General features: G+C 62.6%; 51 protein-coding genes (1 of these 51 running past the window's edge). 28 read left to right on the forward strand and 23 right to left on the reverse strand.

The features are described 5' to 3' along the window. Positions 1–300 precede the first annotated feature (300 nt). The 6 genes from QZX93_RS06985 to QZX93_RS07010 form a co-directional block, all read right to left on the reverse strand. A complete protein-coding gene (locus QZX93_RS06985; protein WP_295389748.1) occupies positions 301–564 on the reverse strand; it encodes a hypothetical protein in 264 nt (87 codons plus the stop codon). Positions 565–1,295: 731 nt separating this feature from the next. Further along, positions 1,296–3,812 (reverse strand): glycogen/starch/alpha-glucan phosphorylase, encoded by a 2,517-nt coding sequence (locus tag QZX93_RS06990; protein WP_295389750.1) that lies wholly within the window; start codon positions 3,810–3,812, stop codon positions 1,296–1,298. Between the two features lie 197 nt (positions 3,813–4,009). Next, positions 4,010–6,400, reverse strand: a complete 2,391-nt coding sequence (locus QZX93_RS06995) for a phosphoketolase (protein WP_295388740.1) — start codon at positions 6,398–6,400, stop codon at positions 4,010–4,012. A gap of 118 nt (positions 6,401–6,518) precedes the next feature. Then, the gene (gene gluQRS / locus QZX93_RS07000) at positions 6,519–7,436 is read right to left on the reverse strand and encodes a tRNA glutamyl-Q(34) synthetase GluQRS (RefSeq protein ID WP_295388739.1); all 918 of its coding nucleotides are present in this window, start codon (positions 7,434–7,436) and stop codon (positions 6,519–6,521) included. Positions 7,437–7,452: 16 nt separating this feature from the next. Continuing rightward, positions 7,453–7,902 (reverse strand): RNA polymerase-binding protein DksA, encoded by a 450-nt coding sequence (dksA, locus tag QZX93_RS07005; RefSeq protein WP_295388738.1) that lies wholly within the window; start codon positions 7,900–7,902, stop codon positions 7,453–7,455. 165 nt (positions 7,903–8,067) lie between these two features. Further along, entirely contained in the window at positions 8,068–9,885 is a 1,818-nt protein-coding gene (locus QZX93_RS07010; RefSeq protein ID WP_295388737.1) for a long-chain fatty acid--CoA ligase, read from the reverse strand. A 253-nt stretch (positions 9,886–10,138) separates the two neighbouring features. Here QZX93_RS07010 and thiS point away from each other — a divergent pair, with 253 nt between their 5' ends. The 10 genes from thiS (at position 10,139) to QZX93_RS07060 (ending at position 19,475) form a co-directional block, all read left to right on the forward strand. Next, positions 10,139–10,339: a sulfur carrier protein ThiS gene (gene thiS, locus QZX93_RS07015; RefSeq protein ID WP_295388736.1), complete on the forward strand. Its 201-nt coding sequence runs from the start codon at positions 10,139–10,141 to the stop codon at positions 10,337–10,339. A gap of 87 nt (positions 10,340–10,426) precedes the next feature. Continuing rightward, a complete protein-coding gene (locus QZX93_RS07020) occupies positions 10,427–11,224 on the forward strand; it encodes a thiazole synthase (RefSeq protein WP_295388735.1) in 798 nt (265 codons plus the stop codon). 9 nt (positions 11,225–11,233) lie between these two features. Continuing rightward, a complete protein-coding gene (locus QZX93_RS07025) occupies positions 11,234–14,200 on the forward strand; it encodes a type I restriction endonuclease subunit R (RefSeq protein ID WP_295388734.1) in 2,967 nt (988 codons plus the stop codon). Positions 14,201–14,318: 118 nt separating this feature from the next. Next, positions 14,319–14,549, forward strand: a complete 231-nt coding sequence (locus tag QZX93_RS07030) for a hypothetical protein (protein ID WP_295388733.1) — start codon at positions 14,319–14,321, stop codon at positions 14,547–14,549. Continuing rightward, entirely contained in the window at positions 14,536–14,895 is a 360-nt protein-coding gene (locus QZX93_RS07035; RefSeq protein ID WP_295388732.1) for a type II toxin-antitoxin system VapC family toxin, read from the forward strand. Before QZX93_RS07030 ends, QZX93_RS07035 begins: the two co-directional genes overlap by 14 nt. Before the next feature lie 219 nt (positions 14,896–15,114). Then, the gene (locus QZX93_RS07040; RefSeq protein WP_295388731.1) at positions 15,115–15,354 is read left to right on the forward strand and encodes a DUF2281 domain-containing protein; all 240 of its coding nucleotides are present in this window, start codon (positions 15,115–15,117) and stop codon (positions 15,352–15,354) included. Next, on the forward strand, positions 15,351–15,479 hold the full coding sequence (locus QZX93_RS07045; RefSeq protein ID WP_295388730.1) for a hypothetical protein: 129 nt from the start codon (positions 15,351–15,353) through the stop codon (positions 15,477–15,479). Before QZX93_RS07040 ends, QZX93_RS07045 begins: the two co-directional genes overlap by 4 nt. Next, the gene (locus tag QZX93_RS07050; RefSeq protein ID WP_295388729.1) at positions 15,472–16,755 is read left to right on the forward strand and encodes a restriction endonuclease subunit S; all 1,284 of its coding nucleotides are present in this window, start codon (positions 15,472–15,474) and stop codon (positions 16,753–16,755) included. Before QZX93_RS07045 ends, QZX93_RS07050 begins: the two co-directional genes overlap by 8 nt. Further along, positions 16,752–17,747, forward strand: a complete 996-nt coding sequence (locus QZX93_RS07055; RefSeq protein WP_295388728.1) for a PDDEXK nuclease domain-containing protein — start codon at positions 16,752–16,754, stop codon at positions 17,745–17,747. Before QZX93_RS07050 ends, QZX93_RS07055 begins: the two co-directional genes overlap by 4 nt. Positions 17,748–17,807: 60 nt before the next feature. Beyond that, positions 17,808–19,475 (forward strand): type I restriction-modification system subunit M, encoded by a 1,668-nt coding sequence (locus tag QZX93_RS07060; RefSeq protein ID WP_295394468.1) that lies wholly within the window; start codon positions 17,808–17,810, stop codon positions 19,473–19,475. 125 nt (positions 19,476–19,600) lie between these two features. Here the strand turns inward: QZX93_RS07060 and QZX93_RS07065 are convergent, their stop codons facing one another. Both QZX93_RS07065 and QZX93_RS07070 read right to left on the reverse strand, forming a co-directional pair. Further along, positions 19,601–19,825 (reverse strand): hypothetical protein, encoded by a 225-nt coding sequence (locus tag QZX93_RS07065; protein ID WP_295388726.1) that lies wholly within the window; start codon positions 19,823–19,825, stop codon positions 19,601–19,603. 435 nt (positions 19,826–20,260) lie between these two features. After that, on the reverse strand, positions 20,261–20,866 hold the full coding sequence (locus QZX93_RS07070; RefSeq protein ID WP_295388725.1) for a class I SAM-dependent methyltransferase: 606 nt from the start codon (positions 20,864–20,866) through the stop codon (positions 20,261–20,263). A gap of 593 nt (positions 20,867–21,459) precedes the next feature. Here QZX93_RS07070 and QZX93_RS07075 point away from each other — a divergent pair. From QZX93_RS07075 to gmk, 3 genes are read left to right on the forward strand one after another with little or no spacing between them, the layout of a single operon-like run. Continuing rightward, positions 21,460–22,086 (forward strand): pit accessory protein, encoded by a 627-nt coding sequence (locus QZX93_RS07075; RefSeq protein ID WP_295388724.1) that lies wholly within the window; start codon positions 21,460–21,462, stop codon positions 22,084–22,086. A 10-nt stretch (positions 22,087–22,096) separates the two neighbouring features. Further along, entirely contained in the window at positions 22,097–23,224 is a 1,128-nt protein-coding gene (locus QZX93_RS07080) for an inorganic phosphate transporter (RefSeq protein WP_295388723.1), read from the forward strand. Positions 23,225–23,265: 41 nt separating this feature from the next. Further along, complete coding sequence (gmk, locus tag QZX93_RS07085) at positions 23,266–23,877, forward strand: guanylate kinase (protein ID WP_295388722.1); 612 nt, start codon at positions 23,266–23,268, stop codon at positions 23,875–23,877. Positions 23,878–23,950: 73 nt separating this feature from the next. On the opposite strand, the gene QZX93_RS07090 is transcribed toward gmk, so the two are convergent. Together QZX93_RS07090 and QZX93_RS07095 are read right to left on the reverse strand one after the other, a co-directional pair. After that, positions 23,951–24,628 carry a response regulator gene (locus tag QZX93_RS07090; protein WP_295388721.1) on the reverse strand — a complete coding sequence of 226 codons (678 nt, stop codon included), beginning with the start codon at positions 24,626–24,628 and terminating at the stop codon, positions 23,951–23,953. 3 nt (positions 24,629–24,631) lie between these two features. Continuing rightward, complete coding sequence (locus QZX93_RS07095) at positions 24,632–26,044, reverse strand: ATP-binding protein (RefSeq protein ID WP_295388720.1); 1,413 nt, start codon at positions 26,042–26,044, stop codon at positions 24,632–24,634. A 395-nt stretch (positions 26,045–26,439) separates the two neighbouring features. On the opposite strand from QZX93_RS07095, the gene QZX93_RS07100 reads away from it, so the two are divergent. After that, positions 26,440–27,252: a neuromedin U gene (locus tag QZX93_RS07100; RefSeq protein ID WP_295394471.1), complete on the forward strand. Its 813-nt coding sequence runs from the start codon at positions 26,440–26,442 to the stop codon at positions 27,250–27,252. Positions 27,253–27,270: 18 nt separating this feature from the next. Next, positions 27,271–28,893, forward strand: coding sequence for a hypothetical protein (locus tag QZX93_RS07105; RefSeq protein ID WP_295388718.1), 1,623 nt, complete (start codon positions 27,271–27,273; stop codon positions 28,891–28,893). Positions 28,894–29,370: 477 nt separating this feature from the next. On the opposite strand, the gene QZX93_RS07110 is transcribed toward QZX93_RS07105, so the two are convergent. From QZX93_RS07110 to phaR, 5 genes are all read right to left on the reverse strand, one after another. After that, positions 29,371–30,468 (reverse strand): acyltransferase, encoded by a 1,098-nt coding sequence (locus QZX93_RS07110; protein ID WP_295388717.1) that lies wholly within the window; start codon positions 30,466–30,468, stop codon positions 29,371–29,373. Positions 30,469–30,592: 124 nt separating this feature from the next. Beyond that, positions 30,593–31,033, reverse strand: coding sequence for a BLUF domain-containing protein (locus QZX93_RS07115; protein WP_295388716.1), 441 nt, complete (start codon positions 31,031–31,033; stop codon positions 30,593–30,595). A gap of 285 nt (positions 31,034–31,318) precedes the next feature. Next, positions 31,319–32,059, reverse strand: a complete 741-nt coding sequence (phbB, locus tag QZX93_RS07120; RefSeq protein ID WP_295388715.1) for an acetoacetyl-CoA reductase — start codon at positions 32,057–32,059, stop codon at positions 31,319–31,321. A 168-nt stretch (positions 32,060–32,227) separates the two neighbouring features. Then, positions 32,228–32,593 (reverse strand): phasin family protein, encoded by a 366-nt coding sequence (locus tag QZX93_RS07125; RefSeq protein ID WP_295388714.1) that lies wholly within the window; start codon positions 32,591–32,593, stop codon positions 32,228–32,230. 198 nt (positions 32,594–32,791) lie between these two features. After that, positions 32,792–33,262 carry a polyhydroxyalkanoate synthesis repressor PhaR gene (gene phaR / locus QZX93_RS07130; RefSeq protein ID WP_295388713.1) on the reverse strand — a complete coding sequence of 157 codons (471 nt, stop codon included), beginning with the start codon at positions 33,260–33,262 and terminating at the stop codon, positions 32,792–32,794. Positions 33,263–33,522: 260 nt separating this feature from the next. On the opposite strand from phaR, the gene phaE reads away from it, so the two are divergent. From phaE to QZX93_RS07180, 10 genes are all read left to right on the forward strand, one after another. Beyond that, positions 33,523–34,599, forward strand: coding sequence for a class III poly(R)-hydroxyalkanoic acid synthase subunit PhaE (gene phaE / locus QZX93_RS07135; protein WP_295388712.1), 1,077 nt, complete (start codon positions 33,523–33,525; stop codon positions 34,597–34,599). A gap of 60 nt (positions 34,600–34,659) precedes the next feature. Next, complete coding sequence (locus tag QZX93_RS07140; protein WP_295388711.1) at positions 34,660–35,727, forward strand: class III poly(R)-hydroxyalkanoic acid synthase subunit PhaC; 1,068 nt, start codon at positions 34,660–34,662, stop codon at positions 35,725–35,727. Between the two features lie 212 nt (positions 35,728–35,939). Then, positions 35,940–36,131, forward strand: a complete 192-nt coding sequence (locus QZX93_RS07145) for a hypothetical protein (protein ID WP_295388710.1) — start codon at positions 35,940–35,942, stop codon at positions 36,129–36,131. An 88-nt stretch (positions 36,132–36,219) separates the two neighbouring features. Further along, on the forward strand, positions 36,220–36,447 hold the full coding sequence (locus QZX93_RS07150) for a hypothetical protein (RefSeq protein WP_295388709.1): 228 nt from the start codon (positions 36,220–36,222) through the stop codon (positions 36,445–36,447). A 613-nt stretch (positions 36,448–37,060) separates the two neighbouring features. After that, on the forward strand, positions 37,061–37,429 hold the full coding sequence (locus QZX93_RS07155; RefSeq protein ID WP_295388708.1) for a type II toxin-antitoxin system VapC family toxin: 369 nt from the start codon (positions 37,061–37,063) through the stop codon (positions 37,427–37,429). Beyond that, on the forward strand, positions 37,426–37,671 hold the full coding sequence (locus QZX93_RS07160; protein ID WP_295388707.1) for a hypothetical protein: 246 nt from the start codon (positions 37,426–37,428) through the stop codon (positions 37,669–37,671). Before QZX93_RS07155 ends, QZX93_RS07160 begins: the two co-directional genes overlap by 4 nt. Beyond that, a complete protein-coding gene (locus QZX93_RS07165) occupies positions 37,668–37,904 on the forward strand; it encodes a DUF2283 domain-containing protein (protein ID WP_295388706.1) in 237 nt (78 codons plus the stop codon). Before QZX93_RS07160 ends, QZX93_RS07165 begins: the two co-directional genes overlap by 4 nt. A gap of 226 nt (positions 37,905–38,130) precedes the next feature. Then, the gene (gene hsdR / locus QZX93_RS07170; RefSeq protein WP_295388741.1) at positions 38,131–40,560 is read left to right on the forward strand and encodes an EcoAI/FtnUII family type I restriction enzme subunit R; all 2,430 of its coding nucleotides are present in this window, start codon (positions 38,131–38,133) and stop codon (positions 40,558–40,560) included. A gap of 140 nt (positions 40,561–40,700) precedes the next feature. Continuing rightward, positions 40,701–42,479, forward strand: a complete 1,779-nt coding sequence (locus QZX93_RS07175) for an N-6 DNA methylase (RefSeq protein WP_295388704.1) — start codon at positions 40,701–40,703, stop codon at positions 42,477–42,479. Next, positions 42,479–44,191 (forward strand): restriction endonuclease subunit S, encoded by a 1,713-nt coding sequence (locus tag QZX93_RS07180; RefSeq protein WP_295388701.1) that lies wholly within the window; start codon positions 42,479–42,481, stop codon positions 44,189–44,191. Before QZX93_RS07175 ends, QZX93_RS07180 begins: the two co-directional genes overlap by 1 nt. A gap of 469 nt (positions 44,192–44,660) precedes the next feature. Here the strand turns inward: QZX93_RS07180 and QZX93_RS07185 are convergent, their stop codons facing one another. Both QZX93_RS07185 and QZX93_RS07190 read right to left on the reverse strand, forming a co-directional pair. Further along, positions 44,661–45,356, reverse strand: a complete 696-nt coding sequence (locus QZX93_RS07185; protein WP_295388699.1) for a hypothetical protein — start codon at positions 45,354–45,356, stop codon at positions 44,661–44,663. A 637-nt stretch (positions 45,357–45,993) separates the two neighbouring features. After that, positions 45,994–46,428, reverse strand: a complete 435-nt coding sequence (locus QZX93_RS07190) for a rhodanese-like domain-containing protein (protein ID WP_295388696.1) — start codon at positions 46,426–46,428, stop codon at positions 45,994–45,996. A 164-nt stretch (positions 46,429–46,592) separates the two neighbouring features. Between QZX93_RS07190 and QZX93_RS07195 the strand changes: the two genes are divergently transcribed. Beyond that, the gene (locus QZX93_RS07195) at positions 46,593–48,086 is read left to right on the forward strand and encodes a helicase HerA-like domain-containing protein (protein ID WP_295388694.1); all 1,494 of its coding nucleotides are present in this window, start codon (positions 46,593–46,595) and stop codon (positions 48,084–48,086) included. Positions 48,087–48,170: 84 nt separating this feature from the next. After that, entirely contained in the window at positions 48,171–48,569 is a 399-nt protein-coding gene (locus QZX93_RS07200) for an acyl-CoA thioesterase (protein WP_295388692.1), read from the forward strand. Positions 48,570–48,715: 146 nt separating this feature from the next. Here the strand turns inward: QZX93_RS07200 and QZX93_RS07205 are convergent, their stop codons facing one another. The 5 genes from QZX93_RS07205 to hfq form a co-directional block, all read right to left on the reverse strand. After that, positions 48,716–49,201 carry a YbjN domain-containing protein gene (locus QZX93_RS07205; RefSeq protein ID WP_295388689.1) on the reverse strand — a complete coding sequence of 162 codons (486 nt, stop codon included), beginning with the start codon at positions 49,199–49,201 and terminating at the stop codon, positions 48,716–48,718. After that, positions 49,198–50,097 carry a protease modulator HflC gene (gene hflC / locus QZX93_RS07210; RefSeq protein ID WP_295388686.1) on the reverse strand — a complete coding sequence of 300 codons (900 nt, stop codon included), beginning with the start codon at positions 50,095–50,097 and terminating at the stop codon, positions 49,198–49,200. Before hflC ends, QZX93_RS07205 begins: the two co-directional genes overlap by 4 nt. Beyond that, the gene (gene hflK / locus QZX93_RS07215; protein ID WP_295388681.1) at positions 50,097–51,260 is read right to left on the reverse strand and encodes an FtsH protease activity modulator HflK; all 1,164 of its coding nucleotides are present in this window, start codon (positions 51,258–51,260) and stop codon (positions 50,097–50,099) included. Before hflK ends, hflC begins: the two co-directional genes overlap by 1 nt. A gap of 282 nt (positions 51,261–51,542) precedes the next feature. After that, complete coding sequence (hflX, locus tag QZX93_RS07220) at positions 51,543–52,844, reverse strand: ribosome rescue GTPase HflX (RefSeq protein ID WP_295388679.1); 1,302 nt, start codon at positions 52,842–52,844, stop codon at positions 51,543–51,545. A 70-nt stretch (positions 52,845–52,914) separates the two neighbouring features. Continuing rightward, complete coding sequence (gene hfq / locus QZX93_RS07225) at positions 52,915–53,169, reverse strand: RNA chaperone Hfq (protein WP_295388677.1); 255 nt, start codon at positions 53,167–53,169, stop codon at positions 52,915–52,917. A gap of 321 nt (positions 53,170–53,490) precedes the next feature. Between hfq and QZX93_RS07230 the strand changes: the two genes are divergently transcribed. Further along, a complete protein-coding gene (locus QZX93_RS07230) occupies positions 53,491–56,772 on the forward strand; it encodes an error-prone DNA polymerase (protein WP_295388674.1) in 3,282 nt (1,093 codons plus the stop codon). Here QZX93_RS07230 and QZX93_RS07235 read toward each other — a convergent pair. Continuing rightward, positions 56,747–57,671 carry part of the coding region annotated (locus QZX93_RS07235) for a hypothetical protein (RefSeq protein ID WP_295388672.1) on the reverse strand (this coding region is incomplete at its 5' end). The annotated region continues 767 nt past the right edge of the window, so 925 of the 1,692 annotated nt are shown. The two genes, QZX93_RS07230 and QZX93_RS07235, sit on opposite strands and share 26 nt — an antisense overlap.

Raw genomic sequence — 57,671 nt, forward strand, 5'->3', positions numbered from 1 at the left:
ACGACCTTTGCCAGAAAATCAAAAACTTCATCGACTATTTCAACAAGACAATGGCCAAACCATTCCGCTGGACCTACCAAGGCAAGCCGTTGGCAGCCTAGCTTGACATGGTCCGAGCACTTTCATCCTGCGGTACTAGAAAGAGCAGTTGTCACGCCAAGGCGCCAAGCTCGCCAAGGCTTTTCAGTGCGTTATCGGCGTTGCGCCAGTCACCCGCAGGGTGAGCTGGATAGTGGCTCTACCCGATTGTATTTCTTGGCGAGCTTGGCGCCTTGGCGTGAGCAATTCCCGGGCTTAGGATCACGCATAAGCGCGGGTGGCGCCGGTGATCAGACCCCTGGCCCAGAGGCGGTAGCCGACCCCACTGGACTGCGCGAGCTGATAAGGCGTCAAGGGCTTTTGCGCTGACCCCCGCACCGTGCATTGATGATTCGCCTCGTTCAGCAGGATGCGTCCATCCTCAAGCACGAGGAGACCCACACCCTCCAGATCGAAGCGTCCGGTAACGACGCTGGTCGCAAGCGTCTCCGCCACGGCCTGCTTGCTCAGTTGCTCAATGATCATCTCGCCTGTCCCCCTCAGTATGTTTTTTTGATTTTCAACAGGATGCCCGGAGTCCATGTCCAGTCGGCCGAAGTCTCAAGCGCCTTCGGACACCAGCTCCCGATTCAGACCGCTTGTGGCCTTGGGCAGGACCGGCGCAGTGACGCTGCGTTCCCGCCTCGCGATCCGGCCGCGGCCGACCCTCTTGGTGCCGGCCGGGACCACGGATGGGAGGGCAGGCGAGAGGATTGATAAAGAATATACTCTGCATTGCCTGAGCTCGCAAGCGCTGCGCACCGAGTCTGGACCTACGAAACGGCAAACCAGATAGATAAAAAGGGTTGAGGCTGGGCGGCGGTCGCTGGTCCTTGCGTTCGACCCGACTGCGGTGCGGGAGCTAAAGTGGACCCCGAAAACCGGACTGCCATGGATGCTTGTGCCGAGCCAAGAGGGGGCAGGTCAACGTGGGTGAAGCGAAGCGCAAGACGTACACGGCGTTGTTCAAGGCCAACGTCGGTTTGGCTGAAAAAAAGTCCGGGGTGAGTCTGTGGGCACCTCGCGCGAGTGGCTCGGGCGCGACGAGGCGTTGGCGGTGAGTCGGCAACGTGCGCTGGCGGGGGCGCGCGTGTCACCGGCACTCCCGCCGCAGCGCGCCTGACCCAGACGTGACACCGCCGCCACGGTGTCACGGGAAGAATAAAGAACCGAAATCGATGCTCGCTACTTGCGCTCAGTTGCGGACAACCCGCTCGTCATGGCGCGGTCAGTGAGACCGGCAGCGGCTTGACCTGCCAAATCTTCTGCGCATACTCCCGAATGGCCCGGTCAGAGGAGAACTTGCCCATCCGCGCGACATTGAGGATGGACATGCGATCCCAGTGCGGGCGGTCGGCCCAGGCCAGGCTCACCCGCTGCTGGCACTCGACATAGGCGCGATAGTCCGCCAGCACCATGAAGGGGTCCTGGTTGATCAGGTTCTCGGTGAGTGGCCGAAACAGGGCGGTGTCACCGTGGGAGAAGAGCCCGGAGTTGATGAGATCGATGGCCGACTTGAGTTCGTGATCGTCCCGATAGATCTCCCAGGGCCGATAGCCCTCCGCCTGGCGACGGGCGACCTCGTCCGCGGTCATGCCGAAGAGGAAGAAGTTCTCCGCTCCGACCTCCTCGCGGATCTCAACGTTGGCCCCGTCGAGGGTGCCGATGGTCAATGCCCCGTTCATCGAGAACTTCATATTGCCGGTCCCGGATGCCTCCTTGCCGGCGAGTGAGATTTGCTCCGAGATGTCGGCGGCGGGATAGAGGCGTTGGCCGTTCTGAACATTGAAATTGGGCATGAAGGCGACACGCAGATGGCCGTTGATCTGGGGGTCGTGATTGATGACCTCACCGACGGCGTTGATCAGCTTGATGATGAGCTTGGCCATATAATAGCCGGGGGCCGCCTTGGCGCCGAAGATGAAGGTGCGCGGGACAATGGCGTGGTTGGGATTCTGCTTGATGTGCTGGTAGAGGCTGACGATGTGCAGCAAGTTCAGGTGCTGGCGCTTGTATTCGTGCAGGCGTTTGGCCTGGACATCGAAGAGGCTCTGCGGGTCGACCTTGACCCACGCGTTCTGTCCCAGCCAGGTGGCCAGATTATGCTTGGCGGCGGTCTTGACCGCACGCCACTTTTCCTGCAATCCTGCGTCGTCCGCGTAATTCTCCAACGCGCGCAGGCGGTTCAGGTCGCGCAGCCAGCCCTCGTCCCCGCAGGTCTCGGTGATCAGCGCGGTGAGACGCGGGTTGCACACCGCAATGAAGCGGCGCGGGGTCACGCCATTGGTGACATTGTGAAAGCGTTCCGGCCACAGTTCATAGAAATCCTTCAACACCGTGGTCTTGACCAGCTCGGAATGCAGCTCGGCTACGCCGTTGACCGCGCTGGAGCCCACCACCGCCAGATTGGCCATCCGCACCCGCCGACCGCCCTCTTCACCGATCAGCGACATGCGCGCGACCCGGCCCTCATCATTCATGAAACGCACCCGCACCTCGTCCAGGAAGCGGCGGTTGATCTCGTAGATGATCTCCAGGTGGCGCGGCAGCAGCTTCTCAAACAGCCGCACCGACCAGGTCTCCAGCGCCTCGGGCAAGAGGGTGTGATTGGTATAGCAGAAGGTCTGGTGGGTGATGCCCCAGGCCTGGTCCCAGCCCATGCCGTGCTCGTCCATCAGCAGCCGCAGGAGTTCAGCTACCGCGATGGCCGGGTGGGTGTCATTGAGTTGGGCGACGAACTTATCGGCGAAGGTGTCGAGCGGGCCGACGGTGCCGAGATGCAGCCGGATCATGTCCTGGAGCGAACAGGAGACGAAGAAATATTGCTGCTTTAGGCGCAGTTCCTTGCCGGCCTCGGGCTCGTCGTTCGGATAGAGCACCTTGGAGATGGTCTCGGCCTCGATCTTGGCATGGACCGCGCCGTAATAGTCGCCGGTGTTGAATGACTGGAAGTCGAATGACTCTGGGGCCTCGGATTTCCATAGCCGCAGCAGGCTCACATTGCCGACCCCGTAGCCCATGATTGGGGTGTCATAGGCGACCCCGTTGATCTCCATATCCGCAATCCACCGCACCCGCAGGGCGGCGTGCTCGTCGTGATACTGCTCGGTGCGCCCGCCGAACTTGACCGGGAAGCGAATCTTATAGCGAGGCAACTCCCATGGATTGCCGTTCTTGAGCCAGGTGTCGCTCTTCTCCACCTGCCAGCCGTCCTCAATCACCTGGTCGAAGATGCCGAACTCATAGCGGATGCCATAACCGATGGCCGGGATCTGCACCGTGCTCAATGAATCCATATAACAGGCGGCGAGCCGTCCCAGGCCGCCGTTGCCGAGGCCCGGCTCTTCTTCGGTCTCAAGGATCTGACGCAGGTCCAGCCCGAGTTCGCGCCCGGCCTCCTGTGCGACATCCGTGATCCCCAGATTGACCAGATTGTTGAGCAGGTGCGGACCGAGCAGGAATTCGGCGGACAGATAGCAGACGGTGCGCGCCTTGGTGTCGCGGTAGGTCTCGGCACACTTGATCCAGCGCCCCAGCAGGCGGTCGCGGACCGTATAGGCGGTGGCCATATAGTTATCGTTGGGGCTGGCGACCTCGCGGAAGCGGCCTTGGACATAGAACAGGTTGTCGATGAAGGCCCGTTTCAGTGCGTCCTTCGACATGCCGGTGCGGGTGTGCTCGTGGGTCGGAGTGTCCGCTCCGTTCTGGGTTTCTGGCGTTTTCTCGGTGGGCATAGTGCGTCTCTTAATGCATGTTATGCGTGGTCTTCATTTGGGCCTTGATCATGATTCCGGTCAGACCGCTCTTGCGGCAACCCGTCGCGGCCTGGGGGCCGCTCCTACGCGGGTAGGAGCGGCCCCCAGGCCGCGACGAATGTTCTCGGGATGGCCGGAATAACGGTCAATGTATCATTTGCGTGTGCCGCGTGCGCTCACAGCGGCCAGGTCCATTGCTCGAATTCCGGCTTGTCGATGCCGTTCTCAAAGGCATAGGCGCGCGCCTCGATTTGCCGGTCGCGCATCCGCTGTTTGACATGGGCGCCGGTCGCCTGCAGGCGCGGGACCCGGTTGATGACATCGATGGCCAGGCTGAAGCGGTCGATCTCGTTGCTGATCGCCAGTTCCAGCGGGGTGTTGATGTTGCCCTTTTCCTTGTAGCCGCGCACATGCAGGTTGGCGTGATTGGTGCGGCGGTAGGCCAGGCGGTGGATCAGCCAGGGATAGCCGTGGAAGTTGAAGATGATCGGCTTGTCCTTGGTGAAGATCGAGTCGAAGTCCGCGTCCGACAGGCCATGGGGATGCTCGCCGCTCGGTTGCATCCGGAACAGGTCGACCACATTGACGAAGCGGATGCGCAGATCGGCAAAGGACTCGCGCAGCATGGCGGTGGCGGCCAGGGCCTCCTTGGTGGGAATATCGCCGCAGCCCACCATCACCACGTCCGGCTCCACCCCCTGGTCGTTGCTCGCCCAATCCCAGATGCCTAAGCCCTTGGTGCAGTGCTTAATCGCCTCGTCCATACTGAGATATTGCAGGTGGTCTTGCTTGTCGCAGACAATGACATTGATATTGTTCATGCTGCGCAGGCAATGGTTGGCGGTGGACAGCAGGCAGTTCACATCCGGGGGCAGATAGACGCGGGTGACTTGTGGGCTTTTGTTGACCACGACATCCAGGAATCCCGGGTCCTGATGGGTGAAGCCGTTGTGGTCCTGGCGCCAGACGGTCGAGGTGATCAGCAGATTCAGCGATGAAACCGGTGCCCGCCAGGGGATCTCGTTACAGATAGCCAACCACTTGGCGTGCTGGTTGTACATGCTGTCGATGACATGGACGAAGGCCTCGTAGGTGGCAAAGAAGCCGTGCCGGCCGCTGAGTAGATAGCCCTCATACCAGCCCTCCAGGGTATGCTCCGAGAGCATCTCCAGGACCCGCCCATCCGGTGAGAGCTCACCGCCGTCGGCGTCCTCGTCCTTATAGTCGCACAGCCAGAGCTTCTTGCTGACCTCATAGATCGCATCGAGCTTGTTGGATGAGTTCTCATCCGGCCCGAAGACGCGGAAATTACGCATGTTCTCGGCCATGATGTCACGCAGCAGCGCGCCCAATGGCTTGGTGTTCATAGCGCGGGTGGCGCCTGGCGCGTCGATGTTCGCCGCATAGTCGCGGAAGTCCGGCATCCGCAGCGCGCGGCGCAGGACCCCGCCGTTGGCGTGAGGGCTGGCGCTCATGCGCAGGTTGCCCTGGGGGGCGAGTTCCTTGAGTTCAGGGATGAGTCGGCCGGCGGAGTCGAACAACTCCTCCGGCCTATAGCTGCGCAGCCAATCTTCGAGCTGTTTCAAGTGTGCCGGGTTGTTGCGCAGGCCGGCGAGCGGTACTTGGTGGGCACGCCAGAAGCCCTCGACCTTGTGACCGTCGACCTCCTTGGGGCCGGTCCAGCCCTTCGGCGAGCGCAGTACGATCATGGGCCAGTGGGCGCGGGTCGCCGTGCCGCTCGACCGGGCCGCCTGTTGGATGCCGCGGATCTCGGTCATACAGGCATCGAGTGTGGCCGCCATCTGCTGGTGCATGACCTGCGGGTCATCGCCCTCCACGAAGTGTGGGGTCCAACCATAGCCGCGCATCAGGCTTGCGAGTTCCTCATGCGGGATACGCGCCAGCAGGGTCGGATTATTGATCTTGTAGCCGTTCAAATGCAGGATCGGCAGCACCGCCCCATCGCGGATGGGATTTAAGAACTTACTGGAATGCCAGGAGGTGGCGAGCGGGCCGGTCTCGGATTCGCCGTCGCCCACCGCCACCACCACCAGCAGGTCGGGGTTGTCGAAGGCTGCGCCAAAGGCATGGGAGATGGAATAGCCCAGCTCGCCACCCTCGTGGATGGAGCCGGGGGTCTCCGGGGTGCAGTGTGAGCCGATGCCGCCGGGAAAGGAGAATTGCTTGAAGAAGGCCTGCAAGCCCTCCTCATCCTCGCTCTTGTTCGGATAGACCTCGGAATAGGTCCCCTCCAGGTAGACCGGGGCCAGCACGCCCGGGGCGCCATGGCCTGGGCCAGCCAGGAAGATGGCCGCTTGCTGCTGTTCGCGAATGATGCGGTTGACGTGGACATACATGAAGGACAGGCCGGGGCTCGCGCCCCAGTGGCCCAAGAGCCGTTCCTTGATGTGTTCTTCTTTGAGCGGCTCGCGCAACAGCGGGTTGTCGCGTAGATAGATCATGCCGGCGGCGAGATAATTGCATGCCCGCCAGTAGGCATCCATTTTGCTTAAAAGGTCGGGGGACAAGGGGGCGAGTGTCGTTGAGCCTGGGGCGGTCGCGGTCATGGACTGATTCTCCAATGGTCGTTGTTCGCGCTTAAGGTGGGGGCAGGGTAGCGGGTGACAGGTTAGTGTTGTGGCATTACTCCGCCGTGACCGGCTCGCCCTGGCGCCCTGCGTTCACTCAGTCGCCGATACTGGCCCAAGCATTGGGATCGACGCAAGCGCGTGCGACGGTAGGTACCCGTTCGATCCGCCAGGCGAGACGCGCATACTCCCAGAAGTCGGCCAGCGAGGCACGGGATTCGGCGGGGGCGGGCGCCTGACCCAGCCAGGCCCAGGCGCGCAGGAGGGCGGGCCAGGGGGCAGCCGGGTCCACCGGGGCGGCGGCGAGTGACTTGCTGAGTTTGCGGCCCCCGGCAGCGAGCGCGAGCGGGACATGGGCGTAGTGCGGGGTCGGCAGTCCCAAGGCCTGTTGCAGCAGGTACTGGCAGGGCGTGGAGTCGAGCAGATCGGCGCCTCGCACCACGTGGTTGATGCCTTGCCAGGCATCGTCGACGACCACCGCCAGTTGGTAGGCATGGAGTCCGTCGCCACGCCGCAGGATGCAGTCCCCAAAGTCCTGGGCGACGTCCTGGGACCGCTCGCCCTGGATGCGGTCGCGCAAGCTGACCACGCCGGGCGGGGTGCGCAGGCGGGTGGAGCGGGGGGGGCGGCCGGGCGGCAGCCCATTGCGGCAGGTGCCGGCGTAGATGGGGCCGGCCGCGCCCGGCCGAGCGTCGCGGGCGATCTCGCTGCGCGAACAGGCGCAGGGGTAGGTGAGCCCGCGTGCGGTGAGCCGTTCCAGGGCCGCGTCATAGGCGCTGGTGCGGCGGCTCTGTCGGAGCGGTTGCCCGTCCCAGTGCAGACCGAAGGCCCGCAGGGTGCGCAGAATTGCCTCCGCCGCCCCCGGCACCTCGCGGGGGCGATCCAGGTCCTCGATGCGTACCAGCCAGACGCCGCCGTGGGCACGGGCATCGGCAAAACTCGCCACCGCGGCGATCAGTGACCCGAAGTGCAGCGCGCCGGTCGGCGACGGGGCAAAACGTCCCCGGTAGGCCATCGCCGCCCGCGGGGGTTCAGCCGCGCTGTTTCTCGCGGATTTCGTCCAGGGTCTTGCAATCGATACAGAGCGTGGCGGTGGGGCGCGCCTCCAGGCGGCGTACACCGATCTCCACCCCGCAGGCCTCGCAGTACCCGTACTCGTGATCGGTGAGGCGGGTCATACCCTCATCGATCTTCTTGATCAACTTACGCTCCCGGTCGCGCGTGCGCAGCTCCAGGCTGAATTCAGACTCCTGGGTGGCGCGGTCGTTGGGGTCCGGGAAGTTGGTCGCCTCGTCCTGCATGTGGTGGACGGTGCGGTCGACCTCCTCCATCAAGGACCGCTTCCAGGCCAGCAGGATCTGCCTGAAGTGCTCCTCCTGCGCCGGGCTCATATACTCCTCGCCCTCGGCCGCGTTGTAGGGCTCGAAGCCGAACGCCTTGGGCTCTTGAGCGTTGACGGGGTTGGTTGTTGTCTCGGCCATGAACGTGCTCCCGCAGTCTTGTCTTGGGATGAATCGCGACCCGATCCCCAGCCCCATCGTTGGGCTAGGCCGCGAAAAGCGCCCTTTAGTACCAGATTGACGCGCTATGGGCAACCCGCCTGAGGGCGGGCACCTGCCGCGGGCCTTGGGCTTGGGGGTTTGCGCTTATGATTCTACAGAATACATCCGCTCAATTGACTCCCGGTAGCGCTTCAGAACCTCGCTGCGCTTGACCTTCAGTGTCGGCGTCAGGAGCCCGTTCTCGACCGTCCAGGGCTCCAGGGTCAGGGCGGCCCGGCGGATCTTGGCATAGCCGGGGAAGTCGCGGAGCGCAAGTCGCACGCGCTTGACCATGTCCCGGCCCAGGTGCGGGTCTTCCAGGCTATTGGGCGCGGCTGGGTCGAGTCCGAATTCCTGGGCCAGGCCGTTCCAGAGGTCCTCGTTGAGCACCAGCAGGGCGGTGAGATGGGAGCGCCCCTCGCCGAGCACCAACGCCTGCTCGAACAGGGGGTCCATGGCGATCGCCATCTCCATGTCTGCCGGCGGCACCTTTTCCCCGTTGGACAGGACCAGGATGTCCTTGAGGCGGCCGGTGATGTAGACATGCCGGCCGCTCCGGCGCGCCTGGTCCCCGGTGTGCAGCCAGCCGTCGTGGGTCAGCACCTGGGCGGTGGCACTGTGGTTATTCCAGTAGCCCATCATGACGCTGTGACCCCTGACCAGCAGCTCGTCGTCTGCCCCGATGCGCAACTGCACCCCGCGGATGGGGACGCCCACGCTCTCCGGGATGTTGTCCTCGATGGGGTTGACGGTGATCACCGGGCTAGTCTCGGTGAGTCCATAGCCCTGCAACAGGGGCAGGCCGAGACTGAGGAAGGTGCGCGCCACCGGGTAGGGCAGGGGTGCGCCGCCGCTCACCGCCGCGCGCAGGCGCCCGCCCAGCCGGTCCAACACCGGCCCCGCCACGCGGCGGCGCAGCCACGGCCACAGCAGCAGCAGTGGGTGCCAGCCGCCGCGCCCTTGGGTGTGCAGAAAGTTGCGCCAGCCGGCGGCGACGCTCAGGCGGAAAAGCCAGCGCACCGGGGCCGCGCGGGTGGCCAACTGGTCCGCCACCCGGGCATAGACCCGCTCGAAGACCCGGGGCACGGCGATGATGACCGTCGGGCGGACGGTCAGCAGGTCCTCCGCGAGTTGCCCCACCGAGCGCGCAAAGGCCACACAGGCCCCGGCCATCATCGGTAGGTAATAGCCGCCGGTGCGCTCCAGTGCATGTGACAGGGGCAGGAAGGACAGGAAGACGTCTTCCTGGTAGCAGGCGATCACTGTAATCGAGGCATGGGCATCGGACAGCAGGTTGCGGTGCGAGAGCATCACCCCCTTGGGCCGCCCGGTGGTGCCTGAGGTATAAACGATGGTCGCCAACGCGCGGGTGTCGCCCGCCCGCGGGGGTGGCGCGGCGGCGGTGTCCGGCAGCCAGTCCTCTGCCACCCGCACCCGCGGGTCGGCGGCGGCCAGGTCCAGCGCCTGTGCGCCCCCGTCCAGGAGCACCACCCGCAGCGGCCAGGGGGCCGGGCCAAGCGCCTCCGCCAGGCGCTTCCAGCGTCCCGCGTCCTGCACCAGCAGCACCTTGACCCCGGCGTCCTGCAGAATATAGGCGGCGTTGTCGGCCCGGTCGTCGGTGTAGAGCGGCACCGTGACCAGGCCCAGCGACAGCGCCGCCAGGTCGAACATCACCCACTCCGGGCAGTTGCGCAGCAGCATGGCGACCCGGTCGCCGGTGGCGAGGGCCTCACCCGCCAGGGCGGCGCGCCAGCGCGCCACCGCCTGTCCCATCGCGCCCCAGGTCAGTTGCTGCCAGCCCAGGTCGCGGTCATGGAAGCGGTAGGCGACACGCTCCGGGGAGCGACGCACCCGCTGGAAAAAGAGGCCGTCCAGGGTTAGTGCGTGCTCGATCGAGATCAGGTCCTCTGACCATTGGCTCACGGTGGTGTCCTCGTCGAGTGTGGTGGCGATCCGGATTCGCGGCCCGAGGCGGTTCGCTGCGGCCGGTAGCTGCCGGAGTCGGCCTCCGGAATTTTGCGCCGTGTAAGGTAACGAGGCCGACAGGTTTTTGCAATCATGCTAACCCCTTGAGGGTGTGTGCCCCGGCCGCGGCGCCGCCCGGTTCGAGCGGATTCGCCCGGACTGGGCCTGGGCTGGGATAGAATTGCCCGACCCCAGCTGGAGACCAATCGCTATGCAGATCGAAATCAATGGAGCGCCCGCCGAGGTCGCGGATGGCGCACTCATGTCTACCCTCATCGCCACCCTCGCCCTGGCCGGGAAACGCATCGCCGTGGAGTTAAACGGTGAGCTGGTGCCGCGCAGCCGCTTCGACTGCCAGCGGCTCGCGCCCGGCGACCGGGTGGAAATCATCCAGGCGGTCGGCGGCGGCTGAGTGGGGGGTTCCTTTGGTCGAAAAAGAACGCACATAGGCCCTTTGTGCGCCACCCCCACACCCCCCACAGTTCGGAGCCGCTGCGTCATGTCCCAAGCCCCCACCCATTCCGATCATTTCACCATCGCCGGCCAGGAATACAGCTCGCGCCTCCTGGTCGGCACCGGAAAATACAAGGACTTGGCAGAAACCGCTCGCGCCATCGAGGCGAGCGGGGCGGAGATCGTCACCGTCGCCGTGCGCCGCACCAACATCGGCCAGACCCCCGGGGAGCCCAACATCCTGGACGTGCTGCCCCCGGAGCGCTACACCATCCTGCCCAACACCGCCGGCTGCTATGACGCCGAGACCGCCGTGCGCACCTGCCGCCTGGCGCGCGAACTGCTGGACGGCCACAATCTGGTCAAGCTGGAGGTCCTGGGCGACGAGAAGACCCTGTTCCCGGACGTCATCGCCACCCTCGCGGCAGCGGAGATCCTGGTCAAGGACGGCTTCGACGTGATGGTCTACACCAACGACGACCCGATCATCGCCAAGCGCCTGGAGGAGCTGGGCTGTGTGGCGATCATGCCGCTGGCCGCCCCCATCGGCTCCGGGCTCGGTGTCCGCAACCCGCTGAACATCCTTACGATCGTCGAGAACGCCCGGGTCCCGGTGCTGGTCGATGCGGGGGTCGGTACGGCCTCTGACGCGGCCATCGCCATGGAGTTGGGCTGTGACGGCGTGCTGATGAACACCGCCATCGCCGCCGCGCGCGACCCGGTGCTGATGGCGAGCGCCATGCGCAAGGGGATCGAGGCCGGGCGCGAAGCCTATCTGGCCGGGCGCATGGCCCCCAAGCGCTTTGCGTCGGCGTCCTCGCCGCTCACGGGGCTGTTCTTCTGAGCCTTCCGAATGACGGAAAAAGACATCGAGCAAGCGCTGATCGAGAAACTGGGCGATCTCAAATACACCTATCGCCCGGACATCCGCGACCGTGCCGCACTGGAGCAGAACTTCCGCGAGAAGTTCGAGGCCCTGAACCGCGTGCAGCTGACCGACAGCGAGTTCCACCGCCTGCTGGACACGATTGTTACCGCCGATGTCTTCGCCGCCGCCCGCCACCTGCGCGAATGCAACAGCTTCGAACGCGATGACGGCACCCCGCTCTACTACACCCTGGTTAACATCAAGGACTGGTGCAAGAACAGCTTCGAGGTGGTCAACCAGCTCCGGATCAGCACCGATTACAGCCATCACCGTTACGACGTGATCCTGGTCATCAACGGCATTCCAGCCGTCCAGATCGAGCTGAAAACCTTCGCCATCAGCCCGCGCCGGGCCATGCAGCAGATCGTCGATTACAAGAACGACCCCGGCAACGGCTACACCAAGACCCTGCTCTGTTTCCTGCAGCTCTTCATCGTCACCAACCGCAGCGACACCTGGTACTTCGCCAACAACAACAGCCGCCACTTCAGCTTCAACGCCGACGAGCGCTTCCTGCCGCTGTACCAGTTCGCGGACGTGGACAACACCAAGATCACCCATCTGGACCGCTTCGCCGACGCCTTCCTCGCCAAATGCCAGCTGGGCGAGATGATCAGCCGCTACATGGTGTTGGTCGCTGGCGAGCAGAAGCTCCTGATGATGCGGCCGTATCAGCTCTATGCGGTCAAGGCGATGGTCGAATCCATCCACCAGCGCTGCGGTAACGGCTACGTCTGGCACACCACCGGCAGCGGCAAGACGCTCACCTCGTTCAAGGCAGCGACGCTCCTCAAGGACAACCCCGACATCGACAAGTGCCTGTTCGTGGTGGATCGCAAAGACCTGGACCGGCAGACGCGCGAGGAATTCAACAAGTTCCAGGAAGGCTGCGTCGAGGAAAACACCAACACCGAAACCCTGGTGCGCCGGCTGCTCTCCGACGACTACGCCGACAAGGTCATCGTCACCACCATCCAGAAGCTTGGCCTGGCGCTGGATGGAACGAACAAACGCAACTACAAGGAGCGTCTGGAACCGCTGCGCCACCAACGCATGGTCTTCATCTTCGACGAATGCCACCGCTCGCAATTCGGTGAGAACCACCAGGCCATCAAGGAATTCTTCCCCAACGCCCAGCTGTTCGGCTTCACCGGTACGCCCATCTTCGAGCAAAACGCCAGCTACCAGCAGATCGAAGGCCAGCAGGCGTCCTACCGGACCACGGCCGACATCTTCCAGCAGCAATTGCACGCCTACACCATCACCCACGCCATCGAAGACCGCAACGTGCTGCGCTTCCATGTCGATTACTACAAGCCCGAAGGCAAGAAGCAGCCCAAGCCGGGTGAGGCGCTGGCGAAAAAGGCCATCGTCGAGGCGATTCTGGCCAAGCACGACGCCGCGACCAACGGGCGCAAATTCAATGCCCTGATGGCCACAGCTTCAATCAATGACGCCATCGAATACCACGCACTGTTCAAAGCCGTTCAGGCGGAAAAGAAGGCCGCAGACCCCGACTTCCAGCCACTCAACATCGCCTGCGTCTTCTCCCCGCCCGCGGAGGGCAACAAGGACGTGCAGCAGATTCAGGAAGACCTGCCGCAGGAAAAGGCCGACAACGAACAGGAGCCCGACAAGAAGAAGGAGGCCCTCAAGGCGATCATCGCCGACTACAACGCCCAATACGGCAGCAACCATTGCATCGGCGAATTCGATCTCTACTATCAGGACGTGCAAAAGCGCATCAAGGATCAGCAATACCCCAATGCCGACCTGCCCCACGCCCAGAAGATCGACATCACCATCGTGGTGGACATGCTGCTCACCGGCTTCGATTCCAAATACCTGAACACCCTCTATGTCGACAAGAACCTCAAATACCGCGGCCTGATCCAGGCGTTTTCGCGCACCAACCGCGTGCTCAACGACACCAAGCCCTACGGCAACATCCTCGACTTCCGCCAACAACAAGACGCCGTGGACACCGCCATCGGCCTCTTCTCCGGCCAGACCGGCAAGCAGGCCCGCGAAATCTGGCTGGTGGACAAGGCCCCGGTGGTCATCGACAAACTGCAAACCGCCGTGCAGAAGCTCGGCGACTTCATGCAATCGCAGGGGCTGGCCAACACTCCCGACGCGGTACCGAAGCTCAAGGGCGACGCCGCGCGCGGCCAGTTCATCAACCTGTTCAAAGAGGTGCAACGACTCAAGACCCAGCTCGACCAATACACCGACCTCACCGACGGCAACCGCCAAGCCATCGAGCAGATCCTGCCCAAGGATCGATTGCAGGGCTTCAAAGGCGTCTATCTGGACACCGCCCAGCGCCTGAAGGCGAAACAGGATAAGGGCAGCGATAAGACTGATCCCGCCGTCCAGCAGCTCGATTTCGAGTTCGTGCTGTTCGCATCAAGCCTCATCGACTACGACTACATCATGGCGCTCATCACCCGCTACGCCAGCCAGACGCCGGGCAAGCAGACGGTGAGCCGCGCCGAATTGATCGGCCTGATTCAATCCGAGGCCAAACTCATCGATGATCGGGACGCCCTCACCGAATACATCGACAGCCTCGACACCAGCAAGGCGCACACCGTCGAAGGTGTGCGTGAGCAATATGCCCACTACAAGGTCGCCAAGACCGCCCAGGTCATCGCCGACCTGGCCAGGCAGCACGGCCTGTCCGCCGCCGCCCTGCAAGGCTTGGTGGACGCCATCCTGCGCCGCATGATCTTCGACGGCGCGCTGCTCAATGATCTGTTGGCCCCGCTGGAACTGGGCTGGAAGGCGCGCACCAAGGCGGAACTGGCGCTGATGGACGACCTGATGCCGCTGCTGCACAGACTCGCCCAGGGGCGGGAGATTTCTGGGTTGGGGGCGTATGAGCAATGAAAGGGGGTGCCGTCAAACGCAAGCACTCGCGCCAGCCTCGCGATTCTAGCGCAACACGCTCGACGCACTGAAAGTCAAACCTTTATTCTCTGCCTATTAGCAATAGGGAGCCTATGCCATGCTGACGTTGGAACTGGATCGTGAATTGGAAGCGGGATTGCTGGAGATGGCCCGTAAGGAGCACCAGACGCCGGCTCAAATCATCAGCCAGCTGCTTGCCCAGTATTTGTCAAGCAGGCAGTCGGCGGAATTATTGGTGAATGTGGCATCAGACCTGCCCATGATCGACGCATTTGCAGGAAAAGACCCCTTGAGCATTCAGAAGGAAATGCGCGATGAATGGCGTTAAGTTTCTGCTCGACACCAACATTGTGATCGGGTTGTTGAATCGCAGCGAAACAGTCATTTGCCTGTTGACACAGCAACAGGTCGCCATCAGGGAATGTGCTTTCAGCGCGATCACTCGCATGGAACTGCTGAGCTACCACGGCCTGAAACCGGCAGACCGGCAAACCATCGAGCGGCTTCTGAGCCGGATGAATTACCTGCCGATTACCTCGGCCATTGAAGACGCCACCATTGCCTTCCGGCAGAAAAACAAAGGCAAATTACCCGACGCGATCATTGCCGCCACGGCTGGCCATCACCAACTGGAATTGCTGACGCTGGACACCGCGTTGGCCGGCAAGTATTGAATCTCAGGGCTGGGGGCGTATGGGCAATAAAAGGATTTTCCGGCAAACGCAAAACGCTTGCCAGCGGCGAGTGTTTTGCGTGAGATTGCCGACCCGCGCGAGTGGCAGCGCGAACAACGCCAGGATCGTCCCCTGCCGGGTAGAAGTCATGCTGATTGACAGCAATCGAATCATCCCTGCCGGCCAGCCGCAGCACCATCTTACATAGAGGAGTTCAAGATGAATCACGCGCAATTATCTGAAAGAATACAGACTCTACCGCCAGACAAGCAGGCGGAGGTTTTCGATTTCGTCGATTTTCTGGTATCCCGTCACGCCGTCGCCAAGCAACAAGAGATCGCTGATGGTGAATGGACCCGTGCCGAATTCAGCGCCATGGCGATGAGTCAGGCGATGCGTGGTATGGAGGATGAGCCGCCTCTCTATACCCGCGATGATCTCAAGGAATGCTGGCAATGAAACAAGCCGGGCAAATCGTGCTTGTGCCCTTCCCGTTTACCGATCTTTCCGGCGCAGTGATGGGCGGTTGCAACGAATTCGTCAACGGCTCGCCGCGTGGATTGCGGAAGATAGCCAATGAGTAACGTGCCCAATGTGCCCAAGCGGCGCTTTCCTGAGTTTCGGGAGGCGGGGGAGTGGGAGACCAAAGAGCTGCGCAAGGTTGCCGCCATTATTAAAAAGAAAGCGGGCAGCGATAAATTCAGGCTTATGAGTATCACTGCTGGCGTGGGGTTGGTTTCCCAGCTTGAAAAGTTTGGCCGCGAAATTGCGGGGGCACAGTATAAGAATTATCTGGTTATTGAAAGGCACGACTTTGCGTATAATAAAAGCGCAACCAAAGAATATCCAGAGGGATTCATTGCGATGTATGCAGGAAACGAACCTGGAGCAGTCCCAAACAGCATATTCACCTGTTTTCGAGTTGATGCAAGCGCCGTTTTTCCACAATATCTTGACTACCTGTTTATTAGCAACCTGCACGGCAGATGGCTTAAAATGTTCATTACCGTGGGGGCGCGTGCACATGGTTCGCTCAACATTGACGACAACGATTTGTTGGCCTTGCCTGTTCCGTTCCCACAAGGCGATCACTCATTAAGAGAACAACAAAAAATCGCCGACTGCCTCGCGTCCCTCGACGAACTGATCACCCTGGAGGCGCAACAGCTCGACACGCTCAAGACCCATAAAAAAGGGCTGATGCAGCAGCTTTTCCCCGCCGAAGGCGAAACCCTGCCCAAACTACGCTTCCCCGAGTTTCGTGATGCGGGGGAGTGGGAGGAAAAGTCTTTGGGAGATATTGCACGAATAACTTCTGGCGGTACGCCGAGCCGTGCCAAACCTGATTTCTGGGGCGGCTCGATTCCTTGGATTACAACCTCCTTAATTGGTTTCAACATAATAGATCATGCGGAAGAATTCATTACAGCAGAAGGATTAGTAAATTCTTCCGCCAAGCTTTTCCCAGCGCAAACTTTGCTTATGGCTATGTACGGCCAAGGCAAAACTCGCGGGAAAGTTGCATTGTTAGGCATGGAGGCCACAACCAACCAAGCCTGCGCAGCAATTATGCTTAATGAAGAGGTTGACACTAATTTTGCATTTCAAAATCTAGCCTCTCGCTATGATGAAATTCGCAAACTAAGTAATGAAGGCGGTCAAGAAAACCTTAGCGCTGGACTAATTAAAGAAATCCCACTAACCCACCCTAGTATTCCCGAACAACAAAAAATCGCCGACTGCCTCGCCTCTCTCGACGACCTCATCACCGCCCAAGCCCAGCAACTCGCCGCGCTAAAGACCCATAAAAAGGGCCTGATGCAGCAGCTCTTCCCCGTGATGGATGGGGTGTCGGCATGAGCGCATTGACCTCATTTCACGCGGACATAAAGGATATTCTCGAACAGGCACGCGGCAAAGCGCGCTCAGCGGTGAATTCCGCCATGGTCGAAGCCTACTGGTTGATTGGTCGGCGGATTGTTGAAGAAGAGCAGCGCGGGAAGCACAAGGCGGAATACGGCGTCCGCCTGATCAAAGACCTTTCTATAGCATTGACGGCGGATCTCGGCAAGGGCTTCTCTTATGCCAATCTGTACAACTGCCGCCAGTTCTACTTAACATTCCCCGACCAGGCGATTCTCTACACAGCGTGTAGAGATTTAAGCTGGAGCCACCTGCGCCTGATCATGCGCGTGGATTCGCCGCAGGCCATCGACTATTACTGCCGCGAGGCCAGAGAGCAGCATTGGAGCGTGCGTCAACTGGAACGTAACATCAAAAGCCAGAGCTTTCAGCGCCTGCTTTCAACCCAGGCCAGTCCATCATCGACACAGGGCGCATTGGCCCATTTGGAATTCATCAAAGACCCTTATGTCCTGGAGTTCCTGCAACTGCCGGAAGCGGGCCAGCTAAAAGAGAGCCGACTGGAACAGGCGATTATTGATGAGCTGCAGAAGTTCCTGCTGGAACTGGGTAAGGGGTTCTCGTTCGTCGCCCGGCAAATGCGCATCAGCACGGAAACCAGCCATTTTTTTATCGACCTTGTTTTCTACAACTATCTACTCAAGTGCTTTGTTATCATCGACCTGAAAACCGGCAAGCTTAGCCATCAGGATATTGGCCAGATGGACATGTATGTGCGCATGTTTGACGACCTCAAGCGCGGCGAAGACGACAACCCCACCATTGGTGTCATTCTTTGTGACAGCAAGGATGAAACCGTCGTCAAATACTCGGTGATCAAGGAGAGTCAGCAACTTTTCGCCTCCAAGTATCAGCGGATATTGCCGACCGAAGAAGAGTTAATCGCCGAGATTGTGCGAGAGAAGCGTTTGATTGAGGGAGGCACATGACGCAGTTGAATATAGCGGCAACTATCAAGGAATCCTTGACAGTTCAGGTTCAAGCAAATGATGAGGCAACTACCGAGGAATACTCGGCAGTTCATTTATGCAAATAAGACAACAATGACCGATCAAGACCAAAAGCAACTAGGCAACATCCTCTGGGGCATTGCCGACCAACTGCGCGGGGCGATGAACGCGGACGATTTCCGCGACTACATGCTGTCCTTCCTGTTCCTGCGCTATCTGTCGGGCAACTACGCGGCGGCGGCGCACAAGGAGCTGGGACCGGATTATCCGCAACTGACCGCGGGCGACCGCCGCACGCCGCTGGCGGTGTGGTATGAGCAGAACCCGGACGATACCGGCGACTTTGAAAAGCAGATGCGCCGCAAGACGCATTACGTGATTGAGCCAGACTATCTCTGGGGCAGCATCGCGGAGCTGGCGCGGACCCAGAACGGTGAGTTGCTTCAAACGCTGAAAGACGGCTTCGATTACATCGAGAACGAATCCTTCGCCAGCACCTTCGGCGGGCTGTTTTCCGAGATCAACCTGAATTCGGACAAGCTGGGCAAGGACTACCAGGCCCGCAATGCCAAGCTCTGCACCGTGATCAAGGCGATTGCCGAGGGACTGGCGAAGTTCTCCACCGACAAGGACACGCTGGGCGACGCCTATGAATACCTGATCGGCCAGTTTGCCGCCGGCTCCGGCAAGAAGGCGGGCGAGTTCTACACCCCTCAGCAGATCTCCAGCATCTTGTCAGGTCTAGTCACGCTGGACAGCCAGGAACCTGCCACGGGACCCAAAAGGCAGTTGGACAGCGTATTCGACTTTGCCTGCGGCTCGGGCTCGCTGCTGCTGAATGTTCGCAAACGACTGAAGGACGCGGGCGGCACCATCGGCAAGATCGCCGGGCAGGAAAAGAACATAACCACCTACAACCTGGCGCGCATGAACATGCTGCTGCACGGGGTAAAGGACTCCGAGTTCGAGATTTGGCACGGCGACACCCTGCTCAATGAATGGGACATGCTGCGCGAGATGAACCCGGCCCGAAGCCCCAAATTCGATGCGGTGGTGGCTAACCCACCGTTCAGTTACCGCTGGGAGCCGACCGCGGCGCTGGGGGAGGACATGCGCTTCAAGAACTATGGCTTGGCGCCCAAGTCCGCCGCGGACTTCGCCTTTTTGCTGCATGGCTTTCATTACCTGAAGCCCGAAGGCGTGATGGCCATCATCCTGCCCCACGGCGTGCTGTTTCGCGGCGGCGCGGAAGAGCGTATCCGCACCAAATTACTGAAAGACGGGAACATCGACACCGTCATCGGCCTGCCCGCCAACCTGTTTTTCTCCACCGGCATTCCGGTGTGTATTCTGGTGCTGAAGAAATGCAAGAAGCCCGATGACGTGCTGTTCATCAACGCCGCCCTGCACTTCGAGAAGGGTAAGCGGCAGAATCGCCTGTTGCCGGAGCACATTGAGAAGATCATCGACACCTACCAGTTCCGTCGGGAGGAGGAACGCTATTCCCTGCGGGTGTCGATGGAGCGAATCGAGAAGGAGGCCTACAACCTGAACATCTCACGCTACATCAGCACGGCGCGGGCGGACGAAGAAATCGACTTGCACGCCGTCAATGCCGAGCTGATCACCCTGGCGCAGCACATCGAAACGGCCAGGGCAAGACACAATGCGTTCCTCCAAGAGCTGGAATTACCAGCCTTGCCGTGAACCGCAGCGCCATTCAGGCATTGATCATCAATCCGGCCACTGGGGCGCGGTGCTCCCGGTCTGTCGGCTTGACGGCCAACCGTCCCTCACTCGATGGCCGGTAACGATGATCAAGGTGGTATCGATTAGGAAGCCCATGGCGGATCACCCCGGCCCAGGTCCCGCGGGCGGGCCAGGTCTTCGTCGGTCAGGCCCTCGGTGACGCTGGCGAACAAGTCCTTCAACTGGTCGCCGGTGGCCGCGACCGGTTCCCACATCAACACGACACGCACGGGAGCGCCGCTTGGCACGCCGTCGGGCAGCCGAATGCTGTGGTGCTGCGGCACCGTCTCGAACTCGATGGCTTGCATGGTTGGTCGGTCTCTTGGTGACGAATAGCCGATGCTGTGGTGGGGAGCGTGGCTTTGCAAGCGCGCGGCGCTCGGGGGATGGTCCGACGCACAGGTTTTGACCTGGGAGCAAGGACCAACGCGGGGATGGTCCCGGGTGCGAACCCATGCACCGAGCGATTCGACACCGCACGCTGGGGCGTCACTGCCATTTAGTTAAGCCGTTCGTGGTGAGCTTGTCGAACCATGAACGGCTTAACTTCAGCGGGTTAAGGATTCCCCGCTCACCCTTCGACAGGCTCAGGGCGAACGGGGAATCCTTAACTAAATGGCATTGACGCTGGGGCGTCCGGAGTACATTTCGACGCTTGGGCGTCGACGCGAGGGGACCATGCGTCGACGTCGCGGCCCCCGTCCTCTTCACGCCCGATCCGGGGCGGCCCTATGCCTATCGCGTCACCCGATCTCCCCGCCCCCCGCGACCCGGTGGCGCAGCGCGACGCTGAAGTCCTGATACAGGTAATCGGTCTCGATGGTGCAGTCGGCCTCCAGCACCAGTGCCAGGGCCTCGATCTCCTCCGGCTCCCAGTAGTTGAAGGTGTGGCAGTCGTCCGCCCCGCGCAGCAGGTTGAAGACGAAGCCCTCCCGCGAGGCGGCGAAACAGCGCTCGATGAAGCAGCCGGTCTCCTCGCGGGTCAGGGTGTTCATGGCCCCGCTGCACAGGTAGTAATCCGCCTCCGGCAGGGGGTCGCGCAGCGCATCGAGCAACAGGATCTCCCGGCCGGTGCGCCGGCGGGCGATCTCCACCATGGGCTCCACTACATCGATGCCGAGGTACTCGCCTGGGCAGGCGCCCAGGATCGTCAGGTACTCGAAGAGATCGCCCAGGCCGCAGCCCATGTCGACCAGGGTCAGGGTGGACAGGTCCGCGGGCAGCAGGCGGCGCAGCACGCCGAAGCGCACCTGCTGACTGCGGACGGACTCCCAGTGGGCGCCTTGGGCGTTGTGCCCGTAGCGCGCCAGGGCGTTGCGGTAGAAGGTATCGGTGTCGACTCTGGGCATAGGGTTGCTGGAGGGCGTAGGTTAGTGGTTGGCACGCAAGGTCAGCAGTGCCGAGGTATCGAGCCGGTCGTTCGCTGCGCCTCGCGATCCGCTTGACGGTCGGCGATCAGTCGGGCGGCGGCGCCTCCCTTGCCACTGGCACGGAAGGCCGCGATGGAGTCCGCCTGGACCGGGACTGCCGTCTGTCCCCGGGAACTGATAGTGCTGTGCATGATGGCCAGGACAGTGAATTACAAATGTTTCCCAAGTGTAATTCACCGACCGCCCACCGGCCACCCCGTCAACGCTAATCCGGCAATTGCTCACGCCAAGGCGCCAAGCTCGCCAAGCAATACAAGAAGATAGGGAAGTCACCCAGATCAGCCGTCGGGTGAATGGCCGGGCGCCGATAACAGACTGAAAATCTTGGCGTGCTTGGCGCCTTGGCGTGAGATATTCGGGCTAGGCTCAAGCGTCGTCTGGAATCTGCCAGTTCAGGCGTCTGACAACGGGACGGCCGGGGTAGTCGGGCTGTAACATAGCGCCCCGCACCCCAGCGGCGGTGGGTGCCCGTTCGGGACGCCCCGCCCCCTTCTCTTCTCCGAGGCGCCAGCATGTTTTCGCTCCAGACTATTTTCGGCAAAGGAAACCAGTTCTTCGGGCTGCTCGAGGACGCGGCCAACGCCGCGGCCGACAGCACCAAGGCCCTGTATGCGATGCTGCGCGGCACTGACAAGGCCCCGGCCCTGGACGCCTTCCGGCACGCCCGCGAGCGCGAGCGCGCCATCGCCGACAAGATCAACGAGGAGTTGGTCAACAGCTTCGTCACCGCCCTGGAGCGCGAGGACATCGAGGCCCTGAGCTCCGCCCTGGTGCGCATCCCCAAACAGGTGGAGCGCTTTGCCGAGCGCTACACCCTGGCCACCCGCTTGCTCGACGGGATCGACTTCGCCCCGCGCGCGGCCATGCTGGAGCAGGCCGCCCTGGTGGTGGCCGACATGGTCCGCCAACTGCGCAAGATGAAGCTCCAGAAGATGCGCGACTTAAACGACCGCCTGCGCTCCATCGAGAGCGAGGCCGACCGGCTGATGCTGGAGCTCTACCGCGACCTCTACTCGGGTCGCTACGAGGGTCAACAGATGTTCCTGATCAAGGAGTTCTTCGAGATCCTGGAGAAGGCTATCGACCGTTGCCGCGAGGCCGGCGCGGTCGCCTACCAGATCGCACTCAAGAATAGCTGAGGATGCCGCCGTGTTGACCCTCCTCATCGCGGTGGTCCTCACCGCGCTCGTTTTTGAATACATCAACGGCTTCCACGACACGGCGAACTCCATCGCCACCGTGGTCGCGACCAAGGTGCTGTCGCCCATGCAGGCAGTGGCGCTCGCGGCCAGCACCAACCTGATCGGCGCGCTCTGGGGCACCGCGGTGGCCAAGACCATCGCCACCGGTCTGCTGGACGTGGGCGTGGTGGATGTCACCTCCCAGGTGATCATCTGTGCGCTCATCGGCGGCATCGTCTGGAACCTGGTGACCTGGTATCTCGGCCTGCCGTCCTCCTCCTCCCATGCGCTGATCGGCGGTCTGTGCGGCGCGGCGCTCGCCGCCGCCCACGGACAGTGGGGGGCGGTGATCTGGTCGCAACCGTCCGACCCCTGGTACAAGAGCGCGGGGGTGTTCTGGAAGGTGGTGGTGCCGATGGTGAGCAGCCCGATCCTGGGCTTCGTCGGCGGTTACCTGTTGATGGGGTTGCTGTTTGCGCTCTTCTGGTCGATGTCGCGCAGCGGCGGGGTGCTGATGCGCATCGCCCGGCCCCGCTGGGCCAACGCCTTTTTCGGTAAGGCCCAGCTGTTCTCCGCGGGCTACATGGGGCTGGCCCACGGGCTCAACGATGCGCAGAAGACCATGGGCATCATCGCGCTCGCGCTGGTTTCGGCACAGCACGCCGGGACCCTCGATGCGTTGCCGTCATGGCTCAGCTGGCTGCACCCCAGTCCGGCGGCGCTGGCGAAGGGCGATATCGATCTCTGGATCAAGCTCACCTGCGCCGTGACCATGGCGGCCGGCACCGCCATCGGCGGCTGGCGGATCATCAAGACCTTGGGCCACAAGATCGTGCGCCTGCACCCGATCCACGGCTTTGCCGCCGAGACCTCCGCGGCCACCGTGATCACCATCGCCTCCAGTCTCGGCATCCCGGTTTCCACCACCCACAATATCTCCGCCGCCATCATGGGTGTGGGGGCGGCCAAGCGTTTCTCCGCCGTCCGCTGGACCGTGGTGGAGCGGATGTTGTGGGCCTGGGTACTGACCATCCCGGCCGCCGGCGGCATGGCCTTTGGGCTGGTCAAGCTGCTGCAGACGCTGGGCCTGGCCTGACCCCGATCGCCCTTACCCTCATAGAGACGGATATTCCGACCATGCATGACGGCATCCTGTTCATCGTTTCCGCCCCGTCCGGCGCGGGCAAGACCAGCCTGGTCCGCGCCCTGCTGGAGCGGGACCCGGGCCTCGGGCTCTCGGTCTCGGCCACCACCCGGGCGCCGCGCCCGGGTGAACGCGACGGGGTGCATTACCACTTCCTGAGCGTGGAGGACTTTCGTGCGGAGGTCGCCGCCGGCGCCTTTCTGGAGCACGCGGAGGTCTTTGGCAACCTCTATGGCACCCGCGAGGCCGATGTGCGCGGTGGCTTGGTGCCCGGCCGCGGCCTGATCCTGGAGATCGACTGGCAGGGCGCCCGTCAGGTGCGGACCCGCTTTCCCACGGCCGTGGGTCTCTTCATCCTCCCACCGTCGGGGGCCGAACTGGAGCGTCGGCTGCGCACCCGCGGTACCGACAGCGACACGGTGATCGCCGGTCGGCTGGCCCAGGCGCGCGAGGACTGTGCCCACTGGGGTGAATATGACTATGTGGTCGTCAACGACGGCTTCGATACCGCGTTGGCGGAGCTGGCCGCCATCGTCGCCGCCGAGCGCCTGCGTACGGCGCGGCGGCAGGACCTGAGTGCTGGCGGCGACCTGCTGAGGTCCTGACTCCAGCGGCTCGGCATCCGCCCCACGCCCGCCCGGCAGGCAGGTTGGTTCATCGGCGTTCACCTGCCCCAGCTCATTTCATTTCGCCAATGACGTGTACGAGATCGACCAGTGTGTCGACCTCCAGTTTCTCCATCGCCTGCTGGCGATGCCGTTTGACGGTGCGCAGCGCAATGCCCAGTGCGTCTGCAATCTCCAAATTGCGCTGACCTAGCGCCACCCTTCGCGCGATCTCGCGCTCCCGCTCGGTGAGTGAATTGAAGCGCGCCGCCAGTTCCTCCCGGCGCGCGCGCTGCTGCTGGCGCTGCGCGCTCACCGCCAGCGCCTTGGTTACAGCGTCGAGCAGGGTCTGCGCCTTTATCGGTTTGATCAGAAAGTCGAGCGCCCCGGCGCGGAAGGCGCTGGCTGCCTCCGGCGCGCCGCTGGAGCCGCTCATCAGCAGCATGGGCACATCGCCAAGCTCCTGCAGGCGGCGTTGCAGTTCGAGCCCATCGATCTGCGGCATCCTGACATCGCAGAGCAGGCAGCAAGGCCCTGGAAAAACGGGACGGTTCTCGCTCAATGCCTGGAGCAAAACGACGGCCGAGTCGTAGGTCTCGCACGCATAGCCCTCGAGCTCGAAGAGCGCGCGCAGGGCCAGCAGGATTTCGGCATCGTCGTCGATCGCCACCACGCGACCGCGGGCGCAGCGTTCGGCCAGTTGCCGATCGCTGACCGTGATGGGTCGGCGGATCGAAGGGTTACGAGTCATCGGTCAGGCCTCGGTGGATCGCAGCGCCCGCAGCGGCAGCCTCAGCTCGGCCAGCGCCCCGCCGCCCGCCGCATTGGTGAGGGTGAGATTGCCGCCGTGTTGCCCGGCGATCGTACGCGAGATCGACAGCCCGAGCCCCAGCCCCTGGGTCTTGGTCGTGAAAAATGGCTGGCCGGCCTCCCGCAAGGCCGCGGGCGATAACCCGGGGCCGCGATCCTGCACCTGCAGGCGTGCCTGGCCATCCTGCTGGTCCAGACGGACCTCAATCTCCCGTCGCTCGCCCAGTGACGCCGCCTCGATCGCATTGCGCAGCACATTGAGCACAATCTGCGAGAGTTGGATCGGGTCGCCGGTGATCCAAAGCGGGTGCTGAGGCAGGCGCAAGTCCAAGTCGGTGCGCTGGGCCCGCGCCTCGGCGGCAACCAACTCGGCCACGTCCAGTATGACCTGCACCAGATCGACCGGCTCGCGCTGGTCCTTGGCCGGACGGATGAAGCCGCGGATGTGTTCGACGATCTGCCTGGCACGCTCGGTGTTGTGGACGATCTTGTCGAGCAACGCGAGCGCCGGTATCCGGTCGTCGTCGCTGCTGCGCAGGCCGCGCTGGGCGACCTCGGCGTTGGTGAGGATAGCGGTCAGCGGCTGGTTCAGCTCGTGTGCCAAGGAGGCCGACAGCAGCCCCAGGCTGCGCTGGCGCTCAAGTTGGGCAATGCGCTCGCTCAAGAGCCGGTTTTCCTCGCCGCGGGCCTGCGCCGCCGCGGCCGCGACCTGCGCCCCGATCAGGCGCTCCAGTGCGAGGCCAAGCCAGGCGATATTGCTGACGATAATCCCGAAGGTCACGGTCAGCGCCAACAGCAGCGAGTCATAGCCCTGGGTTAGTAGCCCGGGATGGGAGGCCCCCAGGCCGGCACTGAGCAGACGCAGCCCAAACATCGTGGCCATCAAGGCAAAGGCCGCGGCAATCCAGTCGGCGCTGCGCTGCCCACCGCGCCGCCCCAGCCGCCAGGCCCACCAGGCCACGCGGGTGTTCATGATAATAAACGCAACCGAAGTAATGACGTAGCGCAACGGCTCGCTGGCACTGAGCAGCAGAGATTGGTATCCGGCCAGAAAGGCCAGTACCAGGATGACCAGACGACTTGGGGGCTCCGGGGCGTCGAGTGCCAGACGGACGGCCTGGAGCTTGAGCACTAGCATCAGGAACGCGAGCAGGGTCGCCAGCGTAAAGCCCAGCACCGTGGGCACGACCGCACGCAGGGCGAATAACAGGCTGGACACTGCGGCGGCGATACCACCGCCGCACCACAGGTGCAGCGCCAGGGTGCGCTGGCGCCACAGCACGGTCCAGAGCGCCAGCGAAATGACCAGGCTGAGCACACTGATAAACAGAAAGCCGGTTCGTGCGTCGAAAATCATTGCGTCGTTCAGGCGCCATCGTGACGAGAAGCGAGGGCTTATAGGGTGCCGGATCTCCGGGTTGCCGTCCACCATGGCGCGACGGTCTCGCTGGGCCTGGCCGCTACGGCCGGGGCTGTTGGCGGGGCCCATTCCCGGTCAGCCGATCAGGCCCCGCGGGACCTTAGGTCGCTCGCTTGGCCCTTTGGGGCAATAGACAGGATGTGATCGCTGCCTAACATGGGCCTGCCCGAGTCGAGCTGTCCGGCGCCGCCTTGCCCATGGTGCGCGCGCTCGTGGCCGGCCGCGCGTACGGGCCCCGAGGCGATTCAAATGATAAAGCGAGAACACCGAAGGATCGGCTTCAAGACACCGGCGCCTACCGATCGATCACTGCGAGGTAACCAATGAGTAAGATGCCTGATATCCGACGGCTAGCCGCCGTACTCGGCGTGGCAGCAACGGTCGCGGCAACCGCGGCCCGCGCCGAATTGAGCGCCGAGCAGTTGGCAAAGATCACGCAGAACCCGGTGGCCAACCTGATCAGCGTGCCATTCCAGAACAACACCAATCTGCATTTCGGTCCCCAGAATAACACGCAGAATGTGCTCAACATCCAGCCGGTGATCCCGTTCACGGTCAATTCCGACTGGAATATCATCACACGCACGATCGTGCCGGTGATCTGGATGCCTGACCTAACGCCGACGGTGAAGGCGGTGAACGGGATCGGCGATACGGTCTTCACCGCCTGGTTGTCCCCCGCTAAGCCTGGGAAATGGATTTGGGGCGCGGGACCGGTCGTGCAGGCGCCCACGGATAGTGACACTCGGCTCGGCAATCGCAATTGGGGGCTGGGGCCCTCGGTGGTCCTCGTCCACCTCGATCACCAGAGCCCCTGGGTCTTTGGTCTGCTGTTCAACAACATCTGGTCACTGTCCAGCAACCAGGCGGGCGGGTCATATAACCATGGTGTCATCCAACCGGGTATTAATTACAACTTCACGAACGGCGTGTATATCACCTCGTCGCCCGTCATTACCGTCGACTGGCGGGCCGCCAGTAGTCAGCAGTGGACCGTGCCGGTCGGCGCCGGCATCGGCAAGGTCTTTCGCCTCGGCAAGTTGCCCGTCAATATGAGTTTGGCTGGCTATTACAACGTAGTCTCACCCACCAATGGCCCTAACTGGGATATCCGGGCACAGGTCCAGTTCCTGTTCCCCAAGTAAAACCAAAGAGAAACCATCATGACTGACTCGAATAAGACAGAACCCACCGGTTGGACGCGGCGCGACGCATTGAAGCTGTCAGGCTGGAGCCTGGGCGGCTTGGCCCTTGGGGGCACGCTTACCGATGCCGTGGCGGGTACAGCCGCGGTTGGTGAGAGCTGCGCGGACGCCAGCTGCTCATGCCCGCCCGGGCCGACCTGTAGCTGGACCGACCCGGCCGCCGCGCAGCGCTATACCTATTTCGACAAGCTACCCCCATTCGTTCCGTTCAGCCATCACACGCGCACGACCATCGCGCCGCTGGCCGAAAATGAGATGCGGATCACCTTCATGGGGTCGGCGATCCCGCCGCGCACCCTGGCCCAGCGGATGATGAGCATCTTTGTCGAAGTGGGTTGGGACCCGGCGAAAGAGATGCCGCTGGATCAGTTTGTATTCGACTGCGGCTCCGGGGTCGGTGCCAATTATGGCGCGATGAATGTCGGCTATGGGCGGATGGATAAGGTCTTTCTGACCCATCTGCACGGCGACCACATGAGCGACCTGACCACCTTCTATTGCTTCGGTCCCGCGGGTGATCGCAAGTCTCCACTGTACGTGTGGGGGCCTGGCCCGTCGGGGGTGGAAAACCCGCTTGCTTCGACAGGGGCGGGCCAGCCGAGATTTTATGACGACGGCACGCGGGCCTTCTGTGCGCATCTGCGTGAGGCCTGCCGTTGGCACACGGAGAGCTTCAGTTTCGAGTCGACCGGCCATGTCGGCTACCGCGCGCCCACCCGGGAAAGCTGGGGTTTGCCCTGCGAACCCATACCCGTCGGCAACGATCCGAAGGACGATGGTTATGCCATGATTCCGATCGAACTGGATTTACAAGCGTATGCGAAAGGCGAGAACGTCGCCTATGAAAATAAGGCCACCGGGGTCAAGATCACCTTCTTCCCGGTGATCCATACCCGCAAGGGGTCCATCGGCTACAAGCTAGAATGGCGGGGGCGGAGCATGATCTACACGGGCGACACCAAGCCCGAACGGCTCAGTCTGGAGGCGGCCCGCAACGGCGGCCGCGGTGTGGACGTATTCATCCACGAGATGGTCGTTCCAGCGCAGGTGTGGGCGATGAAGATGAAGGGCATGACCGATCCGTCGAAGGTGCCTGGACCCCTGGTCCAAAATCTGACGGTGGTCCAGAATAGCTCCCATACCCCGCAGGGGGCCTTTGGGTATCTACTCAGCCAGGTCGAGCCGCGTCCGCGGCTCATGGTTGCCACCCACTTTCCGACGGCCGATGATACAGTCGCCTGTGCCATGAAAAGCGTGCAGGAGCATTGCAAGGTATTTCAGGGTAATGATCCGAACCCCGAAACAGGTGCTGCCCGTATCACCTGGTCCTTTGACCGCATGGTGATTTCGGTATTCCCCGATCGGATCCTCGAGCAGCGGGGCGAGGTCCAGGAGTTCGGATTTACCGCCACGCCCCAGCTACCTCCAGGTGGGCTCATGGCCTTGAAGACCCCGAAATATCACTATGCCGATAAGTTCGGGGTCATTGCCGGGAATCCCTATGCGCAGATCGATCTGTCGACGGGGATCCCTGCCTGCAATTGCGACCATACCTGCAATTTCCGGGAGGACGGGTATTGATCTCCGTCTGGCGCCGGCGGGTGGTATGACTGGGGGGGATGCACGCCGATCTCAGGTCGCCTTTGGATGAATAAGCGCTTCCCGACTCATCTGGATGGCGACCACCTGAGGCCTTGATCATAACTCTGGCCACTGGCGCTTCCGGCCTTGATCGTCGTTCCGGCCACTCCGGGGCAGGAGTCCAAGGCTTCAGCCTTGGCTGGACAGGACCAAGGCTGAAGCCTTGGACTCCAGAAGATGGCTGCTGGCCGGAACGATGATCAAGCCCGCGCTTCCCGCGCACGGCGACTGACACAGGCGTGACACCGCGGGCGCGGTGTCACGCGTACGGGGGGAGCTTGATCATCGTTCCGGCCAGCGTTGCGCCGTCATTGCCGCCGGGATAATGATTGAGGTCCAACGGAGCGACCAGCGCACTGTTATCCGTGGATGAACCAAGCGCTGAACCACCGGCAGTTATGATATGCGAGTGATTGATTAATAAGGAAAAAATCGTTTCAGTCCGTTAAGTGGTCGCTCAACGATCTCCCAGGATAAGATTGCAATACTGACAGTCAGCATCGCATTGAGCGGGACTTGCCACGCAAAATCAAGGGTATCGTAAGGGAAGCCGGTATTTCGCGAAATCAAGCCCCATCCCCAGGCGGCAAAATTATGGTACAGATACAGGCCGTAGCTAATTAAACCGAGATAGCGAATGGCCCGCAAATCGAAAAATGCCCCAAGGGGGCCGCGATAACCTTTCATTGCCTTAGCGACCAGGACGACCGAAAATCCCACAACAGAATAGCCGCCAACGATGCCGATAATCGGGTGGTTGAAAATAGCGCCACTTGGCCTGAACATTGCCAATAGAAAAAATAGTGGAAGCAAGAGCGCCAGCGGTTGCGCAATGCGATAGAGTACGTCTTTGTCACCGCCGGGCAGGGCTAGTAGTCCGCCGATCACCAGCGCTTGCATGCTCACAATTGGAAGTATCTCGGGAAACTTCACGTCCGGCAGAAACAAGGTAAATCCCAACCTATAGATAAAGCTGAAAATCAGTACCCCAACCAGAAACTGCCTTAAGTTCCTTGCAAAGAAAAGGACCAAAATCGGCAAGACAAGATAAAACTGCTCCTCGACTGCCAGCGTCCATAAGTGAGATGGCGGTCCGATCCAACTTTGCTTCAAGAATACCAGAATATTTGTTCCATAAAGGGCGAGCCAAAGAAAGTCTTCGCGACACGAGCCCTTTACGAGCCAGGCCGCGACCAAGATAAGCAAGAAATAAACCGGAAAAATGCGAAGTGACCGCCTAAGGTAGAAAGCGCGAAGAAAACGCGACTTGGCACGGCCCTCAAGACCTTGGCCTTTAATGAGAATGCCGGTAATCAAGAACCCGGACAATACAAAAAATATCGTTACGCCGAAATAACCAAGCGAAATTCTGAATAGGTAATCGTACCATTTGTTGCAGGTATCATGATCCCTGGCGACAAAGATCCAGTGTTCGTACATGACCATGGCAACGGCGATCGCTCGTAATCCGTCAAAATGCACATACCGCCGAAAAGTATCGACTGAATCGTTCATTGCTTATCAACTGGCTTATTAACTAAGCGTTTGCAGGGATTTTGCGTCAAAAAACCGGCTGCGGCATGCGCGATCTTTACGCAGTCCCGTCGCGAGCCTCCTAGCCAACTCATGCGGGACGCCGTCAACTCGGCCTGCCGGGGCTTTGGTTGAGGCTGAAATCGATCAGCATCTCGAGTGCGAGCCCCGGATGGGCGCCGATGGTGGCGGGGTCGAAGCCGTGCTCGAAGAATGGCGCATAGCCGGGGTGGGTCGCTGCGTCGCCTGCGCTGAGGCGTTTGAAACCCATGCTCCAGCGATCGAAGTGGCGCTCGTCGACCGGTTCGCGCGCGATTTCAAACACGTCGGTGTGGCGCGGGTCGCGCTTGATTCGGGTGAAGGTTTCGTCCACGGCGGCCGCCTCGCCTTCCAGCACCTGCATAAAGCTACCGCCGGCATAGAGCAGCATCCCGGTCACCTGTTGCGGCGTGTTGTGTCGAACACTGGATGCTAGAATCTGATCGAGTGCGGTCGTGTCCAATTCCTTGAACGCCGTGCTGACATAGATGAGATGGATAAGCGCCATGAGTTAACGACTGCTCAAGTCGATCCGGGGGGGCTCGAAGTATCTGATCCGCTGGCCGCGTCGTCAAGCGCTTGCGGTGGGGTTGCCGGGTCGGCGCGCCCGACCGCCGCCCTCGCCATGATGGGCGTCAACAACAAAAGTTATTGATATTAGAGGTAGCGAAAAATCGCAGGCAAAAAAAGCCCGGCGGGGAGCCGGGCTGGAACGTCTCATGTTTAGAGAGACGAGGAGGACTCGGTTGAGATCCTGGGGTGACGTGAGTTGTTGTTTGTTACGTCACCCGATTCAATGCATGAACAGGCCGCCGTTCACCGGGATGTTGGCGCCCGTGACATAGCCGTTGGCATCGGCGGCGAGGAAGCCGACCGCAGAGGCGATCTCGGCCGGTTGCGCCATGCGGCGCATCGGGATCCCGCCGATGATGGAGTTACGCACCTTGTCATCCATGGCCAGCGTCATCGCCGTCTCCACATAGCCGGGGGAGATGGTGTTGACGGTAATGCCCTTGGAGGCGCCCTCTTGGGCCAGGGCCATGGTGAAACCGTGCATGCCAGCCTTGGCGGCGGAGTAATTGGTCTGCCCGAACTGCCCGCGCTGGCCGTTGACCGAGCTGATGTTGATGATCCGCCCGTAACCGCGCTCCAGCATCCCTTCCCAGACCTGCCGGGTCACATTGAACACGCTGTTCAAGTTGACGTTGATCACCGCATTCCATTGCGAGGGCTGCATCTTCTTGAAGGTGGTGTCGCGGGTAATGCCGGCGCAATTGACCAGGACTTCGATCGGACCATGCGCGGCGACGATCTCACCGATCATGCGCCCGGTGTCCTCGAAGGAGGAGACATCGGCGGAATAGGTGGCGATCGTCATGCCTTCGGCGGCGCGATCCTTTTTCCAGGCTTCCGCGATCTCGCACTCAGAGGGGTGATGGTTGGCGACCACGGTAAAACCGTCCTGCACCAGACGGGTGCAAATCGCGGTGCCGATACCGCCGATACCACCGGTGACGAATGCGACTCGTGCCATTATCTCTCTCCTCCGGGTTATTGCTTGTTCTTACGGTTATATGGCCACCAGCGCCATTGGCGGGCGGCCAAAATAGGGTGTCTGCGACCCCATTTTCACTAGCCGCTCCGGCGACCGTGCGGCTAGTAAAAATGGCGGTCCATCCATGGACCGAGTGCCTATCTGTACTTAGACGGCCGGGACGGCCTTGCGCAGGTCGGCGCTCACGTCGGCCAGGTTCTTCTCAAACCACACGCGGTAGTCGTCACGGGCTTGGCCAGCGAGTTGCATGTTGATCTTGGACTCGCTCAGCACGCGCTCGCTCAGTTCCTTGGCGGCCTCGGCCTGGGCCTTGAAGAATTCGGTCACGCCCTTGGACTCGGTGGCGAGCTTGGTCAGGCGCACACTGTGCTCGACGGCCAGGTTCATGGCATCCACTTGACGGGTGGCCATGCGCTCGAAGATGCGCAGGTTGAGTTCGCCCAGGCTGGACATACGCTCCACGCCCTTGTTGGTGATTTCGTTGACGGTGTTAAAGGTATCGGTCGCGGTCATCGTCGTTACTCCGGAAATTGCTGCGATGCAGCATTTGTTGCAGCGCACAATAGTCGGCTCGCTAACCGGTGTCAAGTCAGAAATGTTCAATGCTCGGGATTGGTTTTTCCGGCGCCGGTCGTGTCCGCTGTCCGGGGCGTCAAGTCTCTGTGTCAAAAACAGTGCGGGATTATTACATGCGGCATTCGCGGCGCCGGATCAAGGGTCTTCGTCGCGGGGGCGCTCGCTGCCGACGGGGATGCCCGCCGCACGCATAAACTCGTCCTGGAGGTTCGCCCACAGGTCCATGTTGCGCTTGGTCATCCGGGTCACCGCGTCGATGGGGTTGTCGCCCCAGGTGTTGCTCAATTGCTTCTGTTGCTGGGCGAAGAGGTCCAGGGAGCTCTCCAGGTAGCGGGCAAATACCCCCTGTACCGTGCCCCCGTAGAAACGGATGATCTGGGCCAGCATGTTGGCGCTGAACAGTGACTCGCCCCCGGTTTCCTCCTCCAGCATGATCTGGAGCAGGATCGAACGGGTGATATCGGCGTCGTTGGCGGCGTCGACGACCCGAAACCGGGCGCTGTCCATGACCAGCGTGCGTACGTCGGCGAGCGTGATGTAGCGGCTGACCTCCGTGTCATACAGACGCCGATTGGGGTACTTCTTGATGATGCGCTCGCTACTCATGCTGATGCCCTGTGGCTGGTCGGAGTCCGGCTTGCCGGTCGGGTCGCAACGCCGTCACGGGCGACTGGTGTGGATGTAAGTGGCTGTTGTGAAGCCTACTTTATCGCGTATCGCGCAAGACGGCGGAGGGCGGCGCACCGGCGGTGGACGCCGCGACAAGTGGGTGCCCGCCCCGATTTCGACGGATAATAGCGGAGTTTGTTGCAGCGCACAATTTTCCGTGCTAGCTTTTTCCAACTTACACCCGAGGAGGCCGCAACGTGAACGAAGATAGCTTCTTTTCAAACGACTGGATGGAGACCCAGCGCAAGTACTGGGACAGTTGGATCGCGATGAATCGCAAGGCCATGGGCCAGGAGGGCGGTAGCCACACCGCCCCCTGGGAATCGGCCCTGGACCACTGGTGGACCGCCATCTCCCCGGCCGCACCGGGTGCTTCCAAGCAGTTTATGGAACGGATGATGGATCAGGGTAAGGCCTTCTTCAAGATGGCCGAGACCTTTCTGCCCAGCGCCGGTGGCGACACTGACGCCTGGAGCGCCTTGAGCAAGTCACTGGAGGAGATGCAGAAAGGCTTCGCCGGCTCGTTCGGCGGGGCGGGTGAGGGGCAGACCGCCTTACACCGCATGCTCGCCTTCTGGGAGCTGCCCTACGACAACTGGCAGCGCATGGCCTCCTCCATGTCGCCGGTGCCCGGCGACTTCCTGCGCAACATGCCCCACGACGGCATGCAGGAGCATGTCGATCGGTTGCTGTCGGCACCGGGTCTGGGTTACACCCGTGAGGAGCAGGGCGCCTACCAGGACCTGATGCGTCGCAACCTGGACTACCAGAAGGCCCTCCAGGAGTATGCGGGTTTCTACTCCAAGCTCGGGGTCAAGGCGGTGGAGCGTATGCGCGCCTACATGCAGGACCTGATCAAGAGCGGCAAGACCATCGACTCCGCCCGCGCCATCTATGACGACTGGGTCAACTGCTGCGAGGCCGTGTACGCGGAAGAGGTCGGCACCACGGCTTACGCGGAAATCCATGGCAAGCTGGTCAACGCCCAGATGGCGCTCAAGCAACGCATGGCGATCATGGTCGACGAGCAACTGGGCGGCATGAACATGCCGACGCGCTCCGAGATCCGCACCCTGCAGGAGCGCGTCCACGAGGGACGTCGCGAGAACAAGCGGCTCGCCCGGGAGTTGAAGGCCCTCAAGGCCCAAGTCGAGGCCCTGGTCAGCGGCCAGCCGGCCGCGCCGGCGGTCGGTACACCCCGCGCCGCGCTGATCGCCGGTCCCGCGGCCGCCGCGCCCAAGCCGCCCGCCGCCGTCAAGCCAGTCAGCAAATAACTGCCGCCCGCCCGAACCCTAAAGCGCGCGTCAGACACACCTATAACGAGGAGAGATCACGTGATCCCAATCGACATTCGGCCGGACAAGCTGACCCAGGAAATGATGGACTATACCCGCAAGCTGGGTAAAGGCATGGAGAACCTGCTCAACGCGGACAAGATCGATGCCGGCGTCAGTCCCAAGCACGCCGTCTACAAGGAAGACAAGCTGGTGCTGTATCGCTACGACACCCCGGAAGGCGTCACCCCGCAGCCGGTGCCCCTGCTGATCGTCTATGCCCTGGTCAATCGGCCCTACATGACCGACATCCAGGAAGACCGCTCCACCATCAAGGGTCTGCTCAAGACCGGTCAGGACGTCTACCTGATCGACTGGGGCTATCCGGACGGGGCCGACCGTTGCCTGACCCTGGATGACTATCTCAACGGCTACCTGGACCGTTGCGTGGATTACATCTGCGAGGCCCATGGGCTCCCGGCCATCAACATCCTGGGCATCTGCCAGGGTGGCGTTTTCAGTCTGATGTATACCTCGATGCACCAGGACAAGGTGAAGAACCTGGTCACCATGGTGACCCCGGTCGACTTCCAGACCCCCGGCAACCTGCTCTCCAATTGGGTGCAGCACATGGACATCGACCTGGCGGTCGACACCATGGGCAATGTCCCAGGCGAATTGCTCAACTGGACCTTCTTGTCGCTCAAGCCATTCGCCCTCGCCGGCCAGAAATATGTGAATATGGTCGACGTGCTGGAGGACGCCGACAAGGTCAAGAACTTCTTGCGCATGGAGAAGTGGATCTTCGACAGCCCCGATCAGGCGGGCGAGACCTTCCGGCAATTTTCCAAGGACTTCTACCAGAAGAACGGACTCATCAATGGCGGCGTCGTGATCGGTGAGCATGAGATCAACCTCAAGAATCTCACCTGCCCGCTGCTCAATGTCTATGCCCTGCAGGACCACCTGGTGCCCCCGGCCGCCTCGCGGCCGATGAAGGACCTGGTCGGCAGCACGGACTATACCGAAAACGCCTTCCCCGGCGGTCACATCGGTATCTATGTCAGCGGCAAGGCGCAAAAGGAAGTCACTCCGGCCATCGGCAAGTGGCTGAACGATCGCTCCTGAGTCAGGTCGGTGCCCCGCTCATTCGCGGCGGGGTAGGGCGGCCTTAAGAGCCGCCCGTCGATAAGCAAGGCCCGTGCGGCGGTGACGCCTCACGGGCCTTTTCGTTTCCCGTGCTGCGCTCCGCCAGGGTCTCGTGATACCGCTCCAGAACCTGTGAGCATAGTCCCGTAGGATGGGTTGAGCGCAGCGAAACCCATCGGTGCCGCTGGGTCGTGGCCATGCTGAACCACGCCAGCGCCGAGCACCTGTCGGCCGATGCCCTCATTGCCACCCTCGAGGGCATAGCCAAAACCGATGACGAGCGGCGCCTGCTCGCCACCGCCAAGGCCCGCGTGGCGAAGTTCAACGTGGGGCGGCGTCAGCCGTTATCAGTATCGCGGCCGGGGGCCGCTCCTACGGCGTAGGAGCGGCCCCCGGCCGCGACCGGCTGCCGTTCGCCTGATGGTCGGGGTGATGATCGGGCGACAATGTGAGATGGGTGGAGCGGTCCAATTGGTCTTCGTTAAGTATAAGACCCACGGGATCAACATCTACCGCAAACGCGAAGGGGATAGCGATTGGGTCCTGCTGGGCCGCGCCACCATGTCCCCCTTCCTGGACAACCGCCCGCTGCCTCAGATCGGCAAGGCCGAGCTACGCCGCTACAGGGCGGTCTATGTGTACAAAGACCAGCAGGTCGGGCAATTCAGCAACGAGGTCGCGATCAGTTGCGCGTCTTAGGCCTGTGTCACTGCTGGCTCGACGCATCCACCCAGACCCACCCTTGCCGGCAAGCTCCGCCCCCGGCTCGCCCCCGGCTTCGTCGCGGCGCGGTTCCTGCTGACCCGCGGTGCGGTCCGTTTCGACGCGGCCAAGCGCCCAAGCCCCCGCGGCGTCGCTGTCTTCGGGTTGTCTGAATGCCTGGACTTGGTGGCGGCCGGCGGCCGGACGCAACTGAACCCCGACCATCGCCGAGCGGAGCAAGGATCAGGGCTGGGACCTTGCGGCACGTCTGGCCTATGCCCAGCCCATGCTCGCGGCCCTGCACGAGTTCCATCAGCCGCAGGACCAGAAACTGCCGGCAATCCTCCACCGCCGCCTGTCCCCGACCAGTCTGCGCGTCCGGCACAACAACCAACTCGTCGGACGGCTGGGGCGCGGCGGCATTGGCTAGACCTTGAGATACGTCGCACCTGAGCGCATCCTAAGCGCCACTGTCGTCAAGACTTCGCAGCGCGGCGCCCCCCATCGATCACCGCGCTGGTTGGCGCCATCATGCGTCTCCAAGGGCCAGCTTCACGCGCCGGGTTGCAGATATGAACATGATCGACATCGAAGGCATGAGCATCGCAGAATGCATTCAGGCGATCGAGGCGATCTGGGCCTCGCTGCTGAAATCGAAGAGGCCAGCAACGGCGATCCCCAGGCCGCCCAACAACGCCTTGCGGCACTGCGGCTGATTCCTGTGCTGCCGGTCAACCCGGAGATCCTCGAGCTTGCGGAGTTTCTGCTGCTCGGCGGCGGATTGCCCCCCAAGGCTCGCATCGACGCCCTCCACATTGCCTGTGCCGCCCATCACCGTATCCAGGTGCTACTGACCTGGAATTGCTCCCACATCGCCAACCCCGCTCAGACGCCGGTGCTGCGCGGCCTGTGCGCTGCCCAGGGCTTCATTCTACCCGAATTGGTAACGCCGTTTGAGCTGATGGAGATATTGCAATGACTACCACTGCCGTCTGCCGAGATCCGATTGTCGCTGAGCTTCATGCCATTCGCGAGCAGCTTGCCCAACGCTTTCACAACGATCTGGCAGCGTATTCAAGCGCAGCGGATGCCCACTGTCGCGAATTGGGATTCCATATTGTAGAATCGCTGGCGGATGAGCCATCCAGGGCGCACGTATCTCACCCAGTACCGTTGCTGGAAAATCGCGGCATGCCCAATGGAAACCTGGCTGACCGATGAACCTCGAATTCGACCCAGTAGCAGACGCCGCTTACCTTGAGATCTCGACGGCCCAGATCGAAACAACCAATGAGATCGAGCCCGGTATCCTCGCGGACTACGACGGAGCGGGGCGTATCGTCGGCGTTGAGATTCTGTCTGTCAGCAGACGCAGCAACAGGGTATGCGTGACGCAGGCGGTGCGGAGCGGTGTGGACGGAGAATCTTCATTTGACGGCCCGGAGGCGCCGTAGCACAATTCCCAGTGCAAGCAGGGGAAGGAGGGTGATGCCTGCTGGAATCCCAGGATTCTGAAACGCAACAGCGAGTCCTGTTGCAGCCGAAAATGCTCGGGCCTGAGGTGTTTGAGCCCCCGCTGGCGGCGGCATGCGGGCAGCGATGTGCTGCGTTCACTCCTTGGGCACCTGCGGGTTGGCGCAGGAGCGAACCAGTTCAATGGAACCAGATGGGAATAATGCGATGGACAAATATCAGCTCACCGAACGGGATATCTGCACCAAGTTCATCACGCCTGCCATTTTACAGGCAGGCTGGCAGCAGCACGAATTCCGCGAAGAGGTCTCACTCACCGATGGCCGGGTGATGGTACGGGGCAAGCTCGCGGCGCGCGTCCGCGATGTATTGGCCAAAGGTGGCCCCAAGCGGGCGGACTTTGTGCTCTATGCCATGGGCAGTATCCCCATTGCCGTAATCGAGGCCAAACAGGCCAAATTCCCGGTGGGGCACGGGATGCAGCAGGCCCTGACTTACGGCGAAATGCTCGACGCCCCCTTTGCCATCAGCAGCAACGGCAATGGCTTTTTGTTGCACGACCGCACGGGTCTGACTCAACCCACCGAGCGGGAGCTGGCGCTGGACGCCTTCCCGACCGTGGCGGAACTCTGGTCGCTCTATCAGCAGTGGAAAGGTCTGACCGAACCCGCTGCGGTCAAGCTGATCGAGCAACCATTCCATAGTGATGGCAGTGGCCGTGAACCACGCTATTACCAGTGTGTGGCGACCAACCGCTCGCTGGCGGCCATCGCCAATGGTGTTGATCGCATCTTGCTGGTGATGGCCACCGGTACCGGCAAGACCTACACCGCGTTCCAGATCATCTGGCGGCTGTGGAAGGCCAAGGTCAAAAGGCGTATTCTCTTTCTGGCCGACCGCAATATCCTGGTCGATCAGACGATGCAGCAGGACTTTGCCCCCTTTGGCGAAGTGATGCACAAAGTGACCAACCGCGAGGTCAAGAAGAACTACGAGATCTATCTCGCGTTGTACCAGGCCGTGACCGGCCGGGAGGAGTGGAAACAGATCTACCGCCAGTTTCCTGCCGACTTCTTCGACCTCGTGGTGGTGGACGAATGCCACCGGGGCAGCGCCGCAGACGACTCTGCCTGGCGCGAGGTGCTGGACTATTTCAGTAGTGCCACGCACCTGGGCCTCACGGCCACGCCCAAGGAAACCAAAGAGGTCAGCAACAGCCACTACTTTGGCGAGCCGCTCTATACCTACTCGCTCAAGCAGGGGATCGACGACGGCTTTCTAGCGCCCTACAAGGTCATTCGCATCGCCACCGATGTCGACGCCCTTGGCTATACGCCCGCCAAAGGCAAGATCGACAAGCTGGGGCAGGTGGTCGAACAGCGCCAGTACAACACCAGCGATTTCGACCGCAACCTGGTGCTGGAGCAGCGCACGCAATTTGTCGCTGGCAAGATATGGGAATATCTCAAGGCGACCGACCCGATGGCCAAGACCATCGTCTTCTGTGATGACCAGGACCATGCCGAACGCATGCGCCAGGAACTGGTCAAGCTGATCCCCGCCGCCGCCAGCAACCGCCGCTATGTGATGCGTATCACCGGCGATGACACCGAGGGCAAGGCGCAGCTCTCGTATTTTATCGATAACGACGAGCCTTACCCCGTCATCGCCACCACCTCCAAGCTGCTCACCACTGGGGTGGACGCCAAGACCTGCAAGTTGATCGTGTTGGACCAAAGCATCAAGTCGATGACCGAGTTCAAACAGATCATCGGTCGCGGTGCGCGCATCCGCGAGGACTACCAGAAGCTCTATTTCACCATCATGGACTTCAAGGGGGCGACTCGTCTGTTCGCCGACCCCGAGTTCGATGGCGAGCCGGTGGTGATCTACGAGCCCAAGCCCGGCGAGCCGGTGGTCCCACCCGAACCCATCGACCCGCCCGGTGTCGCTGAACCCGAGCCCCCGGACTTTGTCCCGAACCCCACGGACGGCGACGACACGGACACCGGCGGCGGCAAGAAGGGCGGTGAAGGCCGCATCAAATATGTGATCGCCGACGTCGCGGTCAAGCTCGCGGTGGAGCGCTCCCAATATCTCGACGCCGACGGCAAGCTCGTCACCGAAGACTTCCGCTCACTGCTCAAGGACGACATCAAGAAGCCACTGCGGCAGCAATTCGGTACACTCACCGATTTCCTGCGTCGCTGGAACGCCGCCGAGCGCAAGCAGGCGCTGATCAAGGAACTGGCCGAGCACCATGTGCCCCTGAACATCCTGCGGCAGGCCGTCGCCAACGGCAATGAGTTGGATGTCTTCGATCTGGTGGCCTACGTCGCCTTCGATCAACCGCCGCTGACCCGGCGCGAGCGCGTCAACCAGGTGAAAAAGCGCAACGTCTTCGGCCAGTATGGCGAACAGGCCCGCGCCGTGCTCGAGGCACTGCTCGACAAATACGCCGATCACGGGGTGCAGGACCTCGAGGACCCGAAGGTGCTGGAACTACCGCCCTTCGACCAACTCGGCAGCCGGACCCATATCCGGCGCAACATCTTCGGTGGCGCGCAGCACTACGCCGAGGCCGTAAAGGCGCTGGAGCAGGCACTTTACGACACCCCTGAACTGAAATCGGCCTGAAGGTTAGGCGATTTCCTGGAAAGCCTATGCCAGGGTTGCATCCGTTCATCCTTCGACAAGCTCAGGATGAACGGAAAATCGGTAAGATATTTTCCGAAAATGACCTTAAGCCATTGCCGCACGGAAACCAAGACAACGCGATGAATCTCAGCAGCACCATCAAGTCCATCCAGGACATCATGCGCAAGGACGACGGCGTCGATGGCGACGCCCAGCGGATCGGCCAACTCACCTGGATGCTCTTCCTCAAGGTCTTCGACCAGCGCGAGGAGGAATGGGAAGACGACCAGCCCGATTACCGATCCCCACTGCCCATGCGCTTGCGGTGGCGCAACTGGGCCGCCTACAAGGCCGATGCCGAGGGCAAGAAAATGCCGCAGATCCAGGGCAGCGAGCTGATCCCCTTCATCAACAATGAGCTCTTCCCGACGCTGAAAGAGGAGATCCTCGCCAGCCGCAGCCCATTGCACAAGGTGATCAAGCAGGTCTTTGAAGACGCCAACAACTACATGAAGTCCGGCCCGCTGATGTTGGCCGTGATCGAAAAGCTCGAGGAGGCCATCGACTTCCACGACTTCAAGACCCGCGCCAACCTGGGCGATGTCTACGAGCAGATCCTCAACGACCTGCGCGGCGCCGGCAACGCCGGCGAGTTCTACACCCCGCGCGCCATCACCCGCTTCATGGTCGACCGCGTCAACCCCAACCTGAGAAAACGCGAAACCGTGCTCGACCCGGCCTGCGGCACCGGCGGCTTTCTCACCGCCGCCATCGATCACTTTCGCCACCAGTTCGACGATGCCTCCAGCGCCGGGGATCAACGCGCCGTCGAGGCCCAGATCCGCGGCATGGAAAAGAAGCAGTTGCCGCACCTGCTATGCACCACCAATATGCTGCTGCATGGCATCGATGTGCCCAGTCAGATCGAACATTGCAACACCCTGAATCGTCAGTGGAATGGCTGGGGTGCGCGCGACAAGGTGGATTGCCTCATCACCAATCCACCCTTCGGCGGCTATGAGGACGATGGTGTGGGCGGCGACTACCCCGCCGACCTGCGTACCCGTGAAACGGCCGATATGTTCATCGCGCTCATCATCAAGAAGCTGTTGAAGGAAAACGGCCGCGCCGCCGTAGTGTTGCCCGATGGCTTTCTGTTTGGCGACGGCATCAAGGCCACACTCAAGAAACTGCTGCTGCGCGACTGCAAGCTGCACACCATCGTGCGCCTGCCCAAGGGTGTATTCGCCCCCTACACCACCATCAAGACCAACCTGCTGTTCTTCACCAGGGGCGCGGTGGTGGACGACGGCCACGAGCACTTTCACACCGAGACCATCTGGTTCTATGAACACCCCTACCCGGCGGGCTACAAGAGTTATTCTAAGACCAAACCCATCCGCTTCGAGGAGTTCAAGCCAGAGCAGGAATGGTGGGGCGACGAGGCCAATGACTTCGCCGACCGCGTGGAAAACAGCTACGCCTGGAAGGTGGATTTCAAGTCCAAACGCGAACAGGCGGAGGCCGCCGCCGCTCCGCACTGGCAGCGCGCCGAACAACTCAACAACGAGGCCGCGGCGCTGGAGGCGCAAGCCAGCAATCTGCGCAAGTGTCTGGTCGGCAGCACCGATGCCGACGACCGTAAGCGGATCGAGGCGCAGATCGCGGCCCTGCGCGAGCAGGCGGAACCCATACGCCTGCAGGCCCGCGATGCCCAGTCGGCCGGCGACCGCCAATACTGGCCTGTCTTCAACCTGGATTTGAAGAATCCCAACGCGCCGGAAGCCGAAAGCCACGACCCTGATGTGTTGCTCGCGAAATACAAGAAACTGCTGGGCGATATCGAAGAAACCGAAAACAAGCTCAAAAGCGAGCTGGGCGCCGCGTTGGCGCATCACTTCGTGGGCGAGAGTGCCTGATGGACGCACAGCAGTTCTTGGCGGAGTTTGGGCATATCGTCAATGCACCTGCGGGGATTGCCCGACTTAGGGAACTCGTTTTGCAGCTCGCCATCACTGGGCGTCTTACTGAGCGCCAGGAAGGCGATACGAGGGCCGACGATCTCATCGCCTTGAACGTTAAAGCGAAAAGCGCTCTTTGGATGGCGAGAAAGATAAAGCGACAGCCTGATCCATCACAGATCTCCGGAAACGACGCACCGTGGCGACTTCCAGAGGGGTGGGAATGGACCCGTTTGGGCGCCGTCACTAACTATGGAGATGCACCAAAGGTTGAGTTTAATGAAGTATCGCCGGATACTTGGGTGTTGGAGCTCGAAGATATCGAGAAGAATACATCAAAGTTACTGAATAGAGTCCTTGCCAAAGGTCGAAGATTCAAGAGTACAAAGAACGGATTTCCTGCGGGAGCCGTTCTTTATGGAAAGCTGCGGCCGTACCTAGACAAAGTCCTGATCGCGGAGACTGCTGGAGTCTGTACGACAGAAATTGCCCCGATATCATTTTTTGACCAGATCGAGCAAGGTTATCTGCGATGGTACCTTAAGTCTCCATATTTCATTAACTACGCAAGTGGGTCGACATATGGGATGAATCTTCCACGAATGGGGACTGGATCTGCGCGAGAGGCACCCTTTCCTTTTCCTCCTAAGGAAGAACAGTCTGTCATTGTAGCAAAAATTAATGCTCTGATGAAAATATGCGACACTCTCGAGGAGCAGAAAGAGCAACAACGTAATCTGCAGCACTCCTTGCGACAGTCTACGCTACAAGCCGTCGCTACAGCCATTAGCCCGCACGAGTTGCAAAGCTCTTGGGCGCGCCTCGTCGATAATTTCAGGCACTTGTTTCAAGCCGCCGAGGATGTCGATCAGTTCATCGCCGAGCTTAAGAATATGGCGGTGCGTGGACTGCTTTCCTTACCGTCACAAGATTCACCGGACCTTGACGAGATTGTTGCAGCTTGTAGTCAGTTGCGTGCTCAATATGTCGAATCCGGCCTGATGCGGCGACAGAAGATCATCGCCACCGTCGAAACGGATGTCACCTATCCGGGACACTGGGCGCTGGCCCCCTTTGACGAGGTGGCGATCGTGATCGGCGGAGTGACCAAGGGACGCAATCTTCGTGGGCGGGAGGTCGTGACCTGCCCCTATCTGGCAGTCGCTAACGTGCAGCGCGGATTTTTCAATCTCAATGAAATGAAGGAGATTCAGATTGCCCGTGAAGAACTGGAAAAGTACCTCGTCAAAGATGGTGACTTGCTGATCACCGAGGGCGGTGACTGGGACAAGGTTGGACGTACAGCAATTTGGCGTGGCGGGGTTGAGAATTGTCTGCACCAGAACCACATCTTCAAGGCGCGTATCCCTGCCCAATCGCTATTGAATGAATGGGTGGAGCTCGTCCTGAACTCTGGCGTTGGTCGCGACTACTTTGCTGGTGCATCAAAGCAGACGACCAACCTGGCGTCGATCAATATGACGCAATTGCGAAGCTTTCCCCTGCCCATTCCACCGCTGGATGAGCAGCAAGCCATTATGAAGAAATTGGAGTTTCTGTCGAAGCGCTGTGACGTCTGGCGCGAGCAACTTGGGAAGAAACAGACATTGGCATCCCTCCTTGCCACGACCTATGTTGCTGCCTTTACAGGGATGCCGCCCGAAGGCTGATCACTGGACCAGGCGTCGATTGCTGGGTTTCGCTGCGCTCTACCCAGCCGACAATAGGTCGGGAACCGCCATCGGCTAACGGCGATGGCGCCCGCGCACCCCAAGAAAGGAAAGTCGCCGTGGGAGCGGCCTCTGGCCGCGATGCGACGCTACGGTAACCTGCGAGATTTCGTCGCGGCTGCAAGCCGCTCCCACGGGGTCCGAGCGCGACTTTCACGGTACGGCCATGGCGCCCGCGCCACCCAGTCAGATGAAAGTTGCGGGCGCCGGCCGCTCCCCCACCCCGCCCTCCCCCATGATGGGGGGGGGAGAAGTGGAGCGCGCTCCCGGCGCGACTTTCACGGTAGGCCTCGCCGTCCGGTTGTGGACGAACCGGCTGATTGGAACGATGACCAAGGCCGATCCGCGTCCTCAAGCCCTGCGCTGCGGTTCCGGGAGCCATGTTTTCCGGAACCGCGTCGCCAAACCGTCAAGCCCCGACCAGTATGGTCTGGGCCGGGCTCCAGTCGCCAACGGGTTCGTCCTTATGCCACCAGCGCAGACGATATTCGCGGCTCTCCGGCAGACCAGGGGTGGTCAGCTCGCGCTCATCATGGATGGTTTTCTTGCTGAAGTGGCCCAGTGGCGACCAAGGACCGGCATTGATGCGGCACTCGACGAAGACTGCATCATGTCCATACTTGGTCGTCTCGATGCATACCCGTGTATTCTTGGCGCCTGGCTCAGTGCTGAGGGTGAATTCCGGCACCGGGTGCTCGACCGGCTCGGCGATCGGGAGGATACCCAGGTCGCGGCCCATGCCCTCGGTATATCCGGTGTGGAGTTTGAGCCGCTGAATCTGCCTGGTGATCCGATTCAAGATGCCGGGCGCGACTGCCGGCGGCGGCGCCGGATAAATCCGGGGGGTCGGCGGCGGGGTCGGGTCCAACCCCTCGCCGATGGTCATGAGCTTCTTGTAGCCGGGTGAGTCCTCCCCATCCTGGCGGACAGCGGGGTACCAGGCTTCCAAGACCCAGAGGAGATAGGCGATGTCCGCCTGGGTGGCGGCGAGCTCCTCGGCGCCGATGCCAATGAAAGCGGCATATTTCACCAAGGCGACGATATAGTTCTTCAGCCACGCGATCAGTTCGGCTTCGGTGTGTGGAAAATAACGCTGGCTAAACATGATGCAAGACCCTCCATCTAAAGTCATAGGGCATTGATCCGATGCGGTATCGATCCGCATCCACGGGCAGCTATGGGCGCGATAATCGCACTTTCAAGAGGCCCTGGGAGATTTATCTGCATGGTGGCCGCGGTTGCCTGGCAGCGCCCGGTTTGGGTCGTGGCGAGCGGCTCTTACAGGCGCGTGCGACCTGTTTGCGTCAGGTCAGGCAGGATTTACGTCAGCTCACGCCGTATTGGCGCCAGTTTTCTTCGTGCTTACGTCAGATTCTATCGTACTTGCACGAGTTCAGGTCGCACTTACAGAAGATCTCGTCGTAGTTACAGAAGATCTCGTCGCAGTTACAAGAGATCTCGTCGTACTTGCAACCGGCAAGCACGATTCTGGGCGGTCTGTCGCACTGCCGTTTGACGATGCAAAATATGTCATAAAGAGCAATAGCTTGCTAAAATCACACAACGCGGGGAGGGGCGCGTAATTGCGACGGCTTTCGCTGTAAGTACGACGCCTCTGGCTGCAATTTCAACCTGTGCCGCAACCGCCCGCTGCCAAGGTTTGGTCGCCGGCTCGTTCCGACATCGGACGAGCATGTGTGTGCTGCCTGCGATCGTCGTTCCGGACAAGGGCGGATCACCAATCAGCAGTTCTTGCACGCCGTCACCGGCAGCTCGCGCTTGAGCCAGCCGGGGCCGTTGGCCCCGCCGGACACGCCCTCCTTGACGTTGGCTACGTTGGTGAAGCCGCGGGACTCCAGGGCCTCTTGCACCCGGGTGGAGCGGTTGCCGCTGCGACAGATGACCGCGATGGGGGCGGCATGGTCGCCGTGGACCTGGGCGAGGACCGCCTCGGCGAAGCCGTCGGGACCCTTGGGGTCTTGCATGTCGATGGCGACGGCGCCCGCGGGCACGCCGGTGTCGCGCCATTCGGCGGGGGTGCGCACATCGATCAGGGTGACGGTGCCGGCCTTGGCCTGGTCGTAGGCCTGGGGCGGGGTCAGGATCGGGCCGGCCGCGGCGAGTCCGGCGGTGAGGAGCAGGGCGGCGAACAGGGTCAGGGTTTGGCGGTGGAACATGGTGGGTCTCCATGGGCGGGAGGCGCCCGCAGGGTCGGTGGGTAATTACGCAAAGTCAGGTCGCGGGTCGGTCATTCCAACCGCGTCGGTCGTACCGGTTCGGTTTGGTCGCCCGCTCGGTATACACTTGCAGCCTTCACGATGCCAGCCGCAGGAGTACCAGTATGATCGATTCCGTTCTCGTCGGCACCGGCCAAGCGCCGGTGTCGATCGGCCTGCGTATGGCCAATCGCCATGGCCTGATTGCCGGTGCGACCGGTACCGGTAAGACCGTGACGCTGCAACGCCTGGCGGAGCAGTTCAGTCGCGCCGGGGTGCCGGTCTTTCTGGCGGATGTGAAGGGCGATCTGGCCGGGATCAGCCAGGCGGGCGGGGACAACCCGGCGGTGGCGCAGCGGGTCGCGCAACTGGGGCTGGAACAGTCCGAAGGCTTTCGCTATGCCGCCAATCCGGTGATGTTCTGGGACATCCAGGGGCAGCAGGGTCATCCGGTGCGCACCACCATCAGTGAGCTGGGTCCGCTGTTGCTGGGCCGGCTCCTGGGGCTCAATGAGGTCCAGGAGGGTGTGCTCAACATCGTCTTCCAACTGGCGGATGAGAACGGCTGGCTGCTCCTGGATCTCAAGGACCTGCGCTCGTTGCTGACCCACGCGGCGGATGCGGCGGAGACGCTCCAGACCCGCTACGGCAATGTCTCCAAGGCCAGCGTGGGGGCCATCCTGCGCCGCCTGCTGGCCTTGGAGCAGCAGGGGGCGCAGGCGCTGTTCGGTGAGCCGGCCCTGAACCTGGCTGACCTGATGCAGACCGATGAGCAGGGGCACGGCTATATCAACATCCTGGCGGCCGACCGGCTGGTCCAGACGCCGGCCGTTTACTCCACCTTTCTGCTATGGCTGCTGGCGGAGTTGTTCGAGACCCTGCCGGAGGTGGGCGATGTGGACCGGCCGAAGCTGGTCTTCTTTTTCGATGAGGCGCACCTGCTCTTCAACGATGCCCCGAAGGTCCTGCTGAATAAGATCGAGCAGGTGGTGCGACTGATTCGCTCCAAGGGGGTCGGGGTCTATTTTGTCACCCAGAGCCCGCTCGACGTGCCGGAGACGGTGCTGGGCCAACTCGGCAACCGCGTGCAGCACGCGCTGCGCGCCTTCACGCCCAAGGACCAGCAGGCGGTGCGGGCGGCGGCCCAGACCTTCCGCCCGAACCCGGACCTGGACACGCAGGCGGCGATCACGGCCCTGGGGGTTGGTGAGGCCCTGGTCTCGACGCTCGACGGACAGGGCGTCCCGGGGATCGTGCAACGGGTGACGGTGGCCCCGCCGGGGAGTCGGCTGGGCCCGGTGACGGCCGCGGAGCGCCAGGCGGTCATGGACCGCTCATTGGTCAAGGGTGTCTATGACGTCGGCATCGACCGGGTGTCCGCCTATGAGCAACTGGCGCAACGCGCCACCGAGGTGGCTGGGGCCGCGCCGGGCGGCGGCGGTTGGCGCGAGGTGCTGGGCGGGGCGCTCGGGAGCGGCGGCCGCTCGCGCGGGCGTCAAACCACGCTGGAGGCCTTCGCGACCAGCGCCGCCCGCAGCCTGGGTTCCCAGATCGGTCGCCAATTGGTGCGCGGGGTCATGGGTTCGCTGTTTGGCACCAAGACGGGTGGCAAGGGCTGAGTCGCTGCACGTTCCCCTCTCCCCGACGGGGGTGAGGGGCTTTCAACTGTCTGATTATCTCAACACTGATTCGGGAGCTACCCCGTGGATACCTATTCCTTTACCCATGAGATGGCCGTGCGCGATTACGAGTGCGACATCCAGGGGATCGTCAACAATGGCGTCTACCAGAACTATCTGGAGCATGTCCGCCATCTGTATCTCAAGTCCATCGGCATTGACTTTGCCGAGTACACCCGCGCCGGTATCAATCTGGTGGTGGTGCGCGCCGAACTCGACTACCGGCTCCCGCTGACCAGCGGGGACCGGTTCTGTGTCGGGTTGAACTTTGTGCGCGAATCGCGGCTGCGTTTCGCCTTCTTGCAGGGCATCGTGCGGTTGCCGGATGACAAGCCCGTGCTGGATGCGCGGATCATTGGCACCGCACTCAATGCCCGCGGCCGGCCCTACCTGCCGGATGAATTGGCGACCCTGCTGGTCTAGGGTCGCGGTCGGAATAATCGGCTTTGATCGTCGTTACGGTCACCCCGGGGCTGGAGTCCAAGGCGTTAGCCTTGGATGGACAGGACCAAGGCTGAAGCCTTGGACTCCAGAAGGTGGCCGCTGGCCCGAACCATGATCAAGGCCGATTAATCGGCGTTCAAGAACTCTTTCGCAAACGCTGGCACCGATATCACGACAGTACGGATGAAGTCGGCGATGCGCTCTTTCTGCACGCCGCCTACCAGGTCCAGATCGAGCTCTATGACCGGGTCGCCATCCTTGTCGATGTAGGCGCGCGAATAGCGCTTGGTCTTGTTCCATTCATTGATCCGGTGCAGTGTGGCCTTATCGGACTTGAACGCGGCATAGGCCTGCATGCTTTCATTATCGTCGGCGATCAGGAGCAGCGTCTTGTAACCTTCGATCTTCATCGTCACGACCGACGGCTTTTCTACCTTGGCGACGTATCCTTCCTCTTTAAGGATCGCGGCCAGTTCGTCACCCGTCATGCGTGAAATGGCCCCGTTGGCGGCCGGCGCCGCAGCGCTGGCCTCCTCGGCACCCACCGCCGGGGGCAGGCCAATCAGTAACAGGCCGCAGATGGCGAGCGTCGATACCGATTTTCTCATCATTTGGACACCTCTTGGTTCACGGCGGCGGCCGTGCCGCCCTGGTTACGGAAGAAGCGGAAGAACTCGGATTCGGGCTGCAATACCATCATGTCCCCGCCGGGGCCGAAGGCGCCGCGGTAGGCGTTCAGGCTGCGATAAAAGGCATAGAAGTCCGGGTCGGCGCTGTAGGCGGCGGCATAGATGTCGGTGGCCTTGGCGTCACCCTCACCGCGCGTCTCCTCCGACTCCTTGTAGGCATCGGCCAGGGTCACGGTGCGCTGGCGATCGGCGTCGGCGCGTATGCGCTCGCCGGCCTCCTTGCCCTTGGCCCGCAGGTCGCTGGCTACCCGCTCACGCTCGGCGCGCATCCGCATGTAGACCGACTCGCTGACCTCAGGCGGCAGGTCGATCTTCTTGATCCGCACGTCGATCACCTCCACACCCAAGGCGTTGCCCTGGAGGTCGGCCTTCTTGGTCAGGTCGGACATCATCTCCGCGCGGTCCTCGGACACCACCTCCTGAATGGTGCGGCGGCCGAATTCCTCGCGCAGGCTGCCGCTGATCCGCTCCGACAATAGCCGGGAGGTTCGGCTGGCGCTCCCGCCGGTGGAGCGGAAATACTGCGCCGGGTCGGCGATCCGCCACTTCACGTAGGAGTCCACGATGACCGCCTTCTGCTCCACCGTGAGGTAGCGCTGGGGGGACGAGTCCAGGGTCTGAATACGCCGATCAAACAGCTTGATGTCGTTGAGCAGCGGGACCTTGAAGTGGAGCCCGGGCGGGTAGTCGGTGCCGATAATCTCACCGAGCCGCAGTTTGATGGCCGTCTGCCACTCATTGACGATGAAGGTGGACGACCACAGCAGCAGCACCGCCGCGGCCAGGACCGCCGGCAGAAACATCTTGTATCTATCCATCAACGGGCCCTCCGATCACGCTCGACGGGGCGCGGCGCGGCCACCCGGAGGTCCGGTTCTGCCGCGACCGTGGGCGGCGGGGATACCGCGGTACTCGCCGCGTCCTGGCGCTGCTTCATCAGTTGATCGAGCGGCAGGTACAGTAGACTGTTGCCGCCCTTTTTGACGTCGAGCAGCACCTTATTGGTGCCGCTGAACACCTGCTCCATGGTGTCCAGATACAGGCGCTCCCGCGTCACCCCGGGGGCCTTCTGGTAGGCCGTGAGCACCGATGTGAAGCGCGCCGCCTCACCCTGAGATTCAGCGATCACCTTGTCCCGGTAGGCCTTGGCGTCGGCGGTAATACGGGCCGCTTCACCACGTGCCTGGGGCAGGATCTGATTGGAATAGGCCTCGGCTTGGTTCTCCGAGCGCTGCTTGTCCTCACGCGCCTTGATGGCGTCGTCGAAGGCCTCCTTGACCTGCTCCGGCGGCTTGGCCGGTTGCATGTTGACCGAGGTGACCTTGAGCCCGGTCTTGTAAAGGTCCATCAGTTCCTGCACGCGCCCGATGATGGTCGTCTCGATGGACTCGCGTCCGTCAGTGAGGATGAAGTCAAGCTTGCTGCCGCCGATGGTCTTGCGCACCACGGTCTCGGTGGCGTCCTTGAGCGAGCGTCCCGGGTTTTGGTCCTGAAACAGGTATTGCGCCGGGTCTTGGATCAGCGACTGGATCGTCAACTCCACGTCGACAATGTTCTCGTCCTTGGTCAGCATGGCCGCCTCGTGGCTGAACGTCGATACCTCGTCCACATTGACTTTTTCCACCGTCTCGATGGGAAAGGGGATGATCCAATGCGGGCCCGGGTCGGTGGTGTCGAGATACTTGCCGAAACGCAAGACCACACCGCGTTCCGCCGGCCCGACGATATAGATTCCGGTGGCGAGCCAGATCAGGACCAATACGGCGATGACGAGTCCGACACCGCGCGCGCCCAAGCTCGCGCCGGGGAGGTTCAACCCCCCGCCGCCGGTCGGGCCGCCGGGTTTGTTCCCGCCGAACAGGCCACCGAGCTTTTCCTGGAGCTTGCGTACGACCTCATCGAGGTCGGGCGGGCCTTGGTCGCCGCCGTTCTTGCCACTCCAGGGGTCTTTGTTGCCGCCACCTGGCTCATTCCAGGCCATAGGTACTCCGTCTTTCGTACTTCAGCGTCACTGATGAATGCGTCGATCGACGCGTACGCCGAACCGAGGCCATGAATAGAGCGCACACCGCGCACCGGATCGCCCGGTACGCTGCGGCGGGATCGCTCAACCCCGCTCGGTGTAAATGCCGACGGATGCCGGCCGAATCAACCATGCCCCAACGACGATGGAACAAGGCGTTGCCGTAGGACCCAATGGGCGATTGTAGGCAGGGCGCCGCCGCGGCGCAAATCCCGCCGCGCTCAGGGTGCCGGCTCCGGGTCATGCTGGACCCTCGGGGGCGCGGCCCGGCGGGCCCAGCAGTTCCGGCGCCTGTGCCAACAGGCGCTGCAGGTCGGTCGGGCCGATCAGGATCTGGAGTCGCGCACCCCCTTGGTCGTCCGGTTCATCGGCCAGCACATTGGCATGGGCGAAGACCCAGGCGCGCAGGCGCCCGTCGGCCGGGCCGAGGTGCAGCTCATGGAGCGTGCGCGCGCCCCCGGTCAGCTCGGCCACGGCGGTCAACAGCAGGTCGATACCGGCCCCGGAGCGGGCGGACACCCAGACCCGCACCGGCCGCCCGTCCGCATCCCGCTCCAGCCGCGGGGCCGCGTCCGCCAACAGGTCAAGCTTGTTCCAGACCTCCAGACGCGGCAGGTCCAGGCTCCCGATCTCCTCCAGCACCGTCTCCACATCCTTGATCAGGCGTGCGTGGTGGGGTGCGGAGCCGTCCACCACATGCAGCAGCAGGGCGGCGTTGCGGGTCTCCTCCAGGGTGGCGCGGAAGGCGGCCACCAGCTCATGGGGGAGCCGGCTGACGAAGCCGACGGTGTCGGCCAGCAGCGCCCGGCCGCCATCCGGCAGGGTGAGCCGGCGCAGGGTCGGGTCCAGGGTGGCAAAGAGCTGATCGGCCTCGAACACCCCGGCCTCGGTCAGCCGATTGAACAGGGTGGACTTGCCGGCGTTGGTGTAACCGACCAGTGAGACCACCGGCAGTTCCGCCTTGTCGCGGGCGCGTCGGCCCTGGGCGCGCTGCGTCTGGATCTGATCGAGCCGTTGATTGAGCTGGGCGATCCGTTTGGCCAGGAGGCGCCGATCGGTCTCGAGCTGGGTCTCGCCCGGACCGCGCAGGCCGATGCCGCCCTTCTGGCGCTCCAGATGGGTCCAGCCGCGCACCAGCCGGGTCGACAGGTGACGTAACTGGGCCAACTCCACCTGGAGCTTGCCCTCGAACGAGCGCGCCCGTTGGGCGAAGATGTCGAGGATCAGGCCGGTGCGGTCGACCACCCGGCATTGGAGCAGGCGCTCCAGGTTGCGCTCCTGGGCCGGGGAGAGCGGATGGTTGAAGACCGCGAGCTCGGCCCCGGTGGCAGCCGCCAGGTCCTTGAGCTCCTGCGCCTTGCCGCTGCCGATAAAGAGCCGCGCGTCGGGCACCTTGCGCGTGCCCGCCAGGGTCCCGACCACCGCGGCGCCGGCCGAGGTGGCCAGCAGCGCGAACTCCTCGCGCTCGTCGGGCTCGGCGGTGCCACCCAGGTCGAGCTGGACCAGGATCGCGCGTTCGCCTGAATCGGGTCGGTCAATCAAAGGGTTTGGCGCGCGCGAGCACGCCGGGTCGGCGGCCGGTCGGCCGCATAAGTGCGGTGGTCGGCAAGCACTAGGCGTTACCTGGCTCTTCGAGTTCCTCGTCACCGGCGGCCGGCAGCCTGACCTGGCGGGCTGGGACCACGGTGGAGATCGCGTGCTTGTAGATCATCTGGCTCACGTTGCTCTTGAGCAGCACGACGAACTGGTCGAAGGACTCGATCTGGCCTTGCAGCTTGATGCCGTTGACCAGGAAGATCGAGACCGGGATGCGCTCCTTGCGCAGGGCGTTGAGGAAGGGGTCTTGCAGGCTTTGGCCCTTGGACATGGCTTGGCTCCTTGTTGTAGTCATTTGTTGTTCGATTTGCCCGGCTTGAATGGTTGGCCTGCCACGGCGGGCCTGAGGGCACGGCGTGGCGGGCGTCGGTCGGCGTAGTCTGCAGCCGGGACTTGCCGAGCTACGCGTTAACGAAACCTTGATATAGGGGCTTAGTGTCGCCCAGCCCAGCCGATAAAGCCATGGTGAATATTTTTTGTTGATGCCGCGCGCGCTGCCGGGTAGGGTGCCCGGCCCGGACGCCGGGGGCTGCACGCGGCAGCGGATTGGTGGATACTGTGTTTATCGACAGTCATCCACCCGACCAGCGCCATGGCGACCCCGGCCTACGCCGAACTCTTCTGCCGTTCCAATTTCTCCTTTCTCCAGGGGGCATCCCACCCGGAGGAACTGGTGCGGCGCGCCCATGCCTTGGGCTATCGTGCGCTGGCGCTGACCGATCGCTGTTCGCTGGCGGGGGTGGTGCGCGCCCACGCGCAGGCGCGCACCCTGGGGCTCAAGCTGATCGTCGGGGCGGAACTCCAGGTGGAGTCCGGCCCCCGCCTGGTGGCCCTGGCGATGGACCGGGCGGGCTACGGCAACCTCTCGCACCTGATCACGGTGGCGCGGCGGCGTGCGCCCAAGGGCCAGGACCGGCTGCTGCCGGCGGACCTGGCCGACGGTCTGCCGGGCTGTCTCACGCTCTGGCTGCCGGACCCACTGGCCGATGCGGCCACGCTGCGGGCGCAGGGCGCCTGGCTGAACGATCGGTGTCCGGGCCGGCTGTGGATCGGCGTCGTGCAGCAGCGCCGCGGTGCCGACCTGGACTGGCTCGCGCGCCTGCGTGGGCTGGGTGCGGACCTGGGGCTGCGGCTTACCGCCGGCGGCGAGGTGGCGATGCACACCCCGGGCCGGCGGGCACTGTTGGATGTCCTGACCGCCATCCGGCTCGGGGTGCGGGTGGATCAGGTGGGCGCCGCCCTGGCCCAGAATCGGGAGCATCACCTGCGCACCCGCGCCGATCTCGCCCGGTTCTACCCGCCCGACCTGTTGGCCGAAACCCTGGTGCTGGCGGGGGCCTGCCACTTTTCGCTCGCCGAACTGCGCTATGAGTATCCGGACGAACTGGTCCCGCCGGGTCAGTCCCCCGCGGCCTATCTGCGACGTCTCACCGAGGAAGGGATCGTCGCCCGCTGGCCGGCCGGTTGTCCGCCCCGGGTGCGGGACCAGATCGAGCACGAGCTGGCGCTGATCGCTGAACTGACCTATGAGCCCTATTTTCTCACCGTACACGATATCGTCCGCTTCGCCCGCGCCCGCGGCATCCTCTGTCAGGGCAGGGGCTCCGCGGCCAACTCGGCGGTCTGCTATTGCCTGGGAATCACCGAGGTCGACCCGGCGCGGATGGACATGCTGTTCGAGCGCTTCATCTCCCGGGAGCGGGGTGAGCCGCCAGATATCGACGTGGACTTCGAGCACCAGCGCCGGGAGGAGGTGATTCAGTACATCTACAGCAAATACGGGCGCGAACGGGCCGCGCTGGCCGCCGCGGTGGTCACCTATCGGCCCCGGGGCGCGGTGCGCGATGTCGGCAAGGCGCTGGGGATGGACCCAGACCAGCTCGACCGGCTGGCGCGCAATCTCAATTGGTGGGATGGCGCGGCGCTGCCCCCGCAGCGGCTGCGCGAGGTCGGGCTCGACCCCGATAACCCGCTGGTCGGCAAGACCCTGCGCCTCGTGCAGGCGATCCTGGGTTGTCCGCGCCACCTGTCCCAGCACGTCGGCGGCTTCGTGATCTCCCGCGGGGCGCTGTCGCGTCTGGTGCCGGTGGAAAACGCGGCGATGGCGGGGCGCACGGTGATCCAGTGGGACAAGGACGACCTGGATACACTGGGCCTGCTCAAGGTCGACTGCCTGGCCCTGGGGATGCTCTCGGCCATTCACCGCGCCCTGGACCTGATCAATGGCGTGCGCGGGACCCGTCTCACCGTCGCCGACATCCCGGCGGAGGACCCGGACGTCTACCGCATGATCCAGCGCGCCGAGACCACCGGGGTCTTCCAGATCGAGTCGCGCGCTCAGATGGCGATGCTGCCGCGCCTGAAGCCCGCCTGTTTCTATGACCTGGTGATCGAGGTGGCCATCGTGCGCCCCGGTCCCATCCAGGGCGATATGGTCCATCCGTATCTGCGCCGCCGGCAGGGGTTGGAGCCGGTGAGCTATCCCTCCGCGGCGCTCCAGGAGGTCCTGGGGCGGACGCTGGGGGTGCCGATCTTCCAGGAGCAGGTGATCAAGGTGGCAACGGTGGCGGCCGGGTTCTCGCCGGGCGAGGCGGATCAGGTGCGCCGCTCCATGGCCGCCTGGCGTCGGCGCGGCGGTCTCACGGCGCTGCGTGGGCGGCTCCTGGGCGGCATGCTGGAGCGCGGCTATACCCGCGAATTTGCCGAACAGATCTACCACCAGATCCTGGGCTTCGGCGAATACGGCTTCCCCGAGTCACATGCCGCGAGCTTCGCACTCCTGGTCTATGTGTCCGCCTGGCTCAAGCACCACGAGCCGGCCGCCTTCTTTGCGGCCCTCTTGAACAGCCAACCCATGGGGTTTTATGCCCCGGCGCAGTTGGTCCGCGAGGCCCGGCGCCAAGGGGTGGACGTGCGCCCGGTGGACGTGACCGCGAGCGAGTGGGACTGCACCCTGGAGCCCATTGGCTCACGCCAAGACGCCAAGACGCCAAGTCAAACAACGGTGTTGGGGAACTTCCCAACGCCTGCGCCGGATGTCTCGTCCGCTGCCGATCACACATCGGAAAAACTTGGCGCCTTGGCGCCTTGGCGTGAGCATTCTTCGTCTCAGGTTGGGGCTCCGGAGGGTGCTCTGGAAACCCCGACGCTGCGGTTGGGCCTGCGTCTGGTGAAGGGCCTGTCCCGCGCAGGTGCCGAGCGGCTGGTGGCGGCGCGGGGGGCGGCGCCCTGGTCGGACCTCAATGACCTGATGGCCCGCGCCGCGCTGGAGCGGGCCGACCTCAAGGCCCTGGCCCATGCGGATGCCCTGGCGCCCCTGGCGGGTCATCGACATCGGGCGGCCTGGTCAGTTTTGGGGTCGGTCGGTCTGCGCCGTGCGCCGCAGCCCGTCCAGGGTGAATTGGCGCTCCCGCCCCCGGCCGACCCCGCCGCCGCGTCCCCGCTGCCCGTCCCCACCGAACGGGCGGAGATCGTCGCCGACTACGCCGCCCTGGGGCTGAGTCTGCGCCGCCACCCGCTGGCCCTGCTGCGCCCGCGCCTCAACGAGTGGCGCCTGCTCACTGCACTGGAGGTGGGCGAGGTGCCGCCGGGGGCGCGGATCGCGACCGCCGGTCTGGTGATCAACCGTCAGCGTCCGGGCGCCGCCAACGGGGTAACCTTCGTCACCCTGGAGGACGAGACGGGGCAGGTCAATCTGGTGGTCTGGAAGCAACTCGCCGAACGTCAACGCTCAGTGCTCTTGGGGTCACGGTTGCTGGGTGTCTATGGTGAGGTCCAGCGGGAGGCGGGTGTGACCCACCTGATCGCCCGGCGCCTGCTGGACTACTCGGCCCTGCTGGGCGGGCTCGTCACCCGCTCGCGGGACTTCTGCTGAGTCCGGGGGCGAGCGCTGGAGCGTGAGAGCCAGAAGACCCCCGCTCCCGCCAGCCCGTCGCGGCTAACGGCCATGGAAGGGGGGCCTGCCACCCCTGACCATGAAAGTCTTTCAGGCTAATCTTTAGAGAGATATCCTCGTCCGTCTCGACCCATCGCGCCCATCGCGCGCCCGCCGCCCGCCGCCAGATCGCTCGCAGTGCCCCTGCAGTCCCGTTAGCGATCACCTTTGCCGGCTCCCAGTACCAGCCGCTCCCACCACCATCGGCCACTGCGAGCGCGCAGGCCAGCACCTCTATCCGCGGGTGAACCCCCGCCAGGCCCTCTTCCGAAAGCTCCCGACTCAGGTGCCGCGCAAGCCTGCAGCAGAGGAACCGCCCCCGCTCGGTCGCTGGCGGTTGATACGGCCAACCCCAGCGAGCCAGGACAGCGGTATCCTCCGGACGCGCGTCCGCCCCCCGATCCGGTGTCTCGCCCGTTCTGTCGACAAGGCTCCAAAACTCGTCCAGCGTTGAGCAGCGGGCCAGCGCCACCGCAACCGCCTGTTCAAGCTCTGGCTCCAGCCAGGGCCGCCCCTCCAGATCGAACAGCACCCCCACCGCCTGGGCGCGGCGCAGCCCGTCGATCCATTCGCAACGTTTGGCGAGCGGGGTCTCGGTCTGGCGCAGGACGGCGGTGCTGACCAGCAGGGCGTCCTCGGCCATGGCCGGCAGGATGCGGCCCAGGTCCAGCCGCTCCAGGTTGTCGATGAGAAAGCCGGTCAGCTCCGGGCTCGGCCGGCGCAGGGCGGCAAGCAGCAGTTCTTGCAGGAGCGGTGCCGGCAGGTCGGCGCCCCGCTCGCGCAGCAAGTCGTGCAGCAGGCCCCCGGCGCGGGTCCCATAGGTGGTGAGCGGATTGGCG

Origin of the sequence: uncultured Thiodictyon sp. (assembly GCF_903946935.1) — a bacterium.
Lineage (GTDB): Bacteria > Pseudomonadota > Gammaproteobacteria > Chromatiales > Chromatiaceae > Thiodictyon.

What these genes read in the sequence shown, in the direction of transcription:
- QZX93_RS07180 (WP_295388701.1), top strand. Translation starts at nt 42,479, where the DNA reads ATGGACGCACAGCAGTTCTTGGCGGAGTTTGGGCATATCGTCAATGCA.
- QZX93_RS07065 (WP_295388726.1), bottom strand. Translation starts at nt 19,825, where the DNA reads ATGCAAGCCATCGAGTTCGAGACGGTGCCGCAGCACCACAGCATTCGG.
- QZX93_RS07045 (WP_295388730.1), top strand. Translation starts at nt 15,351, where the DNA reads ATGAAACAAGCCGGGCAAATCGTGCTTGTGCCCTTCCCGTTTACCGAT.
- QZX93_RS07055 (WP_295388728.1), top strand. Translation starts at nt 16,752, where the DNA reads ATGAGCGCATTGACCTCATTTCACGCGGACATAAAGGATATTCTCGAA.
- QZX93_RS07175 (WP_295388704.1), top strand. Translation starts at nt 40,701, where the DNA reads ATGAATCTCAGCAGCACCATCAAGTCCATCCAGGACATCATGCGCAAG.
- phbB (WP_295388715.1), bottom strand. Translation starts at nt 32,059, where the DNA reads ATGGCACGAGTCGCATTCGTCACCGGTGGTATCGGCGGTATCGGCACC.
- QZX93_RS06990 (WP_295389750.1), bottom strand. Translation starts at nt 3,812, where the DNA reads ATGCCCACCGAGAAAACGCCAGAAACCCAGAACGGAGCGGACACTCCG.
- QZX93_RS07205 (WP_295388689.1), bottom strand. Translation starts at nt 49,201, where the DNA reads ATGATGAGAAAATCGGTATCGACGCTCGCCATCTGCGGCCTGTTACTG.
- QZX93_RS07195 (WP_295388694.1), top strand. Translation starts at nt 46,593, where the DNA reads ATGATCGATTCCGTTCTCGTCGGCACCGGCCAAGCGCCGGTGTCGATC.
- QZX93_RS07060 (WP_295394468.1), top strand. Translation starts at nt 17,808, where the DNA reads ATGAGGCAACTACCGAGGAATACTCGGCAGTTCATTTATGCAAATAAG.
- QZX93_RS07110 (WP_295388717.1), bottom strand. Translation starts at nt 30,468, where the DNA reads ATGAACGATTCAGTCGATACTTTTCGGCGGTATGTGCATTTTGACGGA.
- gmk (WP_295388722.1), top strand. Translation starts at nt 23,266, where the DNA reads ATGCATGACGGCATCCTGTTCATCGTTTCCGCCCCGTCCGGCGCGGGC.
- QZX93_RS07050 (WP_295388729.1), top strand. Translation starts at nt 15,472, where the DNA reads ATGAGTAACGTGCCCAATGTGCCCAAGCGGCGCTTTCCTGAGTTTCGG.
- QZX93_RS07020 (WP_295388735.1), top strand. Translation starts at nt 10,427, where the DNA reads ATGTCCCAAGCCCCCACCCATTCCGATCATTTCACCATCGCCGGCCAG.
- QZX93_RS07155 (WP_295388708.1), top strand. Translation starts at nt 37,061, where the DNA reads ATGCATTCAGGCGATCGAGGCGATCTGGGCCTCGCTGCTGAAATCGAA.
- QZX93_RS06995 (WP_295388740.1), bottom strand. Translation starts at nt 6,400, where the DNA reads ATGACCGCGACCGCCCCAGGCTCAACGACACTCGCCCCCTTGTCCCCC.
- QZX93_RS07100 (WP_295394471.1), top strand. Translation starts at nt 26,440, where the DNA reads ATGCCTGATATCCGACGGCTAGCCGCCGTACTCGGCGTGGCAGCAACG.
- QZX93_RS07125 (WP_295388714.1), bottom strand. Translation starts at nt 32,593, where the DNA reads ATGACCGCGACCGATACCTTTAACACCGTCAACGAAATCACCAACAAG.
- QZX93_RS07070 (WP_295388725.1), bottom strand. Translation starts at nt 20,866, where the DNA reads ATGCCCAGAGTCGACACCGATACCTTCTACCGCAACGCCCTGGCGCGC.
- phaR (WP_295388713.1), bottom strand. Translation starts at nt 33,262, where the DNA reads ATGAGTAGCGAGCGCATCATCAAGAAGTACCCCAATCGGCGTCTGTAT.
- QZX93_RS07190 (WP_295388696.1), bottom strand. Translation starts at nt 46,428, where the DNA reads ATGTTCCACCGCCAAACCCTGACCCTGTTCGCCGCCCTGCTCCTCACC.
- QZX93_RS07035 (WP_295388732.1), top strand. Translation starts at nt 14,536, where the DNA reads ATGAATGGCGTTAAGTTTCTGCTCGACACCAACATTGTGATCGGGTTG.
- hfq (WP_295388677.1), bottom strand. Translation starts at nt 53,169, where the DNA reads ATGTCCAAGGGCCAAAGCCTGCAAGACCCCTTCCTCAACGCCCTGCGC.
- QZX93_RS07165 (WP_295388706.1), top strand. Translation starts at nt 37,668, where the DNA reads ATGAACCTCGAATTCGACCCAGTAGCAGACGCCGCTTACCTTGAGATC.
- QZX93_RS07230 (WP_295388674.1), top strand. Translation starts at nt 53,491, where the DNA reads ATGGCGACCCCGGCCTACGCCGAACTCTTCTGCCGTTCCAATTTCTCC.
- gluQRS (WP_295388739.1), bottom strand. Translation starts at nt 7,436, where the DNA reads ATGGCCTACCGGGGACGTTTTGCCCCGTCGCCGACCGGCGCGCTGCAC.
- thiS (WP_295388736.1), top strand. Translation starts at nt 10,139, where the DNA reads ATGCAGATCGAAATCAATGGAGCGCCCGCCGAGGTCGCGGATGGCGCA.
- QZX93_RS07095 (WP_295388720.1), bottom strand. Translation starts at nt 26,044, where the DNA reads ATGATTTTCGACGCACGAACCGGCTTTCTGTTTATCAGTGTGCTCAGC.
- QZX93_RS07185 (WP_295388699.1), bottom strand. Translation starts at nt 45,356, where the DNA reads ATGTTTAGCCAGCGTTATTTTCCACACACCGAAGCCGAACTGATCGCG.
- hflK (WP_295388681.1), bottom strand. Translation starts at nt 51,260, where the DNA reads ATGGCCTGGAATGAGCCAGGTGGCGGCAACAAAGACCCCTGGAGTGGC.
- QZX93_RS07115 (WP_295388716.1), bottom strand. Translation starts at nt 31,033, where the DNA reads ATGGCGCTTATCCATCTCATCTATGTCAGCACGGCGTTCAAGGAATTG.
- QZX93_RS07025 (WP_295388734.1), top strand. Translation starts at nt 11,234, where the DNA reads ATGACGGAAAAAGACATCGAGCAAGCGCTGATCGAGAAACTGGGCGAT.
- QZX93_RS07030 (WP_295388733.1), top strand. Translation starts at nt 14,319, where the DNA reads ATGCTGACGTTGGAACTGGATCGTGAATTGGAAGCGGGATTGCTGGAG.
- QZX93_RS07075 (WP_295388724.1), top strand. Translation starts at nt 21,460, where the DNA reads ATGTTTTCGCTCCAGACTATTTTCGGCAAAGGAAACCAGTTCTTCGGG.
- hflC (WP_295388686.1), bottom strand. Translation starts at nt 50,097, where the DNA reads ATGGATAGATACAAGATGTTTCTGCCGGCGGTCCTGGCCGCGGCGGTG.
- QZX93_RS07090 (WP_295388721.1), bottom strand. Translation starts at nt 24,628, where the DNA reads ATGACTCGTAACCCTTCGATCCGCCGACCCATCACGGTCAGCGATCGG.
- hsdR (WP_295388741.1), top strand. Translation starts at nt 38,131, where the DNA reads ATGGACAAATATCAGCTCACCGAACGGGATATCTGCACCAAGTTCATC.
- dksA (WP_295388738.1), bottom strand. Translation starts at nt 7,902, where the DNA reads ATGGCCGAGACAACAACCAACCCCGTCAACGCTCAAGAGCCCAAGGCG.
- QZX93_RS07160 (WP_295388707.1), top strand. Translation starts at nt 37,426, where the DNA reads ATGACTACCACTGCCGTCTGCCGAGATCCGATTGTCGCTGAGCTTCAT.
- QZX93_RS06985 (WP_295389748.1), bottom strand. Translation starts at nt 564, where the DNA reads ATGATCATTGAGCAACTGAGCAAGCAGGCCGTGGCGGAGACGCTTGCG.
- QZX93_RS07040 (WP_295388731.1), top strand. Translation starts at nt 15,115, where the DNA reads ATGAATCACGCGCAATTATCTGAAAGAATACAGACTCTACCGCCAGAC.
- QZX93_RS07105 (WP_295388718.1), top strand. Translation starts at nt 27,271, where the DNA reads ATGACTGACTCGAATAAGACAGAACCCACCGGTTGGACGCGGCGCGAC.